Source organism: Bradyrhizobium jicamae, from assembly GCF_018130215.1.
Taxonomy (GTDB): Bacteria; Pseudomonadota; Alphaproteobacteria; order Rhizobiales; family Xanthobacteraceae; genus Bradyrhizobium; species Bradyrhizobium jicamae_A.
In genome coordinates this window covers 1-53,736 of sequence record NZ_JAFCKQ010000055.1, presented here as the reverse complement: position 1 = coordinate 53,736, position 53,736 = coordinate 1, and the positions used below count along the sequence as shown (strand labels likewise).

The 53,736-nt window shown below is 62.3% G+C and carries 52 protein-coding genes, 1 tRNA gene and 2 pseudogenes; 22 read left to right on the top strand and 33 right to left on the bottom strand.

What is annotated here, in order from left to right; all coding sequences use genetic code 11:
• The first annotated feature begins 764 nt into the window (after nucleotides 1–764).
• Complete coding sequence (locus tag JQ586_RS34990; RefSeq protein WP_212399193.1) at nucleotides 765–917, top strand: hypothetical protein; 153 nt, start codon at nucleotides 765–767, stop codon at nucleotides 915–917.
• A 178-nt stretch (nucleotides 918–1,095) separates the two neighbouring features.
• Here JQ586_RS34990 and JQ586_RS34985 read toward each other — a convergent pair whose 3' ends face one another.
• From JQ586_RS34985 to JQ586_RS34955, 7 genes are all read right to left on the bottom strand, one after another.
• Nucleotides 1,096–2,742, bottom strand: coding sequence for a thiamine pyrophosphate-dependent enzyme (locus tag JQ586_RS34985; protein WP_212399189.1), 1,647 nt, complete (start codon nucleotides 2,740–2,742; stop codon nucleotides 1,096–1,098).
• Nucleotides 2,743–2,772: 30 nt separating this feature from the next.
• Complete coding sequence (locus JQ586_RS34980) at nucleotides 2,773–3,660, bottom strand: branched-chain amino acid aminotransferase (RefSeq protein WP_212399188.1); 888 nt, start codon at nucleotides 3,658–3,660, stop codon at nucleotides 2,773–2,775.
• Between the two features lie 26 nt (nucleotides 3,661–3,686).
• A complete protein-coding gene (locus tag JQ586_RS34975; RefSeq protein ID WP_212399187.1) occupies nucleotides 3,687–4,547 on the bottom strand; it encodes an acyl-CoA acyltransferase in 861 nt (286 codons plus the stop codon).
• Entirely contained in the window at nucleotides 4,544–5,719 is a 1,176-nt protein-coding gene (locus JQ586_RS34970) for a homoserine O-succinyltransferase (RefSeq protein WP_212399186.1), read from the bottom strand. The genes JQ586_RS34975 and JQ586_RS34970 overlap by 4 nt, the downstream gene beginning before the upstream one ends.
• Nucleotides 5,720–5,737: 18 nt before the next feature.
• Entirely contained in the window at nucleotides 5,738–7,018 is a 1,281-nt protein-coding gene (locus JQ586_RS34965) for an O-acetylhomoserine aminocarboxypropyltransferase/cysteine synthase family protein (protein ID WP_212399185.1), read from the bottom strand.
• Nucleotides 7,019–7,101: 83 nt separating this feature from the next.
• Nucleotides 7,102–8,043, bottom strand: coding sequence for an amino acid--[acyl-carrier-protein] ligase (locus JQ586_RS34960; protein WP_212399192.1), 942 nt, complete (start codon nucleotides 8,041–8,043; stop codon nucleotides 7,102–7,104).
• Nucleotides 8,044–8,085: 42 nt separating this feature from the next.
• Nucleotides 8,086–9,306: an acyl-CoA dehydrogenase family protein gene (locus JQ586_RS34955; RefSeq protein ID WP_212399184.1), complete on the bottom strand. Its 1,221-nt coding sequence runs from the start codon at nucleotides 9,304–9,306 to the stop codon at nucleotides 8,086–8,088.
• 229 nt (nucleotides 9,307–9,535) lie between these two features.
• On the opposite strand from JQ586_RS34955, the gene JQ586_RS34950 reads away from it, so the two are divergent.
• The 7 genes from JQ586_RS34950 to JQ586_RS34920 all read left to right on the top strand — a co-directional run bounded on the left by JQ586_RS34950 (nucleotide 9,536) and on the right by JQ586_RS34920 (nucleotide 15,428).
• Nucleotides 9,536–9,805, top strand: coding sequence for an acyl carrier protein (locus tag JQ586_RS34950; protein WP_212399183.1), 270 nt, complete (start codon nucleotides 9,536–9,538; stop codon nucleotides 9,803–9,805).
• A 52-nt stretch (nucleotides 9,806–9,857) separates the two neighbouring features.
• Nucleotides 9,858–10,292: an AMP-binding protein gene (locus tag JQ586_RS34945; protein WP_212399182.1), complete on the top strand. Its 435-nt coding sequence runs from the start codon at nucleotides 9,858–9,860 to the stop codon at nucleotides 10,290–10,292.
• Nucleotides 10,277–10,522, top strand: coding sequence for an acyl carrier protein (locus tag JQ586_RS34940; RefSeq protein ID WP_212399181.1), 246 nt, complete (start codon nucleotides 10,277–10,279; stop codon nucleotides 10,520–10,522). The genes JQ586_RS34945 and JQ586_RS34940 overlap by 16 nt, the downstream gene beginning before the upstream one ends.
• Nucleotides 10,509–11,894, top strand: coding sequence for a class I adenylate-forming enzyme family protein (locus JQ586_RS34935; protein WP_212399180.1), 1,386 nt, complete (start codon nucleotides 10,509–10,511; stop codon nucleotides 11,892–11,894). Before JQ586_RS34940 ends, JQ586_RS34935 begins: the two co-directional genes overlap by 14 nt.
• The gene (locus JQ586_RS34930; protein ID WP_212399179.1) at nucleotides 11,887–12,615 is read left to right on the top strand and encodes an SDR family NAD(P)-dependent oxidoreductase; all 729 of its coding nucleotides are present in this window, start codon (nucleotides 11,887–11,889) and stop codon (nucleotides 12,613–12,615) included. Before JQ586_RS34935 ends, JQ586_RS34930 begins: the two co-directional genes overlap by 8 nt.
• 272 nt (nucleotides 12,616–12,887) lie before the next feature.
• Complete coding sequence (locus tag JQ586_RS34925) at nucleotides 12,888–13,409, top strand: ParB N-terminal domain-containing protein (protein ID WP_212399178.1); 522 nt, start codon at nucleotides 12,888–12,890, stop codon at nucleotides 13,407–13,409.
• A gap of 351 nt (nucleotides 13,410–13,760) precedes the next feature.
• Complete coding sequence (locus JQ586_RS34920; RefSeq protein WP_249148551.1) at nucleotides 13,761–15,428, top strand: NAD-dependent malic enzyme; 1,668 nt, start codon at nucleotides 13,761–13,763, stop codon at nucleotides 15,426–15,428.
• 57 nt (nucleotides 15,429–15,485) lie between these two features.
• Here the strand turns inward: JQ586_RS34920 and JQ586_RS34915 are convergent, their stop codons facing one another.
• From JQ586_RS34915 to JQ586_RS34880, 8 genes and pseudogenes are all read right to left on the bottom strand, one after another.
• Nucleotides 15,486–15,716, bottom strand: coding sequence for a hypothetical protein (locus JQ586_RS34915; RefSeq protein WP_212399176.1), 231 nt, complete (start codon nucleotides 15,714–15,716; stop codon nucleotides 15,486–15,488).
• A gap of 765 nt (nucleotides 15,717–16,481) precedes the next feature.
• Entirely contained in the window at nucleotides 16,482–16,763 is a 282-nt protein-coding gene (locus JQ586_RS34910) for an FAD-binding oxidoreductase (RefSeq protein WP_312017061.1), read from the bottom strand.
• Between the two features lie 99 nt (nucleotides 16,764–16,862).
• Entirely contained in the window at nucleotides 16,863–17,840 is a 978-nt protein-coding gene (locus JQ586_RS34905; RefSeq protein ID WP_212399174.1) for a peptide ABC transporter ATP-binding protein, read from the bottom strand.
• A complete protein-coding gene (locus tag JQ586_RS34900; protein ID WP_212399173.1) occupies nucleotides 17,837–18,874 on the bottom strand; it encodes an ABC transporter ATP-binding protein in 1,038 nt (345 codons plus the stop codon). The genes JQ586_RS34905 and JQ586_RS34900 overlap by 4 nt, the downstream gene beginning before the upstream one ends.
• A gap of 28 nt (nucleotides 18,875–18,902) precedes the next feature.
• Complete coding sequence (locus JQ586_RS34895; protein ID WP_212399172.1) at nucleotides 18,903–19,814, bottom strand: ABC transporter permease subunit; 912 nt, start codon at nucleotides 19,812–19,814, stop codon at nucleotides 18,903–18,905.
• Nucleotides 19,811–20,821, bottom strand: a complete 1,011-nt coding sequence (locus tag JQ586_RS34890) for an ABC transporter permease subunit (protein WP_212399171.1) — start codon at nucleotides 20,819–20,821, stop codon at nucleotides 19,811–19,813. Before JQ586_RS34890 ends, JQ586_RS34895 begins: the two co-directional genes overlap by 4 nt.
• A 75-nt stretch (nucleotides 20,822–20,896) precedes the next feature.
• A complete protein-coding gene (locus JQ586_RS34885) occupies nucleotides 20,897–22,492 on the bottom strand; it encodes an ABC transporter substrate-binding protein (RefSeq protein WP_212399170.1) in 1,596 nt (531 codons plus the stop codon).
• Between the two features lie 178 nt (nucleotides 22,493–22,670).
• Nucleotides 22,671–22,938, bottom strand: a pseudogene (locus JQ586_RS34880) (HEAT repeat domain-containing protein); the annotation flags it as partial.
• A gap of 206 nt (nucleotides 22,939–23,144) precedes the next feature.
• Between JQ586_RS34880 and JQ586_RS40850 the strand changes: the two are divergent.
• Nucleotides 23,145–23,329: pseudogene (locus tag JQ586_RS40850) on the top strand (ABC transporter ATP-binding protein); the annotation flags it as partial.
• 144 nt (nucleotides 23,330–23,473) lie between these two features.
• Here the strand turns inward: JQ586_RS40850 and JQ586_RS34875 are convergent.
• Nucleotides 23,474–23,713, bottom strand: a complete 240-nt coding sequence (locus JQ586_RS34875) for a hypothetical protein (protein WP_212399169.1) — start codon at nucleotides 23,711–23,713, stop codon at nucleotides 23,474–23,476.
• A 23-nt stretch (nucleotides 23,714–23,736) separates the two neighbouring features.
• Here JQ586_RS34875 and JQ586_RS34870 point away from each other — a divergent pair, with 23 nt between their 5' ends.
• Entirely contained in the window at nucleotides 23,737–24,090 is a 354-nt protein-coding gene (locus tag JQ586_RS34870) for a hypothetical protein (protein WP_212399168.1), read from the top strand.
• Nucleotides 24,091–24,131: 41 nt separating this feature from the next.
• Here the strand turns inward: JQ586_RS34870 and JQ586_RS34865 are convergent, their stop codons facing one another.
• From JQ586_RS34865 to JQ586_RS34840, 6 genes are all read right to left on the bottom strand, one after another.
• Nucleotides 24,132–25,094 carry a HupE/UreJ family protein gene (locus JQ586_RS34865; RefSeq protein ID WP_312017060.1) on the bottom strand — a complete coding sequence of 321 codons (963 nt, stop codon included), beginning with the start codon at nucleotides 25,092–25,094 and terminating at the stop codon, nucleotides 24,132–24,134.
• A 125-nt stretch (nucleotides 25,095–25,219) separates the two neighbouring features.
• On the bottom strand, nucleotides 25,220–26,290 hold the full coding sequence (locus JQ586_RS34860) for a DUF4340 domain-containing protein (RefSeq protein WP_212399167.1): 1,071 nt from the start codon (nucleotides 26,288–26,290) through the stop codon (nucleotides 25,220–25,222).
• The gene (locus JQ586_RS34855; protein ID WP_212399166.1) at nucleotides 26,272–27,873 is read right to left on the bottom strand and encodes a Gldg family protein; all 1,602 of its coding nucleotides are present in this window, start codon (nucleotides 27,871–27,873) and stop codon (nucleotides 26,272–26,274) included. Before JQ586_RS34855 ends, JQ586_RS34860 begins: the two co-directional genes overlap by 19 nt.
• Before the next feature lie 9 nt (nucleotides 27,874–27,882).
• On the bottom strand, nucleotides 27,883–28,584 hold the full coding sequence (locus tag JQ586_RS34850; protein WP_212399165.1) for an ABC transporter permease: 702 nt from the start codon (nucleotides 28,582–28,584) through the stop codon (nucleotides 27,883–27,885).
• A complete protein-coding gene (locus JQ586_RS34845) occupies nucleotides 28,581–29,528 on the bottom strand; it encodes an ABC transporter ATP-binding protein (RefSeq protein WP_249148555.1) in 948 nt (315 codons plus the stop codon). Before JQ586_RS34845 ends, JQ586_RS34850 begins: the two co-directional genes overlap by 4 nt.
• A 108-nt stretch (nucleotides 29,529–29,636) precedes the next feature.
• The gene (locus tag JQ586_RS34840) at nucleotides 29,637–30,494 is read right to left on the bottom strand and encodes an N-acyl homoserine lactonase family protein (RefSeq protein ID WP_212399163.1); all 858 of its coding nucleotides are present in this window, start codon (nucleotides 30,492–30,494) and stop codon (nucleotides 29,637–29,639) included.
• Nucleotides 30,495–30,882: 388 nt separating this feature from the next.
• On the opposite strand from JQ586_RS34840, the gene JQ586_RS34835 reads away from it, so the two are divergent.
• Genes JQ586_RS34835 through JQ586_RS34815 form a run of 5 tightly spaced genes read left to right on the top strand, consistent with a single transcriptional unit; the run spans nucleotide 30,883 to nucleotide 35,431 of the window.
• On the top strand, nucleotides 30,883–32,118 hold the full coding sequence (locus JQ586_RS34835) for an ABC transporter substrate-binding protein (protein ID WP_212399162.1): 1,236 nt from the start codon (nucleotides 30,883–30,885) through the stop codon (nucleotides 32,116–32,118).
• 7 nt (nucleotides 32,119–32,125) lie between these two features.
• Nucleotides 32,126–33,025 carry a branched-chain amino acid ABC transporter permease gene (locus tag JQ586_RS34830; RefSeq protein WP_212399161.1) on the top strand — a complete coding sequence of 300 codons (900 nt, stop codon included), beginning with the start codon at nucleotides 32,126–32,128 and terminating at the stop codon, nucleotides 33,023–33,025.
• Nucleotides 33,022–33,975, top strand: a complete 954-nt coding sequence (locus JQ586_RS34825; RefSeq protein WP_212399160.1) for a branched-chain amino acid ABC transporter permease — start codon at nucleotides 33,022–33,024, stop codon at nucleotides 33,973–33,975. The genes JQ586_RS34830 and JQ586_RS34825 overlap by 4 nt, the downstream gene beginning before the upstream one ends.
• A complete protein-coding gene (locus tag JQ586_RS34820; protein WP_212399159.1) occupies nucleotides 33,972–34,724 on the top strand; it encodes an ABC transporter ATP-binding protein in 753 nt (250 codons plus the stop codon). The genes JQ586_RS34825 and JQ586_RS34820 overlap by 4 nt, the downstream gene beginning before the upstream one ends.
• The gene (locus tag JQ586_RS34815; protein ID WP_212399158.1) at nucleotides 34,721–35,431 is read left to right on the top strand and encodes an ABC transporter ATP-binding protein; all 711 of its coding nucleotides are present in this window, start codon (nucleotides 34,721–34,723) and stop codon (nucleotides 35,429–35,431) included. Before JQ586_RS34820 ends, JQ586_RS34815 begins: the two co-directional genes overlap by 4 nt.
• 117 nt (nucleotides 35,432–35,548) lie before the next feature.
• Here the strand turns inward: JQ586_RS34815 and JQ586_RS34810 are convergent, their stop codons facing one another.
• The 3 genes from JQ586_RS34810 to JQ586_RS34800 form a co-directional block, all read right to left on the bottom strand.
• A complete protein-coding gene (locus JQ586_RS34810; RefSeq protein ID WP_212399157.1) occupies nucleotides 35,549–35,758 on the bottom strand; it encodes a hypothetical protein in 210 nt (69 codons plus the stop codon).
• Nucleotides 35,755–35,922 (bottom strand): hypothetical protein, encoded by a 168-nt coding sequence (locus JQ586_RS34805; RefSeq protein WP_212399156.1) that lies wholly within the window; start codon nucleotides 35,920–35,922, stop codon nucleotides 35,755–35,757. Before JQ586_RS34805 ends, JQ586_RS34810 begins: the two co-directional genes overlap by 4 nt.
• Before the next feature lie 245 nt (nucleotides 35,923–36,167).
• Nucleotides 36,168–36,647 (bottom strand): Crp/Fnr family transcriptional regulator, encoded by a 480-nt coding sequence (locus JQ586_RS34800; RefSeq protein ID WP_212399155.1) that lies wholly within the window; start codon nucleotides 36,645–36,647, stop codon nucleotides 36,168–36,170.
• A 483-nt stretch (nucleotides 36,648–37,130) separates the two neighbouring features.
• On the opposite strand from JQ586_RS34800, the gene JQ586_RS34795 reads away from it, so the two are divergent.
• Nucleotides 37,131–37,328 carry a hypothetical protein gene (locus tag JQ586_RS34795; protein WP_212399154.1) on the top strand — a complete coding sequence of 66 codons (198 nt, stop codon included), beginning with the start codon at nucleotides 37,131–37,133 and terminating at the stop codon, nucleotides 37,326–37,328.
• 269 nt (nucleotides 37,329–37,597) lie between these two features.
• Here the strand turns inward: JQ586_RS34795 and JQ586_RS34790 are convergent, their stop codons facing one another.
• On the bottom strand, nucleotides 37,598–37,816 hold the full coding sequence (locus JQ586_RS34790; protein WP_212399153.1) for a Blp family class II bacteriocin: 219 nt from the start codon (nucleotides 37,814–37,816) through the stop codon (nucleotides 37,598–37,600).
• A gap of 349 nt (nucleotides 37,817–38,165) precedes the next feature.
• A complete protein-coding gene (locus tag JQ586_RS34785) occupies nucleotides 38,166–38,693 on the bottom strand; it encodes a hypothetical protein (protein ID WP_249148550.1) in 528 nt (175 codons plus the stop codon).
• Between the two features lie 108 nt (nucleotides 38,694–38,801).
• Here JQ586_RS34785 and JQ586_RS34780 point away from each other — a divergent pair, with 108 nt between their 5' ends.
• The 4 genes from JQ586_RS34780 to JQ586_RS34770 all read left to right on the top strand — a co-directional run bounded on the left by JQ586_RS34780 (nucleotide 38,802) and on the right by JQ586_RS34770 (nucleotide 47,271).
• Nucleotides 38,802–40,112 (top strand): NHLP bacteriocin system secretion protein, encoded by a 1,311-nt coding sequence (locus JQ586_RS34780; RefSeq protein WP_212399152.1) that lies wholly within the window; start codon nucleotides 38,802–38,804, stop codon nucleotides 40,110–40,112.
• On the top strand, nucleotides 40,105–42,306 hold the full coding sequence (locus JQ586_RS34775) for an NHLP family bacteriocin export ABC transporter peptidase/permease/ATPase subunit (RefSeq protein ID WP_212399151.1): 2,202 nt from the start codon (nucleotides 40,105–40,107) through the stop codon (nucleotides 42,304–42,306). The genes JQ586_RS34780 and JQ586_RS34775 overlap by 8 nt, the downstream gene beginning before the upstream one ends.
• Entirely contained in the window at nucleotides 42,303–45,191 is a 2,889-nt protein-coding gene (locus JQ586_RS40845) for an NHLP bacteriocin export ABC transporter permease/ATPase subunit (protein ID WP_312017062.1), read from the top strand. Before JQ586_RS34775 ends, JQ586_RS40845 begins: the two co-directional genes overlap by 4 nt.
• Nucleotides 45,192–45,372: 181 nt before the next feature.
• A complete protein-coding gene (locus JQ586_RS34770) occupies nucleotides 45,373–47,271 on the top strand; it encodes an FAD-binding monooxygenase (RefSeq protein WP_212399150.1) in 1,899 nt (632 codons plus the stop codon).
• A 73-nt stretch (nucleotides 47,272–47,344) separates the two neighbouring features.
• Here JQ586_RS34770 and JQ586_RS34765 read toward each other — a convergent pair whose 3' ends face one another.
• Nucleotides 47,345–48,346 carry a 4-hydroxyproline epimerase gene (locus tag JQ586_RS34765; RefSeq protein WP_212399149.1) on the bottom strand — a complete coding sequence of 334 codons (1,002 nt, stop codon included), beginning with the start codon at nucleotides 48,344–48,346 and terminating at the stop codon, nucleotides 47,345–47,347.
• A 214-nt stretch (nucleotides 48,347–48,560) separates the two neighbouring features.
• Here JQ586_RS34765 and JQ586_RS34760 point away from each other — a divergent pair, with 214 nt between their 5' ends.
• Nucleotides 48,561–48,767, top strand: coding sequence for a hypothetical protein (locus JQ586_RS34760; RefSeq protein WP_212399148.1), 207 nt, complete (start codon nucleotides 48,561–48,563; stop codon nucleotides 48,765–48,767).
• 324 nt (nucleotides 48,768–49,091) lie between these two features.
• On the opposite strand, the gene JQ586_RS34755 is transcribed toward JQ586_RS34760, so the two are convergent.
• The 5 genes from JQ586_RS34755 to JQ586_RS34735 all read right to left on the bottom strand — a co-directional run bounded on the left by JQ586_RS34755 (nucleotide 49,092) and on the right by JQ586_RS34735 (nucleotide 53,175).
• Nucleotides 49,092–49,167 (bottom strand) — tRNA-Lys (locus JQ586_RS34755).
• Between the two features lie 174 nt (nucleotides 49,168–49,341).
• A complete protein-coding gene (locus tag JQ586_RS34750; protein WP_212399147.1) occupies nucleotides 49,342–49,956 on the bottom strand; it encodes a Spy/CpxP family protein refolding chaperone in 615 nt (204 codons plus the stop codon).
• Nucleotides 49,957–50,103: 147 nt separating this feature from the next.
• Complete coding sequence (locus JQ586_RS34745; protein ID WP_212399146.1) at nucleotides 50,104–51,387, bottom strand: TRAP transporter large permease; 1,284 nt, start codon at nucleotides 51,385–51,387, stop codon at nucleotides 50,104–50,106.
• Complete coding sequence (locus tag JQ586_RS34740) at nucleotides 51,387–51,959, bottom strand: TRAP transporter small permease (RefSeq protein ID WP_212399145.1); 573 nt, start codon at nucleotides 51,957–51,959, stop codon at nucleotides 51,387–51,389. The genes JQ586_RS34745 and JQ586_RS34740 overlap by 1 nt, the downstream gene beginning before the upstream one ends.
• Nucleotides 51,960–52,155: 196 nt before the next feature.
• Nucleotides 52,156–53,175: a TRAP transporter substrate-binding protein gene (locus tag JQ586_RS34735; RefSeq protein ID WP_212399144.1), complete on the bottom strand. Its 1,020-nt coding sequence runs from the start codon at nucleotides 53,173–53,175 to the stop codon at nucleotides 52,156–52,158.
• 115 nt (nucleotides 53,176–53,290) lie between these two features.
• Here JQ586_RS34735 and JQ586_RS34730 point away from each other — a divergent pair, with 115 nt between their 5' ends.
• Entirely contained in the window at nucleotides 53,291–53,593 is a 303-nt protein-coding gene (locus tag JQ586_RS34730; RefSeq protein ID WP_212399143.1) for a hypothetical protein, read from the top strand.
• The last annotated feature ends 143 nt before the right edge of the window (nucleotides 53,594–53,736 follow it).

Here is a 53,736-nt window from a genome sequence, read left to right as displayed (position 1 = left end):
TAATTAGCAAAAATGGCGAAAAAAATCTCAAAGTGTGATTTATGTACGCGCGTTTAGCGTCGGCATTTCCCAATTTATACCAATATAGGGCCTCCTTTCACGGGATTGGCGTCTGCTCTGCGCGCGTCTTCTCCAATGGGGAATCGGTGTACGGCGGGCGCGCGCGAGTGCTGTTACGGCTCACGATGCGAATTCCGGACGGCCGGCCCGCCGTCGATTTTCGTTGCGGAGTGTCTGCTGGCCTATAACGCCGCGAGCCCGTTTCGGTTCGCTGGCCCAAAATATCTAAGACCCCCAAAACCTCTCTTAAGGAAACCGCAACGAAGTTAACGTGGTTCGGCAGAACTCGGCCGGTCCCCGGTTCGCAGCCAAGTTCGTGTGGCAGCGCCATATGTGGCATTGCCGTTGGCGAGATTTTGGAATTTGCAATTTCCGATAATCACGGTCGTTCCGCCGCTCGCGACGATAAATGGCGAGCCCGTCTGGGTAGCGTCGAAATTGCGTAGAATGACGACCTGCGAACCGCCTCCGACAAACGTAAAGACAGCGAAATTCAACTCTGTCAGGACCGCGCCGGGACAGTCGATAGTCAGGCTGAGAGATGCGTTGAAGCTAGCGGTTCTATTGAGACAAAACGCCGCGCGGGTCCTCCGCGTGGCGCTTTGGCACCAAGGCGCTTCACATCACAGTTCGATCTGAAACGAAGTGTCAGAGCGAAATGCGCGCCTATCTCTCGCATTGGTTTGGCACACGGAGTGGAACCCATGCGACCGACATCGACGAACATCCTGCCGGCGTTCGATCAACGGGCGGCTGCCTGGCCCGAACGGACCGGATTGGCCACGACGCTGACGCTCGCCGCGATGAGCCTCGGCTACGGCGTCGTGCAGCCCGACGTCACCATGGAGTCCAACTGATCGATGTCGGTGTTTGGATGGACGTTGACGATCCCGGTGAGGACGGTCGGTTTCCGCCTTCCCCGAAGAGTCCCGCTTCCACAAATTGAAGGCCAGATTGTGCGGATTGTCATGATTGGCGCGGGCTATCCGCCGCACCGGTTGCGGATGCAAGCCCCTGCCAGCGCCACCAGGTGCGTCAGCCCGACGCTGCGGCGAGAGAGCGATCGATCGTCTGATGCACATCGCACTGAACTTCGATCACCACGGGGCCCCTTGCCGACATGGCTTCCGCGACGACATCAGCCGCATGTTCCGTATTCGTGATCGTATAGCCCTGCGCGCCGAATGCCCGGGCAAGGGCCGCGAAGTCGGGATTGGACAGGTCCGTCCCCCAGGGTCGCTTCGGAAACGCCTTCTCCTGATACGAACGAATCGTGCCGTAGGATCGATTGTTGGAGATCACGATCTTCATGTCGAGCCCGCGGCCAACGGCCGTTGCCAGCTCGTTCCCGGTCATCAGAAAACCGCCATCGCCGCAAAACGCGATTACCTGACGGTTCGGAAAACGCAATGCCGCGCTGAGTGCGGAAGGGACGCCGCTGCCCATCGCGCCGCAAGCGGAGCCAAGCATTCGAGCCGAAGGCTGGAGGCGGAATATGCGGTGAACCCAAGTCGCAAAGTTGCCGGAGTCGGTCGTGACGATGCCGTCTGCCGGGAAGCGCCTGGCAATCGCCGCAACCGCGTGCCCCAGCACGTCTGCGTCGGGGATACGCCGCTCGGGCCATGCATGAATCGCCTCCCGCGTTTTCGCGACGGCCTCGATCCACCCGCCACGCTCGCGTGACACAGCCGGCACGTCGAGCCAGGACTTCAGGAAGGAATGCGCCGACGCGACGACCGGCAGATCCGTCCGGAAGTGAGTCCCGATCGCATTCGGGTCAGGATAGACGTGAACCAGAGGCTGGCGCGTCGGCGCCTGGCGCGGAAACCGAAATCCCAGGGAGGACAATTCGCCGAGCCGCGTTCCAATCGCGACGATCAAGTCCGCCTGCTCAAACAGTTTGATATGCACAGGCGAGATGAAGAAGCCAAGCTGGCCAATCCAGAGCCGGTGATCGTTCGGAAACTGGTCCTGCATCTTGTTGGTGGCTGCGACCGGCAAATTCCAGCGCTCGCTCAGCAAGGTCAGGTCCTCGCGAAACTCCGCGGTCCGACACTCGCCTCCGACCAGGAGAACAGGTCTCTCCGCCTTGCCGACCAGATCGGCCGCCTGCTCCACGGCGGCCCGACTGGGTTCGGCTCGCGCGACGCCGTGGACGGCGACGGGGAGCGGACTGGTCTCCATTTCGAGAACGTCTTGGGGAAGCTCGACGGCAACCGGACCGGGCGTGCCGCCAAGCGCCACCGAAAATGCCCGCGCCATCATCTCGGGCACCTGGGCCGCTGAATCAATCCTGGTGGACCATTTGATGAGGCCGTCGAACGTCCGCTTCGTGTCGATCTCCTGCACTGCGTCACGGTTCAGGTCGGGCTTTTCGACCTGGCCGACCAGCAGTATGAGCGGTATCGCCTCCTGGGACGCGACATGCAGACCAAGCGCTGCGTTGCACGCACCTGGTCCACGGCTGGTCATCACCACGCCCGCCCGGCCGGTGAGCTTGGCGTCAGCAACCGCGGCAAGACTCGCACTGCCCTCGTGGCGGCAGGTCACGAGATCGATATTATTACGTTCGAAGAGGGCATCAAGCAGCGCAAGAAAGCTTTCGCCGGGGACGCTGAAGGCACGATCGACGCCGTGCGCGACCAACGTATCCACGATCAGGTCGGCAACTCGAAAAACCATGCGGCACGATCCCCCTGGAAGTCGTCACTATCACGCCGCCAGGCTGATGGCGTGCGCGAAATCCCAATAGAGCTTCCGCGCGCGCGCATAGAACGGGCCGGGCGCGAGTTGACGGTCGTCGATACGGATCACCGGTGCGACCTTCGCGAAATTGCCGGTCGAGAATATCTCGTCCGCGGCAAGGAAATCGGCGTAGCGCAGCGTGGCTTCCACCACGGCGACGCCCTCGCCGCGCAACAGCTCGATCACCCGCTGCCGCGTGATGCCGTTGAGGAAGGTTCCGTTGGGCGCCGGCGTATAGACCACACCGTCCTTCGCCATGAATACGTTGGCGTTGCCGAATTCGGCGACATTGCCGAGCATGTCCAGCATCAGACAGTTCTGGAAGCCGCGCGAGGCCGCCTCGATCAGTGCGCGCGAACAGTTCGGGTAGAGACAGGAGGCCTTCGCAGCGACCGGCGCGCATTCTGCGGTCGGCCTGCGGAACGGCGACAGCGTGATCGCGTTTCCGACCGGCTTCGGCAGCGGCGCCTCATAGATGCAAAGGCACCAGTCCGTGGTATCCGGATCGAACAGCACGCCGCCACCCACGCCGTTCTGAGGCCAATACATCGGGCGGATGTAGAGCTCGGCATTGGACGGGAAGCGCTTGATGCCTTCAAGCGCCAACCCCATCCAAGTGTCGGGATCGACAATCGGGTTGAGTCCGAAGCTGGCGGCCGATTGATTGACACGGATGCAATGGCGGTCGAGGTCGGGCGTAACGCCCTCGAAGGCGCGGGCGCCATCGAATACGGTCGACCCGAGCCAGAGCCCATGGGTGCGAGGCCCCATGATCGGCACATTGCCCTCGTGCCACGCACCCTGGAAGAACGTCCATGTGTGCGAATGGCTGACGGGTTTGACCTCGGGAAACATGACGGCCCTCCATGTAGGCAACGAAATTACGGCCCGTAGATCACCAACTCGGTGTCCGACAAATCGGCAAGCCGGGGACGTTGCGGACCCTTGAAGTATTTGCGGCCGCGCCGTCTCCGGTAGAAGCCGATCAGGTCCGGCATGCGGCCATTGGCGTCGACAGCGACCACGAAGCGGCCGTGGCGGAGCAGGAATCGGCCGATGGCGCCGGCGCAGGCGACATAGTCGGCCACATCGCGGCAATAGATCAACCGCATGGCGATCGGGGCAAGCCGCCGCAAGCTCATCGACTGGAGGACGAAGGGGAACGTGCGGCCGTCAGCCGTGCGACACGCCAAGCTGAGGCAACCGCAAGCGGCGTGCCGCGCAAGTAGCGCAACGTCGGCCTCGGACATGCCGTCGATCACTTCCGCGTCCGCCTGGACGACTTCGACGCGCATGCCCTCCGGCACGTGCGACAATGCCGGAAACGAAAAGAACTGGCCGCTGCAATAGGCGTGGAATCCTTGGGCCTCGATGGTCCGCCAGGTCCAGTGCGCAGGGCTGATGTTGACGTAGGTGACGTGTTTGTGGCGCTGTGCGACGCTGGTCAACATCGGAGCGTAGCTGCGATAGGCGGGCTCCACATACCAGCTGGAGAGATTGCAGCGGATCGCGGCTCCGCTGGCATCGCCCTGCGCGGAGTAGATCAGCAGCAGAACGCCAACGGGCGTCCCCTGATTGTCGAGCATGTAACCGAACCGCGGGAAGCCTTCGGGTATCTCGCGAGCGGCCATGCGCTGGAGCCCATTCACCCAGTGGTCGCGTGAACGGCGAACAAAGCCGCGCGTCAGGAGATTGGCTACGGCATCAAGGTCGGCTGGCCCGATCTCGCGGCATCGGATCATGGTCCGAGCTCTGTCATCGGATCGGATCCAGCTTCTTCGTTGTGGAGGTCGCGGCCCAGCCCCGTCCAGCGCGGAGCTGACGCGCGGACCGAGCCCGCTTCGGCGGAAACCGCAGTCCGAATCCTGCGTCGGTCGTCACCTTGCATGAGCGACAATGGCCTTGAACGAGCGGCACGCTGTGACGCCATGTACAAAAGCCAGTTGTGATAGAGGCGACTGGCAGGCTCACGCCAGACGTTTCGCAGATCCCTCGCCAGTCGATCGGCCGGGAAATCCGCGAAGAGCTCCGGACGTCTGTCCGAAAGGGCTTGTCGCCGGAAGGTGGTCAGGATCTCTTCCGCTTCCAAATCGAAATAGGATTTCGGTATCGTAGGACAGACGTCGTTCTCTCCCCGCAGGAAACGACCCATGTCCCGTCTGAATTCGCCCAATAGGGTCAGGGTCTCGTATTCCGGATGACCCTGGAAATGAACGAAGAGACTCTTCTTCTGCTGCTTGACGAAACAATCGACACCAGCCTCCGCGGATTTGGTGAGAATGGAATACCCGCAGCTCGCGAGCGCCTCCTCCTGCACCTCGTTCCACCTTGCGTGCGGAATACTGATGGTCGCCGGAACGTTGTGCATGAGAGGATGACTTCTCGCCTTCGATTGAGAGAAGACACCAATGCATTTGGCAGGCAGCTTATGGCGCTTGATGCCGTCCATGTGCTGGACGACTGCATGGACGGCGAGACAGGAAAACACCGACGACACGGTATTCTCCGCGGCCCAGTCCATGAGTTGAACGAAGGAGGTCCAATAGGGCTCTTCCGTCAGGTCGGCAGCTCTGGGTTCGGTGCCGGTCACGAGCACTCCATCCAGCCGCGCGTTCAGCAGATCGTTGGTTCCGCGGTAGTATCGACGGACATAATCGCGCCCCCAATCCGACCGGGGCGTCGTCTCCATCGTATAGAAATGCAGTCTGACCAAGAGCCTTCCGGCCGCCGCGCCGAGCAGGTCGAACACCTGGCGCTCGGTGGACATCAAGGCGGCATCCGGCATGTTGTTGATCAGCCCGATTTCCAGGCAGTCCATCCGGTTCCCGGGCGACGCCACGGCGGCGGCGCCTCCGTTCGGTGCTCTCGAGAGCAGGTGGTGGTCGTCGGTGTCGACATCGATCAAGACAGGCATCGGAATGCCTCACTCTAACTAAATTCGATCTGCAGCGCGGAGCGCCTGATCGAGATCGGCAACGATGTCGTCAATATGCTCGATTCCGACGCTCAACCTGATCATCTCCGGCCGCACCCCCGCCTTTTCCTGCTCCGCGCGCGACATCTGCCGGTGCGTGGTCGACGCGGGGTGGCAGGCGAGCGACTTCGCGTCACCGATATTGACCAGCCGCTTGACCAGCTTGAGCGCGTCGTAGAACCGCTTGCCAGCCTCGAACCCGCCCGCCACGCCGAAGGTCAGCAGCGCACACGCCCGGCCGCCCAGATATTTCTGCGTCAGCGCGTGATAGGGGTTGTCGGGGAAGCCTGTATAGTTCACCCATTCGACGCCACGATCGTCGCGCAGAAACCGCGCGACCTTCTCGGCATTCTCGACGTGTCGCTCAACCCGCACCGCGACGGTCTCGATGCCCTGGAGCAGCAGAAAGGCGTTCAGCGGCGCCAGTATCGAGCCGGTGGTTCGCTGCGAGACCGCGCGGCAGCGCGCAATATAGGCAGCGGGCCCGTAGCGTTCGGCGAAGACCAGCCCGTGGTAAGATTGTTCCGGCTCGTTCATCATCGGGAAACGCCGGCGATGCTCCGCCCACGGGAACTTGCCACTGTCGACGATGATGCCGCCGAGCGTGGTGCCGTGCCCGCCCATGAATTTCGTCAGCGACTCCACCACGATATCGGCACCGTATTCGATCGGCCTGAGCAGGATCGGTGTCGGCACCGTGTTGTCGACGATCAGCGGCACACCGTGCCTGTGCGCAATCTCGGCGATCCCTTCGATGTCGCAGATGTTCCCGGCCGGATTTCCGACGCTCTCGCAGAACACTGCCCGCGTATTATCGTCGATGAGTCTTTCCATGCTCGCCGGCTGGTCGTCTTCCGAGAACCGGACCGTGATGCCCTGTCTCGGCAGGATGTGGGCGAACAGCGTGTGCGTCGTGCCATAGAGTTGCGGGACCGAAACGATGTTGCTGCCCATCTCGGCGATGTTGGTCACCGCATAATTCATCGCAGCCTGGCCGCACGCGACGCTGAGTGCCTCGATGCCTCCTTCGAGGGCGGCGACGCGCCGCTCCAGCACCGCGTTGGTCGGATTGCCGATCCGGGTGTAGCGGTAGCCGTCGACCTCGAGATTGAACAGCGCGGCACCATGATCGGCGCTGTCGAAGGCATACGAGGCGGTCTGGTAGATCGGCACCGCGACGGACTTGGTGGTCGGGTCGATGTCGTAGCCACCGTGAATGGCGAGCGTTTCTTTTTTCATGGAGGCTGCCCCTTCAATTATTCGGTCCCGGGCAACCTCTGGATTTCTCATGTGCATCGACGTTCCTCGAATGCTGGCGGCGTCTACCGGCCGTCCGGCGGGAAGCCGAGCAGATCCCGCACTGCTGTCGGCCATTTGGCGACGTCCGTCCCGTGGCTATGGAACATTGCGACGGCAAGACGATCCATGCCGAAGGCCACGCAGGCGGTATGGGCCGGCTCGCCTGACGAATCCTTGATGCCCCAGGCGACGCCGAAGTGATCGCGGTGGTAGTTGAAGCTCATGCAAGCGGTCGGGCGCTCCTCGGAGCGCAGGGGCACCAGCAGCTCAAATTTCAGCGACTGCTGCTTCTGGCTCACCGCCATCATCTGGCCGACCCGGCCGAAGAACGGATCGCTGGCGTAGTCGACCCGGAAGGCCAATCCGAGACCGCGGGCGATCTCCTGAGCGCGCACGATCCAGCGCTCCCGGAATTCCGAGACGTGGTCAGCGCTGCCGACGCAGACATATTCGCGCATCCTGAACGACTGCAGCCGGTCGAGATGGCGAGAGGGCTCGCGACGGAAGCAGTCGGCCGCGACGTCGAACCGCCAGCCGCCAGCCGGAACGGGACCGCGGCTCGCGGCGATCGGATAGACCGGATAGCAGGCAGCCGGCGAAAGAACCAGGTCTGCAGGTGAAAGCGATGCGGTCCAGTCGCCGCCGGCCTCGAATCGGCTGACCGCCGCGTCGATCTCGCTATCGGTGCCATGCAGACCGCAGACGCAACCGAGGAGGTTCGGAAAACTCTTCAGATAACCCGACCGCTCGAGTTGCGTGCGGTTCATGACAGGCGGGAATCGGAAAACCTCTGTATCGGGTTCGCGATGCCGCGTGATCAGCGCCGCAAGCCTCTCCACGAGGTCTTCATAAAGTGCCTTGCGACCATAGACTCCCGGAGACCCCATCTCGTAGAACAGTTTATCGGCGAGATGATCGAGCGGATCGGGCGAGAACGAAACCGTTTCCGCCTGTGCAGCAAACATGGCAACGTTCACGTCAAATCCCTTTTGTTCGAGAACCACACTTCAATCGCGCAGCGACACCGGGACGGCACTCATCAGCGTCGCCGCATTCATGCTGGAAAGGATGCGGTCGTTGTTGATCATGATAGGCGCCGAAAGCACGTCGCGGAGATGGCGGCCGACGCTGACGTCGCTGTCGTTGCGATAGCCGGACAGGCCGCAGGCACGCATCGCGTGCATCACGGTCGAGACGGCGAGTTCGGAGGCCTCCACCTTGAGCAGATTGATCGCGGACTGAAAGTCGACGGACGACAGCATGTGCTCGTCGTGTTCGCTGGCCGCATAGGACTCCAAGTTCGCCGCGATGATGGCGCGCAGCTTGTTCAGCGTCATCTTGGCCGAGGTGAAATGCGCCGCGCCGGGAGGCATGCTCCCGCCGGCCCCGCGAGCAGCCTTGCGGATGAAGAGCTGTGCCCGGTCCACCGCCGCGGCCGCGATTCCCGCCCAGACCGACGACCAGCACAAATGGGCGACCGGCGTCATCGTCTGCGCATGGATCTTGTTGTAGGCCACCGGAAATATTTGGTCTGCCGAGCCCTTGAAGTTCAGCTTGAAGCCGGCGCTGCAGGTTCCACGCATGCCGAGCGTTTCCCACGCGAGCGTGGGCTCCAGGGTATAGTCGTCGCGCGTGATCGCAAGCAGCACCTGATCGGATCCGGCTGCGTCATCGGCGCGGCGGGCGATTGTGACGATGCCGTCCGCCTCGGCGCCGTAGGAAATGACAGTCGCGTCACGCACCAGGGAAATCTCGGCGCCCTCGCGCTCCACCGCGGCAGTGCTGAATCGGATGTTTCCCCCGTTCTGGCCTTCCGTGGTCGACGACGCCATCAGGAGCTGTTCGTGGGCGATGCGCCGCATCAGCCTTTCGTGCCAAGCGCTGCCCGCGCCGTGGCGAACCAGGCACGCGATCTTGGTCTGGTGCATCGCGAAGATCATCCCGGCGGAGGCGCAGGCACGGCCGAGCGCGTAGCACATGTCGGCTACTTCCAGGATGGAGGCTCCCTCGCCGCCGAACTCGATCGGGATCTGGACGCCCAGCAGCCGCTCCTTGCGCGCCGCGTCGATCGCCTTTCGCGGAAAGCGCGCCTCGCGGTCTACCGCTACGGCCTCCGCTGCCGCCGCTTCTGCGACGGCGGCCGCCCGCTGCTGGAATGAAGCTCGGTCACGCACCACACGGCCGCTTTCCGCGGCCAAGCTGCTGAAGTGGACTTCCTGCACATTCATACCCCAGCCTCCCGTGTGAGGGTCCGACGCCTTCAAACCGCGCCGAAACGACTTACGCGACGGTGGGACTCTAACTGACCTCGCCTGCAGCGTCGCCGGAGCAAAAGGTGGATGCGCCAAAGCACGCTTCCCCCCGATGGAGTACCCCCGAAGCGGAGCTACCGCCCCGTGATGCCGTCAGGTAGCGTCACGCCACGGTTTGCCACGTCGTATAATGAATAGGGCTGAAATGCAGGATTTTACCGCCAGCATTCAAGACCGGGTTCTTTCTGTCGTCAGGAGTGTCCTGAAACAGAACGCAATCATCGCGGATGTCCATCCGGAATCCCGGCTGGTCGACATCGGACTGGACTCGATGGATATGGTCGCGCTCATGCTTAAGGTCGAAGCCGAGTTCGACCTTACCCTGCCGCAGCCTGAGATCACGCCCGAAAACTTCCAATCGGTTAAGACGTTGCAGGTCATGATTCTCAACCAACTCGGCCCCGCGCCAGGATAAAGCATATTGGCCGGCGCGGGACATCGATCGAAATCATATGCGTGATCGCATCATGAGCGAGGGTATGTCTGGGCTGACGGCCAAAAGCGACGATCTGAGACGCAAACCCTCCGCTGCCAAAGCTTGGCTGAAAGCCATCGAACCGACCTCGCGGATCGACGCCGAGCCGCGGTGGCCGTTCGCCGATTTCGTCGAAGACCGGGCGAGACGGCAACCTCAACGCTTAACATTGCTGGCGAACCGTCGATCTTTTACCTACGCGGAACTCGGCACCCGGATCAATCAATATGCGCGCTGGGCCCGGGACCTCGGGATCCGCGCCGGCAACACCCTTTGCCTGATGATGCCGAACCGACCGGACTACATTGCCTGCTGGCTCGGCATCAGCAGCCTCGGTGGCACGGCGGCGCTGGTCAATACAAGGCTGGTCGGCCTGTCGCTCGCCCATCGCATCGAAACTGTGAGGTGTTCATGTCGTCAAGGTTGAGAATTTTTTCGGTGATGCAGCAAATCGCCGAAGAACAGAAGGTCACCCTTCCGCCGCTCCGGGACGATCTGCCGCTGCAGGACACCGGCTTCGATTCGCTGGCGTTCGCGATCCTGGTCGCGCGGCTTGAGGATGATCTCGGAGTTGATCCGTTCACCACCGCCGAAGATGCGGCTTTCCCGTCGACCGTCGGTGAGTTTGTCAGAGCCTACGAGAATGTCCACGCCTGATGTCCTGGCGCTGCGCGAGTTTCTCGGCCCGGAGCTGAAGGGCCGCACGATTTCCGATGCAAAGCACAGCGTATCGCTAACAGATATTCTCGAGCACAGCTGCCTGACCGGCGACTTCCGCGACCTGTCCGGCCGCTCGGTACTGCTGGCGACGTCGGGACAGTTGCTGTCCGCGCTCGCGATGATCCAGCTCGACGGCGTCGCCCGCCGCATGCTTCTGTGCCCGCCCGACTTCGATCCGGACCACGTCGAGGCCCTGCTTGCGCGCGCCGAGATCGACACCATTGTCACCGATCGTCCGCTCCCTCGATGGCATACCGGGACCTGTCTGATCGTCGGCGCCGGCTTGCCCGAACGAGCATCTATCCGATGTAGCACCCAACGGGCGACCGAATGGTTGATGCTCACCTCGGGCACGTCGGGGCTGCCGAAGATCGTTCAGCACACGCTCGACGGACTGGCACGTGCGATCACCGCCGAAGGACCTGCGCGCCACCGGAATGCGATCTGGGCAACTTTCTACGATATCCGCCGCTATGGTGGCCTGCAGATCTTCCTGCGCGCCGTGATCGGCGGCGGATCACTGGTATTGTCGGAACCTGGGGAAGCCATCGCGGATCACGTGGCACGGCTGAGCGCAGGCGGCGTCACCCACATTTCAGGCACGCCCTCGCACTGGCGTAAGCTCCTGATGAGCGGTGCGGCAGCGAACTTTTCTCCGCGCTACGTCCGCCTGTCCGGCGAAATCGCCGACCAGGCAGTGCTCGACGGCCTCGCCCGGGCGTTTCCGCATGCCTCGATCGGACACGCTTATGCTTCGACCGAGGCCGGCGTCGGCTTCGCGGTCGACGACGGATACGAGGGTTTTCCCGTCGATCTGATCGGAGCGAACCGGGACGGCGTCGAGATGAAAGTGGTCGACGGCTCGCTCCGGATCCGCTCCTGCGGCACGGCGCGCTCCTATGTCGGCGCAAACGAACCGCCGCTCGCCGATGCCGAGGGCTTCGTCGACACCGGCGACATGGTCGAACTGCGCGGCGAGCGCTACCACTTCGTCGGCCGGCGCGGCGGCATCATCAACATCGGCGGGCTGAAGGTCCATCCGGAGGAGATCGAGACCGTCATCAATCGACACGAGTCCGTGCGGATGTCGCGCGCACGGTCGCGTAAAAGTCCGATCACCGGCTCGATCGTTATTGCCGACATCGTCCTTGCCGACGGAACCGATGCGAGCCGCCAGGAAACCATCCGCACCGAGATTCTCGGCAGCTGCAAGGACGCGCTGGCCGCATACAAAGTGCCCGCGGTGATCCGCTTCGTCCAGCGGCTCGACGTCACGGCCGCAGGCAAACTGGCGCGCGCCGATGCGTAACGTCCTCGTCACCGGCGGCAGTCGCGGCATTGGACTTGCGATTGCGCGCAGGCTTGCCATGTCGGGCGATTACAAGGTGATCGCGGTCGCCCGCCGCGAGGGCGAAGACTTTGCCCGAACGGTGCACGAGGTGGGAGCGGATCGCCTCCACTTCAGGGCGTTTGATCTCGGCGACGTCGAAAAGATCCCTTCCTTCGTGAAGGAGTTGCGCGACGCCTTCGGCCCGCTCTACGGCCTCGTCAACAATGCCGGGATCGGTACCGAAGGGCTGCTCGCCACCATGCGCAATTCCGATATCGAGGCGTTGATCCGTTTGAACGTGCTGTCGCCGATCCTTCTTACCAAATACGTGGTGCGTCACATGATGGCAGACGGAGCGGGACGCATCGTCAATATCTCCTCCATCATCGCGTCGACCGGCTACAACGGCCTGTCCGTCTATGGCGCCTCGAAGGCTGCGGCCACCGGCTTGACGCGTTCGCTGGCCCGCGAGGTTGGCCGGCTCGGCATCACCGTGAACGCGGTCGCGCCCGGCTTCATCGACACCGAGCTAACGAAATCCCTTGACGATGAAGGTCGCCGGCGCATCGCCGGCCGCAGCGCGCTGCGCCGCCTGCCCGAGGCCAAAGACGTCGCCGCCATGGTGGATTATCTTCTGGGCGATGGGGGTCGGAACATCACGGGCACCGTGCTGACGGTGGACTCCGGCAACACCGCTTGACCTTTCAACTATTGTATCGATCGCGCCAGCGCATGCCGGTAGAACCACCCGGCTGCTGGCCATTTCGGTCAAACTATCACCACGCGCCGAACGACCGCCCAACGGCTTGACCAGGATTCGCGGTTCCCAGCCGTGAGCCTCATCCTGGAACCACCCCCGGCGCGCAATGAAACTCCGACAATATTACCTTTGCGGTCGAACGCATCATCCCTAGAATTCCGCTCCCACCGGCATGCGTTTCCGACGGGCCCTGTGAAGACGGAGTAGAAGCAATGCCCAAACCGGAAAGCTTCCCAATCGAGAACATTTACGTTCCCGTGAAGAGGAAGAAGGCAATCAAGCCCGAAGTCGTCGAGGAGATCGCGGGAAGTATCCTGGAAATCGGACAACAGGCCCCCATCCTCGTTCGGCCCGACGAAGGCCGCTTCGTTCTGGTCGAGGGACTGCATCGGCTCGAAGCCTGCAAGGCGCTCGGCGAGACAACCATTATCGCAATCCTGGTCTCGGCCGAACCTGCTCAAAAAAGAACACCCTTGTTCGAAAGCCCCGAAGCGGAAGCAGAGCGCGACAAGATGGCGCGGCTGAAAAAGCTGCGTCTCGAGAAGGAGGCCGCAGACAGATCGACCGCTGACTTGAGGGGTGTCATGGAAACGGAAGCGCAGCTTCTGCGAACCGGTTCGGCGAAGGGCGTCCGTCACAATGCCAAGACATCGCCGAGCCGGACTTCAGGATCGGCCCCGAAAACCCTGTCGGAATGGATCACTAGGCAAAAGCGCGACGGCGGTCGTTATTGATTGCTTGGTTCCTTGGGCGTTTTCGAGCGAAATGGATACCGGTTCGCGCGGAGAAAACGCGTCAGAACAAGGGTCCAGGGCACGATGTGTGCTCGCTCGGGCGCAACGCAACATCAGCACATCGGCGCGGACCAGATTTGCTGCAATGCAATGAGGGCGATTGGTCTCCCGGCAAATTGACGCTTGTCATTTGCATGCACCAACGGTCAACCTAGACGTCCCATTCGGGCAGCACGTTGTGCACGACATCGTTTCGCACCTCCTGAAGCGCGAGCGGCCTAGAGGCTGTTCGGATGGCAAACAACAACTCGTTGGCGGCAAATGCCGGCGGGACGAAGCCGTGAGGACGCCTTGACCCTGTCAGCACCAAAGAAGCAGATTCTCCCATTGATCGATCTGCCGCACGGCCTTGCGCTGCTGCGCAATCCGCTGCTCAACAAGGGCACCGCCTTCTCGCTCGCCGAGCGCGACGCCTTCGGCCTGCGCGGCCTCCTGCCGCCCCACGTCTCGACCATGGAGGAGCAGGCAGACCGCATTTTGAAGAACCTGCGCCGCCTGCCGGACAATCTGGAGAAGTTCGTCGCTCTCAACGCGTTGCGTGACCGCAACGAGACGCTGTTCCTGCGCGTGGTCTGCGACAATATCGATGAGATTCAACCACTTATCTACACCCCGACGGTCGGTGAGGTCTGCCAGCGCTTCGGCGACATCTTCCGGCGTCCGCGCGGCCTCTACATCAGCACCAATGACAGCGGCCGGATCGCCGAGTTGATGCGCAACTGGCCGCACCCCGCGCGGCTGATCGTGGTGACGGACGGCGAGCGCATCCTTGGCCTCGGCGACCTCGGCGCCAACGGCATGGGCATTCCGGTGGGCAAGCTCTCGCTTTATGCCGCCTGCGCCGGCGTCCATCCCTCGCTGTGCCTGCCGGTGGTGCTGGACGTCGGCACCAACAATGCCGAGCTCCTGAAGAACCCCCAGTATATCGGCCTGCGGCAGCCGCGGCTGCGCGGCGGCGACTATGACGCAATCGTCGACGAATTCATGCGAGCCGCGCAGCAGGCTTTTCCCGGCGTGCTGATCCAGTTCGAGGATTTCGCCAACCACAACGCTTTCCGGCTGCTGCAGCGCTATCGCGACGCCGCATGCGTCTTCAACGATGACATCCAGGGCACCGCGTCGGTGGCGCTCGCCGGCCTGTTCTCGGCGCTGCGGGCCACCGGAGGCCGGCTGACGGAGCAGAAGCTCCTGTTCCTCGGCGCGGGTGAAGCGGCGACCGGTATTGCCGACCTCGTGGTGGCCGCCATGGTGGCACAGGGCAATTCGGAGGAGGAAGCGCGAAGCCGGATCTGGCTGGTTGATTCGAGGGGCCTGGTGGTCAAGGCACGCAATGACCTCGCCGAGCACAAACTGGGCTACGCTCACGAGTACCCGCTGGTGACCGACTTTCTGGCGGCGATCAAGGCACTCCGGCCCACCGGCATCATCGGGGTCTCGGCGGTGGGCGGCACCTTCACGCCCGAGGTGCTGCGCACCATGGCAGACTTCAATGCCCGACCAATCATCTTCGCGCTATCCAATCCCACCTCGCAGGCGGAATGCAGCGCCGAGGAAGCCTATCGTCACTCCGGCGGCCGGGCGCTGTTCGCCTGCGGCAGTCCCTATGCGCCGGTGACGTTCGATGGCCTCAGCTTCGTGCCGCGCCAGGGCAACAACTCCTACATTTTCCCGGGAGTCGGCCTCGGCGTGATCGCCTCCGGCGCCAGCCGGGTCACCGACGAGATGTTCATGGTGGCGGCGCGGACCCTGTCAAATCTCGTCACCGAGGCGGATCTCGCGCAAGGCAGCCTCTATCCGGCGCTACCGCGCATTCGCGAGGTTTCCTGCCATATCGCAACGGAAGTGGCCCGCCTCGCCTATCAGCGCGGCCTCGCCAGCGGCCGCGAACCTGATGATGTACTCGGCCACGTCCGTGCCCAGATGTTCGAGCCGGAATATCGCAGCTACCTTGCGCCTTAGAACTCCGCGCCCCCGAATGCAGCGCCTGGCCGCACGAGCGGCGTCGCCCCTTCCGCGTTAGATCGACGCGGCGACTTCCGCGCGGCGCGCCCCGAGTTGCGCCTTGAACGCAGCAATGAAGACCTCGAGGCCAGTCGAGGTTAGACCGTTCTCGGTGATGAGACCGAGCCTCATGAGATTGGTCGTTTCGGACATGCGGTCCCCATGCGTGGAACCACCACCGAACAGCTTGATGACAATGCGCTGCTCTCGGCGCGTCAGCGCGTTCCAAAGCGTCAGATCATGCACCCCAATGCCCCGTGCGAATCATTACACGACACATAGAGATTAGCTGATTGATCGGGGGCGAAACCGTGGCAGCAGATTCATTCGCTGAAAAGATGTCACGTTTTCCACGGATGCTCGCAGGATCTCCCGAACCTTAGTGGTCGCTTCGGATCAAATGCGCGGCAGACAGAAGCCGCGAGCGACGACGAATGGCGCCGCAGCAGTGACACCGGCTACTGCAATCCGTTCCGGAAACGAAGCTACGGAGCGATCCAGATACCCAGCCCGATAATCGCCACCGAAACGGCAATCATCAGCACGTCGGTCGTGAGCCAATCAGGCATCCTGCGTATGGGCTTTTCGCTCATGTCCGCGACTCCTTCTGTTCGCGTCGATCCCGTATGCTGGCCCGCAAAATCACAAGCGTGCGTGAGGTAGTTCACACCAGCCAGCGAAAACGGGCAGCAAAGCCAGATCCATAAAACGGCTCTCGCCCGCGACCACCGGTTGCGGGAAGCCGGCATGATCTTTGGAGGCTGCATTTTGGAATCAGTTCTCCATGAATGCCGGGCTCGGCATTTTCACGGGATGTAAGTCTGTTTTCGACCTGGCCTGAGGAGCGAGCTTTCTTGCCTCGGAGACGGGATCGCAAATCCCGGAGATCAGCATCGGCACGCGGAGGCGGAAATAGCGAAGTCCTCGTCGGGTTCGCAAATGCTCAGTGCCAAGCTGAGCGTTGTCCCTATTGCTCTATGGCGCAAGGCACCACCGAACCGCAAATATCATTCACGCAAACCGATCGGGCCGGAATGCGTCGAGGTTCCGAGCGTCATTTCGCCTTGCGACGAGGTCCCCAACAATGCGGCTCGTCACGCCGGCTAGCGTCATGCCGAGATGTCCATGGCCGAAGGCATGGATCAGGTTTGGAATGCGCCGGCCCGGTCCGATGACAGGCAGCGAATCGGGAAGCGAGGGACGAAAGCCGAGCCATCGCGACTGGACCGGTCCGAGGTCCGGGAAAAGCTTGCGGACGCCCCGTTCCAGAAGGGCGGAATTACGAAGAAGCAAATCGCGCCGCCAAAGGGCAGTTCTCAGTATAACTCCGGCTATTTCGCGCAACGAACCTGATGCGGCTGGGGTTGGTGAGCCGCATTTGCTGACCGATCGTCAGGCCGTGTGGGCTTCCAGGAAGCGCTCCGCGTAGTGGCAGGCGACGAGGCTGCCGTCGAGCGGGCGCAAGGGTGGACGCTGCGAGCGGCAGAGGTCTGTCACATGGGGACAGCGGGTCGAGAAGACGCAGCCCTTCGGCGGATCGAGCGGCGAAGGCACCTCGCCCTTCGGCACGATCCGCTGGCGCTTGCGACCAAGACCCGGCGTCGCGTCCAGCAAGGCCTGCGCGTAAGGATGCAGCGGTCGGGCAAACGTACGCTCCTTCGGTCCGTGCTCTACCGCGAGTCCCAGATACATGACCATCACGTCATCCGCGATGTGGCGCACAACGCCGAGATCGTGCGAGATGAAGAGGTAAGCCAGCCCCAGCTCACGCTGCAGATCGACGAGAAGGTTGAGAACCTGCGCCTGCACCGACATGTCGAGCGCCGAGACAGGCTCGTCGGCAACCAGCAGCTTCGGCCGCAACATCAAGGCGCGCGCGATTGCGATGCGCTGACGCTGACCGCCCGAGAACATGTGCGGATAGCGGCCATATTGCTCCGGCCGCAACCCGACCCTGGTCATCATGTCGAGCGTCTGCGCTCGCCGGTCCCGCTTCGAGAGGTTGGTGTTGATGATGAGCGGCTCTTCCAGTATGGCGCCGACGCGCTTGCGCGGGTTGAGCGATCCATAGGGATTTTGAAACACGATCTGCACGGCCCGGCGCAACGCCTGTGCGGCGCTGGGCCGTGGATTGACCGCATCCATGCCATCGAGCATCAGCGAGCCTCCGCTCGGCTTCTCGATGAGCGTCACGAGCCTTGCGAGTGTCGACTTGCCGCAACCGGATTCGCCGACGACGGCCAGCGTCTTGCCGGCTTCAAGCGCGAACGATATTCCGCCGACTGCGTGCAGATGCGCCCGGCCGCGGAACCAGCCCTGTTTGACGTCGTAACTGCGCCTGAGATCGGTGGCGGTGACAAGCGCCGTCATGACACGATTTCGCGCTTGAAGATCGAGGCCCCGCCGGTGCCACCCCCATCGGCCGCGATGCGCTCATCTCGCGTGGGATCGCCGAGCGGATAGTGACAACGAATCCGTCCGTCCATCCAGGCGCGCAGATCGGGACGTTCCCTGTCGGCCAGCTGCGTTGCATAGACGCAACGTGGACTGAACAGGCACCCATGCGGCCGATCGTATACTCCGGGCACCAAGCCCGGAATGGTGGAGAGCCGGCCGCCGTCGCTCGCCTCCGGGCGTGCCGCCAGCAAGGCGGCCGTATAGGGATGCTGCGGCGACGCGAACAGGCTTTGCGTCGGGCGCTGTTCCATGATCTGGCCCGCATACATCACGGCGACTCGTTCGGTCGTGTCCGAGACTACGCCCATGTTGTGCGTGATGAGGATCAGCGCCATGCCACGATCGCGTTGCAGGGACAGCAGAAGATCGAGGATCTGCGCCTGGATTGTGACATCGAGCGCGGTCGTCGGCTCGTCGGCGATCAGGAGCTTGGGATTGCAGGCGATCGCCATCGCGATCATGACCCGCTGGTTCATGCCGCCGGAAAGCTGGTGCGGATAGGCCGACAGCCGTGTCTCCGGGGCCGGAATACCGACTTGCTCGAGAAGCTCGACCACGCGCCGTCGCGCGGCCTTGCGATCCATCCCTTCATGGATATGCAATGTCTCGGCCAGCTGATAGCCGATCGTGAAGGAAGGATTAAGCGACGTCGTCGGCTCCTGGAAGATCATCGCGACGTCCTTGCCGGTGAGCGCGCGCCGCTCGCGATCGGTCAAGGTCTGCAGATCCCGCCCCTCGAACCGCAGTTTGTCGGCCTCGACACGCCCCGGGGATGGCACGAGTCCCATCAGGGCCAACATGGCGACGCTCTTACCGGATCCGGATTCGCCGACGATCCCCAGCACCTCGCCCTTTTCGAGTGCGATGTCGATGCCATCCACAGCGCGCACCATCCCGCCCCGCGATGGAAACGCGACGGATAGATTCTCGATCTCGAGGAGCGGCATCAGGTCGCCTTTCGACAATGATCAGGCGCTATCGCTTGAGCTTGGGATCGAGCGCGTCACGCAGTCCGTCGCCGAGGAGGTTGAACGCCAGCACGGTTACGAGGATCGCCAAGCCCGGAAGCGTAACGACCCACCAGGCCCGCAGAACAAATTCTCGCGCATCCGCCAGCATGGTGCCCCATTCGGGCAAAGGGGGCTGTGCGCCGAGACCGAGAAAGCCGAGTGCGGCCGCATCCAGGATCGCAGTCGAAATGCCGAGCGACGCCTGGACGATCAGGGGAGCGGTGCAGTTCGGCAACACCTCCTTGAACATCAGTCGGAGGCGCCCTGCACCCGCGACTTTGGCCGCGGTGACGTAATCCTTCGAGACTTCGCTGATCACGGCGGCGCGCGTGATCCGCACATAATGTGGCAACAGCACGATCGCGACCGCAAGCATGGCATTCATCAAGCCCGGTCCAAGGATCGCAACGATGACGATCGCGAGCAAAAGGCTCGGTAGCGTCAACGTGATGTCCATCAGTCGCATGATCGCGATCTCGACCACCCCGCGATAAAAACCCGCCACCAGCCCAAGAATCGTCCCGGCGACCACTGACAGCGTCACGACCGCGATCCCGATCAGAAGCGAAAGCCTTGCTCCGTGAATAAGACGGGAAAGCATGTCGCGGCCGATCGCGTCGGTGCCGAGCGGATAGGCGATCGATCCGCCTTGTTGCCAGACGGGCGGTTTGAGAAAGGCCGTATTGTCCGTGATGACAGGGGAATGCGGTGCAACGAAATCGGCTGACAGCGCGAGGAGAATGAGCACTACGATCACGACGAGGCCCGTCACGGCGCCGCGATTTGCCCTGAAATCGAACCAGAGTTCCAACAGCGGATGCGGCGCAGTGCCTGCTTGCGCGACAACGACAGGGCTTTCGAGGACTTCGGCAGTCATCTTGCGTACCGGATGCGGGGATTGATCATCCCATAGGCGACGTCGACCAGCAGATTGACGATCATGACGATCGCGCCGATCAACAGCGTGCCGCCCTGCAACACCGGATAGTCGCGGCGGTTGATGCCCTCGATCAGCCATTTGCCGACACCAGGCCAGGAGAAGATTGTCTCCGTGAGGATTGCGCCCGTAAACAGGACACCGACCTGCAGCCCGATCACCGTCACCACCGGAATCAGCGCATTGCGCAGCGCATGGATCGCGATCACCCGGAAGCGCGGCAATCCCTTGGCGCGAGCGGTGCGGATGTAATCCTCCCCCAGGACCTCCAGCATGGCGGACCGCGTCATGCGGGCGATCACGGCGAGCGGCACGGTGCCGAGCACGATCACCGGCAGCACGAGATGTGACAGCGCCGAGCGAAAGGCGCCGAAATCGCCGTCTATCAGCGTATCAATCAGCAGGAAACCGGTCACTGGTTCGATGAAGTATTGCACCGCTATTCGCCCCGACACCGGGGTCCATCCGAGCTGTACCGAAAAAAGCAGGATCAACAGCAATGCCCACCAGAAAATCGGCATCGAGTATCCGGTGAGCGAGATCCCCATCACGCCATGATCGAAGATCGAGTTGCGGCGAACGGCTGCGATGATGCCGGCCGGCAAACCGAGGCATATTGCAAACAGGATCGCGCAAACCGACAGTTCGATCGTCGCCGGGAACAGCGTCCGGAATTCAGAAATCACGGGTTCATGGGTGGCAATCGAGCGGCCGAGGTCACCATGCGCCATCCGCGACAGATAGAGACCATACTGGACCAGCAAGGGCTTATCGAAGCCGTAGTCAACGCGCAATTGCGCGAGCCGGGCCGGATCGATGCCATGTTCGCCCGCCATGGTCTCGATGGGATCGCCAGGGATCAATCGAATCAGCACAAACACGAGCAACGTGATCCCGATGAAGGTCGGAATCACGAGACTCAATCGGGTAAGAACGAACCGGAGCATGTCGTCCCTCGGTCATCTCGCCAAAGGAGAAGGGCAAAAGCGGCGGAGCGGCAAAGGCCACTCCGCTCTCGTCTTTTAATCCTTGACGTCGACGCCATAGAAGTTGTGGCGTCCGAACGGCGACAGCTTGAAATCGACAACTCTCTTGCTGACGGGCTTCAGCTGCACCGCGTGCGCGATGGTGAACCACGGAGCCTGTTCCTTGAAGATCACCTGGGCCTGCTCGTACAGCTTGGCCCGCTCGGCCTGGTCGCTGATGGTCTTGGCCTTCACGACAAGATCGTCGAACGGCTTGTAGCAGAATTTGGCGATATTCGAGCCGCCCGATTGAGCGGAGTCGCAGCCCAGCAAGGTGTGCAGGAAGTTGTCAGGATCGCCGTTGTCGCCGGTCCAGCCGAACATGCCCATCTGGTGCTCGCCCGCCTGCATCCGCTTGCGGTATTCGCCCCATTCATAGGACTTGATTTCGGCTTTGACACCGATCTTGGCGAGGTCGGCCTGCATCAATTCGGCAATGCGCCTCGCGTTCGGATTGTAGGGGCGCTGTACCGGCATGGCCCACAGGTCGGTTTCGAAACCGTTGGGAAATCCTGCGTCGGCCAGAAGCTTCTTGGCCGCTGCCGGATCATAGGGGTCGTCCTTGACGTTGTCGTTATACGACCACATCGAGGGCGGGATGGGATTCTTGGCCGGGATGCCGGTCGACAGGAACACGGCGTCGATGATCGCCTTCTTGTCGATCGCCATGCTGATGGCCTTGCGTACGCGCACGTCGTCGAACGGTTTCTTTTGCGTCTGGAAGGCCAGATAGCCGACGTTGAGGCCCGGCTGTTCCAGCACGGTGATGTTCGGATCTTTCCTGATCGCATCGATGTCGGCGGGATTCGGATAAGGCATGACGTCGCATTCGCCCTTCTGGAGCTTGGCCCAGCGAACGGATGCATCCGGCGTAATCGAGTAGACGAGGTCGTCGATTTTCGCCTTGCCGCCCCAAAATTCGGGAAATGCCTTGTACCGAATCACGGCGTCTTTCTGATACTGCACCAGATAAAACGGGCCGGTGCCGATCGGATCCTGGTCGATCTTTTCGGGCGTGCCGGCCTTCAGCATCGCATCCGCATATTCCTTTGACTGGATGGCAGCGAAAGGCATCGCGAGGTCGGCGAGAAATGGGGCCTCCGGCCGATCGAGCGTCACCTTGATCGTGTAATCGTCGACCTTCTCGACCGACTTCAGCAGTTTCGGCAGCCCCATGTCGCCGAAATATGAATGGTTCGGACTTGTCACCTTGAAATACGGATTGCTCTCCTTCCATTGCCGCTCGATCGAGAATATGACGTCGTCGGCATTGAAGTCGCGCGTCGGTTTGAACGACTTGGACGAATGCCACTTCACGCCCTTGCGCAGGTTGAACGTGTAGGTGGTGCCGTCCGGCGAGATCGTCCATTTTTCCGCGAGGCCCGGCACCACTTTCGTGCCACCGCGCTCGAACTCGACAATGCGGTTGTAGATCGGCTCATTGCCGTCGAACGACGTGCCGGTGGTGTTGACGCCGGGATAGAAGTTCTCCGGGCTGCCCTCCGAGCAGAAAACCAGGGTTTTGGCAGAAGCAGCCGAAGCAAACACAAGCGCGGAAGCGCAGACGGCGGCGAGCAGAATTGATCTGTCCACGGGTTGGAACTCCAGGTGAATCCTTTCGGCGCGTTGATTAAGCGCCAGGGACGCCGAGCAAGCTTGCTATCGGGTATTGCCGCTGTCAATGCGTCCTGAGGTGATGCGTCACCGTAGTCCGAAGCAGATGATTCTGCGATGACGTACGAAGCCGGGCCGCTATCCGACTCTTCGGCGGTCTTTCAACAGCAAGTGCGCCATTGGCGTTGAGTCCGAGCGTCTCGGCCGCCATCTCACGCACCATCCAGTCGCCGTTCTTGACGCGCGCGCGTGATCGTTTCCGCCGCCGGCTTCATCTGCGAGAACGCGAGCGCGCTCATCGCAGCGCAGCGCACATGCGCGTGGGAATGGTGGATCGGCAACGTCAGCACCGGGATCGATTCCTCGAGCTTCAGGAAGCCCGTGACGCCGATCGCCTGCACGCGCACGGTGCCGTCCGGGTCCTCACCCTTGCCTGTTGGCATGTCGGTAATTTCGTCGGCGGCCACGAAGTGTTCGAAGGCACCGTGCGATGTTGCAAGCAAGAGCGTGGGAAGATAACGGACCATTCTCATCCTCTTTCGGTTGGATGAGCCGTAGCGGCCATGACAGGGCGAGGGATCAAGCGGGTCAAATCCGGATTGGTCGATTAGTTGCCGCGAAATGCCGATTCCGCGCGCTGGACACGAAGGTGCTGCTGCTCGAAGAACCCTTCGTCGCATTGGACGAGCAGACCCGTGTCATCATGCAAGAGAGCTTCACAATATCTGGCAGCGGCCGAAGATTTTGGTGCCGTTCGTCACTCACGATCATGATGAAGCAATCTTCCTGTCAGACTGCGCCTACTGCATGACTGCGCACGACGACAGGCTTGCCGGGTTGGAAACCGGTTGGCTCGACTTCTAGTCCGCGCTCGCCTTCTTGGCTGGCTACGGCGCTATCCACGCACCCTTCGACCGCCTTCCGCTGAATCCGATTGAAATAAAATTTGATGGGATAAGTCTAAAAGACGACTTGATCTCTAAGTTTCATCAAAAATGCGGCACGTCGATAGCTCGAATGGGTAATGGGTAAGAAGACATGACCGATCAACAGTTGGCTCTTCAGGCCTTCGGCGAAGTCCTGGGCATATTGGACGAATACCTTGAGCCCCGTCCCCACGACAGTGAACGCATTCTCGACAGGCTGGTCGAGGTTCTTGAGCGGCCCGATTTGGTCGTTGCCGTAGGCCGTTTGCGCCAACGAAGTAGTCTCTGAGCAATCCGATGGCGAAACAGTTTCCATTTATCTCCTTGTCCGCTTGCATCGCTACTTTCTTTTTCATCGGAACGCCGATTGCGCAGGCGAAACAACAATGCCGCGCCGCAGCGTCAACAAATCCGCGCGAGCATTGGTCCTGGCGCCTCATCGACGGACGAAAATGCTGGTACGAAGGCAAGCCCATGCTCTCGAAATCATTATTGGAGTGGCCTGCGCGGGTTTCGACGCAGGCTCGTCCCGCTGAAGAGCTTGCAAGCGCCCTCGTACAGAAACCCAGCGATCCGATCGGTTCAGAAGCGACGCCGACTAGCCCGAATACGTTCGATGCCCTGTGGCGCACCAGGGTTGAACAGCGGTAGACCCTGACCTCGGCCGCCGCCACTCATCTGCGTCTCCTCCCCTATGCATCGAGCACCCGTGTGAGGAACCAATAGCTGCCAAGGACCGCAATGAGCGCCGACAGCGCATAAACCGGTGTCGCCGCCCGCACCGGTTTGGCGCTGTCGACGGCCGTTAGCCGGTCCAGGACGATGAGCGCTGGAATAACCATCGAGACGATGGCCACCTGCCCGATCTCGACGCCGATGTTGAAGGCCGCAAGCGCGGTAACGACTGCGTTGGTAGGCAGGCCGATCTCCCGGAGCGCACCGGCGAAGCCGAAGCCGTGAACTAGCCCGAATGCGAAGGTGATCCGCCATCGGTCGTCAATATTGCGCGTGAAGAAGTTTTCCATCGCCACAAACACGATCGATGCCGCGATGGCGGGCTCAACGATGTTGCTGGGAATGACGACGACGTTGAGCGTGGCAAGCGAGAGCGTGATCGAATGGGCGATCGTAAAGGCCGTCACGATCTTGATGACCGGCACAAGTCGTCGAGCCCACAACACGACAGCGACCAGGAATGCGATGTGATCGTAGCCCAGGAAGATGTGCTCGATGCCGGTAACGAGATAGCGCTCCAGGGTCGCGAGCAGCGAGGGCGCCGGGGCGGAGAGCGTGACGGCGCTGTTGGTGGCATCGAGCAGCGCTTGCGGCGCGTTGTCCCCCTCGCCGATCAGCACCACCTGGCGCGCCGCGGAATCGATGTCGGTCAACACCGTCGACCGATAGACGACATTGTCGCCGACATCCCGGCAGGAAAAGTGGTTCCGAAAGATCACGCCGTCCCCGTCGGACACGAGCACGGCCGCGCCCGGCACGCAAGCGTTGCCTTCGGCCCCGGTCACCGCGATATGCGCGGTGATGTAGGCGATGATCGGTGCCGCCGACGCAGCAACCAGCGCCGGATCGACCTGGTCGTGCTGCGCATCAAAGATTCTGGTACCGGCAAGGCGGTCGGCGTCGCTGCCCTTGAGCCCCACCTCGACGTTGACGCCGCGATCATCACCCAATGTCACGCGCGCGGTCGAGAGATTGACCTGATGCGCCTCTGCCGCGACCAAGGCAACGAGCGCAATCGCCCCTGCCAGCAACAGGCACCGTAACCTCACCAGCCCGCTCCGACCGCCTTGAGGAGCTCGGTCAGGCGCCTGGGCTCGTACTCTGCAACCGTGACAACCGCGCCATCCGGCACCAGCCGGGCATACCGATCGAGCCTGTCGGCGGGCGAGCCGAATTCGAGCCGAACCAGGGGTGTCGAGCTGTCCCGCGCGTAAAACAGCACGATCAACGTCGGCAGCGTCAGACCGTATTGTGCGAGATGGGGCGCATCGCCAGGCGCCACACGCGCTTCAGCAATAGCCGCATCGAAACCGCCGAAGGCCGCATCGATGATCGTTGCCTGGGCGGGATCGGCAACATGAACGGCGCCACCCGCCGTGTGCGTGTGCTGGCCGATATGCTTGAACCATGCTCCTGCCGAATCCCGCTCAAAGCGGGTCAGCTTGCCGTTCGCCACGATCTCCATGGCCCACACCTGCGCCATCGAAACCGGCAACAACAGGTCCGCACTGCGGCTCGCGATGGTGGAGATGGCCTTGTTCTGCTGCCGCCGCGCCATGTCGAACACCAGTCGCCACTCCTCCGTCACATGGCGCGGCATCAGATAGACCGTCGGCGCGCCGCCGAGCCTGACATAGTGCGACGTGCCCGCCGGGTTTGTCGTCCCGAAATTCACCGTTGCCACGACGGCCGAACGGGCTTCGAGCACGGCAACCTCGGACGGTGGATCGAGCCCGAACGCCGCAAAGCTCTCGGCAGCGAGTTCGCCCGCGGCAATCTCGCGCGAGGGTTCACTGACCTTGAGAAACTTCAAGGCCGTATCGATGTGCGAGGCAAGATCGGCCGGCGCGGCGCCGTCCACGCCTTCGATCGTCCATTCGCCCCGCTTGCGCCGCAACGCGACGCTATCGACGCCCGACAGAAGGTCGATTTGTTCGATCTCGTTCGGCGTATTGGCAAGGAGACCCTTGGGCGGAGACACCAGCTTGTTATGCAGGTCGGGCCATTGTCCCGAAACGACCAGGGCGAGAAGAAGCGCCAGCAGCACGATGATCGCGATCGGCGCTTTCCATCGCACAGCCACTGGCATCGCCGCCGTCAACGCCGCCTCCACCACATTGCGAAACCGAAAAACGCCGTGCTGAGCGGCAGCACGATCTCGAGCACAATGAAGGTATCGCGCATCTGCGTGCTTGTCAGCGCGATCTCCGGCAGATTGTAGGTCCGCGGCGCGAGATTTGGCGACGCCTCATCCTCGGCAAGCCAGCGGATGATTGCGACCGACAGCTCGCCATTGGAGACATAGGAAAAATATTCGTTGGTCGCGAATTTGCTGGTGCCCGATATCACCAGCCGAAAGTGCTTGTCAGGCAAGGCTCCCGGAAAGGCGCCTTCAAGCGCCACTGCGAGCGCCTGGGCGGCATGCTCGACTTCGACGGGCGCCGGTCCACCGGACGCAACCGTGATGCCAGGCGGCCGCAAATAGCTGTCCTGGCTGCTGGCCGCGAGAACGCTGGCCTTCACCATCGCTGGTGGTTGGCCGAGGCGGATCGGCCGCGCCTGCGCAAACACCGTGAGCGCGAGCCGCGCCGTGATTGGATGCGGCGGATAATAGGGTATCGCGACCTTGTCTGGATCCGTACGAAAATGGTTGAGAGGATCGATGATGATGGCCGGCTCGCTCGACAGGCCAAGCGGGCCCAGCAACCTGCTCTGCAGGTCGTCACCGAGAGGAAACTGCGGATCGATCAACATCACGAGCCGCCCGCCACCCTTGAGATAGTCAACCAGGAGATCCGCTTCGCCCGCTGCCAGCGCAGTTCGCGGACCGATCTCGGCAACCACAGCGCAATCGGACGGAATGGCCCTCGCCATCGCCATGACGAGCGGCCGCATTTCGAAACCAATCTCGTTGAGCGCCAATTGGAGCCGGTCGAGCTGCTCGGGTTCGGCGACCAGCACGTCGTCGGCGCCCGGCACATCATGCCCCCTCAGCGTCTCGACGTGACTGAAATGATAGTGGCCGGGCATGGGGCGGAACGTCTCGCCATGGCCGGTCACGAAACAGACCGTCTCGGCGCGCTTGCGAAGAACGCGCAGCGCGGCGTAGCCGAGGCGCGCGGCGTCGGTGACGTTTTCCACCAGCACCTTGCGGTCGCCGACCTGCAACACGGCCGTATTGTACGCATGCACACCGATGTCGCGCGCAAGTCCCGGCTCCTTGTCGAGATCGATGGCACGGAACGCGAGCAGCGGATGGTTGCGTGCCGCGATCTCGATCATATCCCGCATGCCAACTGCATTGGGGTCGCTGGCGTTGTAGAAATACACCAGTGAAAGCGGAGACCGCAGTTCGTCGACGACGTCAGTGAGTTGCTGCGGAGGGGTGTTCAGCCCTTCGCGGGTTGCGTCGAAATGCACGTCGTGGCGATAGAGGGCGACGTTAGCGCCAATCGCGACGCACAGCGTGCCGCAGACGATCAGCGCGTTCGCGGCCCAGGCCGTCCACCGCGATCCCCGGCCACGCAGCGGCAGACGGACCGCGAGCGCGAACAACGTCAGCAGGGTCAGCGACCATGCCACGAACAACAGACCGTTCGAAATCCTCTCGCCAAATCCGGCAAAGCCGAGCACGCCGAACAGAAGCGCCGTGGCGATGAGCGCGGCAACGATCAGATCGGGTCCGGCGGGCCGCGACATGCGTCTCTCCTACCGCCGCGCCAGTGCGCGCACAGTCAGCAACAGCGTCAGCAGCGTGACGCTGAGAAAGAAGCCGACGTCCGACAGGTAGATCGAGCCCACCGCGAACGGGCGGAAATGCACCGCGAGCGACAAGTTCACCACCAGCGTGTCCGCCGGGCTCGGCAGCAGCCAGCCGAAATTGTCGATGATCCACAAGAGCAGGAAGACGCTGAGCGAGATCAGCGCCGCGATCACTTGGTTCGCCGTGAGCGCCGACGCCAACAGCCCGGTGCCGACCAGGGCCGAACCGAACAGCAAAAGGCCGAGATAGCCGCTGTAGATCGGTCCGAAATCGGGATCGCCGAACCAGGCCAGTGTCGCCGCATAACAGCCCGAGAGCAGAAGCATAACCACAATCAGGCTCATGCTTGCGACGTACTTTGCCAGCACGATCGCGACTTCGGAGACCGGCGCGGTGAGCAACACCTCCATGGTCCGCAGCTTTTGCTCCTCGGCCAGAAGCCGCATTGTGATCAGCGGCGCGGTCAGCATGAACAGCACGAACATCTGGAAGAAGACGTGCACCATGCTGGGCTGATGGCTGATGAACAAGGTGAGCGTGAAGCTATAGCCCATGATGAGCAGGAAAACGGTCATCACTGCGTAGGCGATCGGCGATGAGAACAGCGCCATCTCCTCCTTGCGCAACAGGATCGCAAAGCTTCTCATGCGGCTCCCCTCGACGATTGCCGCGTCAGGTCGAGAAACACGCGCTCGAGATCCGGTCGAGCTTCGTTCAATTCCGAGACGGCGACGCCGGCCCCGACCAGTGCTGCCACGATGTCGGCGGCCAGAGAGGCGCGCGGCTCGGCCCTGATGAGATAATGCCTCGCTCCCGAACCAGCGTCCGCTTCGACGGTGAGGTCGCGCACGCCGGCGACGGCAGAGACGACGCCGCGGACGGTCGCTTCCGGCGCGGTTGCCGCCAGCCGCAGCACGGTTTCTTCCGATTTCCCCTTCAGCGCGTCGGCAGTCAAAAGCGTGCCATCGAGCAGGATCATCACCCGCGAAGCGATCTTTTCGATCTCGGGTAGGATATGTGAGGCGATCAGTACGGTATGGCTTCTCGCGAGCGAGCGAATGAGATCGCGAACGCCAATGACCTGGTGCGGATCGAGCCCGCTGGTCGGCTCATCCATCACCAGCACTCGCGGCGTGCCTAGCAGCGCTTGCGCAATCGAGACGCGCTGGCGGAAGCCGCGGGAAAGCTTGGCGGTCAGGAGCGTCATGACGCGGGTGAGATCCAGTCGCTCGGCCGCCTGGTCCACCGCTGCCTTGGCTGCAGTTCCTCGCAATCCCCTGAGATTGGCCATGAAGTGAAGAAACTCGCCAACCCGCATGTGATCGTAGAGTGGTGCGTCTTCCGGCACGTAGCTGATCAGGCGGCGGACCGAAAGCGAGTCAGTCACGACGTCATGGCCGCCGACTTCGATACGCCCGGAGGTCGGGACGAGATAGCCGGTCAGCATACGGAAGATCGTGCTCTTGCCCGAGCCGTTGGGCCCAAGCAGACCGACGATCTCGCCCTCGTCAATGCCAAAGGACACGTCGGTGACGGCGCGCCGCGGCCCGTACCATTTGGTGACATGCTGCGCCAGCACAAGCGGTGACATCAACTTGCAAGACCCGGATTCAGCAAAGACGCGCGCGTCGTATTCCACCCGCCCGCGATCCCGAGCGCGAGGCTCGAGATCGCGTTCCGCTCACGGCGCGCCGTTCGATCACTCGTAAAATTCGGGCGAGTGCTTGTGGGCTTTGTAAACGTCCGGATCGTGCGCGAAGATGATATCGCCACCCTCGACGTCGTGCACCCGCTTGACCCAGGCATAGGCGTCGAGCATGCCGACGGGATCATAGACGCTGCCGATGCTCGGCAGGATATTCTTGTCAAGATTCTCCTGCAGATAGACGGCGTCGCTGGTGAGCACGACCGTTCCGGTCTTCGGCAAACGAACCACCATGATTTGGCTGCCGGGAGTGTGCGATACCGATCGATGGATATAGATGCTGTTGTCGCCGAACAGGTCGAGATCGCCGTCGAGCTCGATCGTCTTGTACTTGCTCGGCATCGGGCCGCCGACGCTGTTGCGCAGCATGGCGAAATCGTCGCTGATGAAGAAAGTGGCATAGCCCGGCGCCGGCCAGAATGCGTTCCTGATCTCGTCGCGCTGGTACACGAAGGTCGAATCCAGGAACTTGCCGATATTGCCGGCGTGGTCGACGTGGAAGTGGCCCAGCACGACATACTTGATGTCGGACGGCTTGACGTCGATTTTGCTGAGCTGGGCATCGATGGCGATGTCCGGCGAGCGGCCCGGATCAAGTGCCTTCACGAACGGCCCCCAATAGTCCGGATTGGTGATGATCTTGTCGTTGTTGCCGCAGTCGAACAACACGTCTCCCTTGGGGTGACGGATGAGGAAGAAGCCCACCGGAATCTGCACTTTGCCGCTGGCGCCGTTCTGGATGATCGACTTGTCGAGATTCAGTGCCCCTGAGCTGAACACGTAGAGCTTCATCGCTTTCGGGGCCTCGGCCGCCATCGCTCCGGCGGCTGTCAGAAGCAGTCCTAAGGTCAACGAACCAAGGACTCTCGCACAACGCAGCAGCATATCGTCCTCCCTGTTTAACCAATTTCTATCGTTCATTAGGACGCCAGATTGTTACCACAACAATGTGTCGGTTGTGCAGACCTAAAGTGCGGCCGTCAGACGAAGTTGCGTCGGCTGAATGCTGCACGGCAACAAGTCGGAGCCAGCCAACCATCACAGGTGTAGAAGGATGTTATTTCACCGGGCGAGACATTCGCCCGCGCATGTTTGTCGTTGGCCGGCCTCAGGCCAGCACGCACCATCGCCGAAATGCCAGCTTGATCAGAACGTAATCGCCGATCTACAGTCGGGAGCCTAATAAAAACAGTCGGCCGCAGAAGCAGCCGCGATAACAGGTCATGGGAGGTGCAGGTCGATGAGCGGACTCATTACGCGTCGCACGATGTTGGCCGGCGGCACCGCCAGCCTGCTAGCCGCTCCCTGGGTGGCCAGAGCGCAGGCCAAGACATTGCACATCGGCATGCAAAGCATCCTGTCAGGGCCGATCGCACTGCTTGGCACCTCCTCCCGCAACGCACTGATGATGGAGCAGGATCGCATCAACGCTGCCGGCGGCTTTCTCGGCCGGCCGATAGAGTTCGTCTTCCGCGATTCAAAGGGGCAGCCCCAGGAAGCCGCCCGCCTGACACGCGAGCTGGTGAACACCACGGGTTGCGAGCTCCTGATCGATGCCGAGGCTTCGTCCGGCTCCTTCGCGGTCCAGGAGGTCGTGCGCGACCTGGGCGTAGCCTGTATTCACAGCAACAGCGAGACCTCGTCGCTGACCGCCGACCCCAAGATCCGCGTCCCCACCGCCTTCCGCGTCGCGCGCCAGGGGGTGCACGACGCGGTGGCCGGCAGCATCTATCTCTCCGAATATGCCAACACCAAGAAGCTCAACAAATGGGCGACCTGCTCGCCTGACTACGCCTACGGTCGCGACACCACGGCGCAGTACCTGCAGTTCTTCAAGCAATTCAAGCCGGACATCGAGATCACCACCGAGGCCTGGCCCAAGCTCGGCCAGCCCGATTTCACCGAAGTTATCACCAAGCTGATCCAGGCCAAGCCTCAGGCCCTGTTTACGCTGCTGTATGCCGGCGACCTCTCGGCGTTCGTGAATCAGGGCAACATCTATGCGCTGTTCGGGCAGATGGCGGTGGCGACGCCTAATGTCGACTATCCCGTGCTGGCCGCCATCAAGAACCTGCCGCCCGGGATCCAGTCCGCGACGCGCTACCTCGAGACCTTCCCGAATACGCCCGCCAACAAGGAATGGGGCGAGGCCTATTTCAAGCGGTGGAACGAGCGGCCGACCAACTGGTCGTGGCAGAACACGGTGGCGATGCAGTTCTACGAGTCCGCCATCAAGAAGGCCAACTCGCTCGATGGCAAGGCCATCGCCGCGGCGCTCACGGGCATGAAGATCAACACGCCGTTCGGCGTCGACGGCACGATCACCATGCGCGACGACCACACGACCATCAACTACGCCATCGGCTGGGGCCAGACCACGCCGAAGGAGCCGTTCATCATCGACGTGAAAGCCGCCGACTGGGGCAAGATCATCGAGCTCGAGACCGACTGGAAGAAGCAGCAGAAGTACATCTGAGCTTCAGATGGACCTCGACGCGCTCGGCGCCTGCCTCACAACACCGGCCTGCGTGGTCACCCAGGCCACCAGCGGGCTGATCGTGGGGATGTTGCTGTTCCTGGTGGCTGCGGGCGTGACCCTGATTTTCGGCGTGCTGAAAATCGTGAATTTCGCCCACGGCACCTTCTACATGCTGGGCGGCTACGTCGCCTATTCCGCGCTCGGCGCAACCGACAGCTACGCCCTTGCGGTGCTGTCGGCAACGCTCGCCATGGCACTGTTCGGCGTCGTGTTCGAGCGCGCACTGATGAGCCGGGTCTATGGCTCCAACGTGCTGATGCAGCTCCTGGTCTGCTACGCCGTGGTGTTGATCTTCGACGACGTCGTGAAGATCGTCTGGGGGCCCGAGTTCCACGCCATGGGGATGCCGCCGGCCTTCCAGGTGCCGCCACTCTTCATCGCGGGCGGCGTCGTGCCGCCCTTTTATGCCGTGCTGATCGTCATCGCTGCGCTGATCGCAATCGTGCTCGGCCTCGGTCTCTCGATGACGCGGCTGGGCAAGACGGTGCGCGCCGCCGCGATCAACTCCCAGATGGTGTCGGCGCTCGGTATCAACACGACACTGCTGTTCGCCATCGTCTTCGCCGTCGGCGGTGGACTGGCGGGGCTGGCGGGTGCGCTTGCGGCGCCGGTGCGCTCGCTGTCGCCAGGCATGGGCTTTTCGATCCTGATCGAGAGCTTCATCGTCACGGTGATCGGCGGCATGGGCTCGATCGGGGGCGCGCTGGTGTCGGCCCTCCTGATCGGCATGGTCCGGGCCTTCGGCACGATCGGTTTCCCTCAATTCACCGACGGACTTATCTATATCGTCATGATCGCCATCCTGCTCTTGCGCCCGCAGGGTCTGTTCGGGCGCAGCCCATGAAGCCTCACCCAGCCTCACGCGATGTGGTGATTGCCGCTGTTGCCCTGATCGTCGTGCTGGCGATCCCGCTCTTCCACCGCAGCCCGGCCTTTGAGGATTTCATCATCCGCCTGAGCGCCATGGCGTTGTTCGCAACCTCGCTCAACCTCCCGGTCGGCAACACCGGCATGGTCTCGTTCGGCCACGGCATGTTCTATGGCCTCGGCGCCTACGCCTTCGCATTGATGATGCAGATGACGGATCTCTCGCTTCCCGTCGCTGCCGTGCTCGCGGTGTCGATCACGACCCTTGCCTCCTTCTGCGTCGGCGCCATCTGCGTGCGCCTCAGCACCGATTACTTCGCCTTCATCACGCTCGCGTTCCAGATGCTGTTCTACAGCGTCGTCATTTCATGGCAGAGCCTCACCGGCGGTGACCAGGGCCTGCGCGGTGGTATCCCGCGCCGCGAGATCTTCGGTTTCGAACTCTCTTCGCAGCTTCATCTTTACCAGTTCTGCTCCGTCGTCGCGGTGCTTGGGCTGCTCGCGCTGCGCCACGTCTCGACGAGCCCGCTCGGCCAGACGCTGCGCATGATCCGCGACAACGAGGATCGCGCGAGCTTCCTTGGCGTCGTTCTGTGGCGAGCCCGGCTCCTGGCCTTCACAATCGCCGGCGCCTTCGCGGGACTGGGCGGCGTCTTGGCTGCGCTGTTCGTCTCGGGCGCCTATCCCGAACTCGCCGACTGGCCGAACTCCGGCCAGGCGATCTTTGCCGTCATGCTCGGCGGCATCAACAGCTTCCTCGGCCCCGCCCTGGGCGCTGCGATCCTGCTCGCGCTGAACGATGCGGTGACGCGTTTCACCGAGTATTATGGGCTGGTTCTGGGGATCGTGATCCTGGCATTCGCCGTGGGTTTCCGCCGCGGCGTGCTCGATTTCCTCAGACTGGCCTGGCCCCGAAGTTCGAAATGAAGCTCGAGATCAGAAATCTCACCAAGACGTTCGGTGGCGTGCGGGCCATCGACGATGTATCGCTCGACTTTCCGTCGGGGTCGCTTTCGGCCGTGATCGGTCCAAACGGCGCAGGCAAGAGCACGTTTTTCAACCTGATCAGCGGCGCGTTCCCTGCCGATACCGGCCAGGTGCTGCTCGACGGCGACGACGTCGTTCGCCTGTCGAAGACCGCACGGATGCAACGTGGCATCGGGCGGGCGTTCCAGGTCGCAAGCTGCTTTCCGACCATGACGGTGGCGGAAAATCTCACGGCTGCGGTCACCGCCCATGTCGGCCAGTGGGGTAATCTCTCCCGGCGCTTTCCGCCGCCCGGCGTACGCGAGCGTGCCGGCGAGGTGATGGAGTTGATAGGCCTGTCCCATGTCGCGAATGTCGAGGCTGCGATCCTCTCGCACGGCGACCAGAAGCTGCTCGATATCGCCATTGCGCTTGCGCTCGAACCCAAGGTGCTTCTTCTCGACGAGCCGACGGCCGGCATGGGGCCGGAGGAGCGCTGGCGCATGATCGAGCGCGTGCGCGGTCTGTGGGAACAGCGCAAGCTCACGCTGATCTTCATCGAGCACGACATGGACATCGTCTTCCGGATCGCGAGCACGATACGCGTGCTTTGCTACGGGCGGCTGCTGGCCGAAGGCACACCGGAAGAGATCCGCAACAACCAGTCGGTGATCGACGCGTATCTTGGCACGGAGGCCCACGCTGAATGACCGACCTCTTGCGCGCCGAGGGATTGAGCGCCTTTTATGGTGCAAGTCAGATCCTGTTCGATGTCGATCTCGCGCTTCAGGAAAAGCGCACACTGGCACTGCTCGGGCGCAACGGCGCCGGCAAGAGCACGACCATGAAGGCGCTTGCCGGAGTGGTACCGGCAAGGCACGGGCGCATCTTCTTTGGCGGCCGCGACATCACCCGCGCGCCGCCGCACACGCGCGCCCAGCTCGGCCTCGCTTATGTACCCGAGGACCGGCAGGTGTTTCCGGAGCACACCGTCGAGGACAATCTCCTGATCGCGGCCAAGAGCGGCCCCGACGGACGGCGAGATTGGACCTTGCCGCGCATCTGGGACACCTTCCCGCTGCTGACCAAACTCCGCTCGCGCCAGGCGGGCCGCCTGTCCGGCGGTGAGCAGCAACTCCTGGTGATCGCGCGTGCCTTGATGGGCAATCCTCTCGTCCTGCTGCTCGACGAACCGAGCGAGGGGCTGGCCCCGATCGTCGTCGCCACCATCGGCAAGGTCCTGCGGGAACTGGGAGCGAGCGGCGCCACCATCCTGCTTGCCGAGCAGAACATGCATTTCTGCCTGCGGATAGCCGAAGAGGCCGTCGTCATCGACAAGGGCAAGGTCGTTCATCGACAGGATACGGCTGGCCTTGCCGGGAACGATGATATCCGGCGGCGCTATCTTGCGATGTAGCGAGCCGGCCGGCGGAACCCAGCACAGGCTGATCGGGGTGGTGGGGGTTCTCAGAAACCCGCACCCAGATCCGGCACGATGTGGCCGCACGGGTTGGCAGGCGAGCTGGTTTCCACCTCACGCTCCCCTTCCCTCCCGTTGGCCGACCTCGCAACGCCACCCGGCAAGGCGCTCGGCCGGATGCTGCTTCATCCATTCGGCAAGCTGCGGCGCGCCCATCAGACACGACTGCACCGAGACGGCTGCGAAATCCGAGGTGGTGACGGTCCGATCGTAGCAGTTTGCCGGCGACGACAGACTGCAAAGCACCGCAATGATCTTGATCACGAGAGGAGCTCCCCTCCGTTGATCACCTGGATCGTTGACGCATTGCGGTTCTGCTCGCTGGGAGCAGCCGGCGGAAAGACGCTGTCATACATCGCGCGGGCTTCGCGAATGAGGCGGATGCGCTCGCGTTCGGCCTTTGACACAAAGGGAATAACTTCACCCATGGATCGCTCCTATTGAATTATAATCATCATTCATTCTGGTCATGTGGGGTCCTTGACGTCGGCTTTGAAGCCCTCGGGTGGTAACGCATGAACAAAAGTGCGTGTTCCTGTCCGGATCCCGGAACGAGGGCATGGCAGGTCGGCTCATGCGGCGCTACGCGGCGAACCGGTTTCTGCCGATCAAGGTCCGCGCTTTCCTCGAATTTGCGGTGCCGACGTTGAAGAGAGTCTTCGCGGAAACCTGGCTATTGCTCCGCCTGATGCATCAACAACTCGGCAATCCGGTCATCCGCACGACGCAGCCTTCGACAAAGCTCACGGTTGATATTCTGCATGACCAGGACATAGGCGTGAATATCTGCCTTGTAATACGTGTAGAGATTTCGCGCTGTAAGTTCAAACAGAACCGTCGGGCTCTGCGCGGCGACGGAGGCTGATCGATTTTGCATTTCGATGAGCGTCATCTCTCCAAAAAAATCACCGGCCTCAAGACCTGCCATACGAATCGAGCGCCCCGAATGGCCGAGCCGGCTCACTACGAGCCTGCCGGAGTGAACAACAAACATCGAACGCCCTGGCTCGCCTTCAGCTACGATCGCTGCGCCGACTTCGAAGCGGCGCTCGACGAGCATCGAGATCAACAGGTCAAGACTTCTATCTGACAGCCCTCCGAAGAAAGGCGTGGCGAGCAGGAAAGCCTTCAATTCTGGAGAGCTCACAGCCATCGGGCTACTATACTGCCACCCTCGACGGCAGCAAGCCCCGGTCCGTGCGAGTGTAGCGTCCGCACATCCGGATGAACCGGATACACCCGCTTGCCAACACAGTCGCACCGAGCCGTTCCGCCTGGCAGCTTCGTGCCCGACTTGAGAGCCGGCGTGGTTGGGAACGCCGGCTCTCACATGCACCTGTTCGTGGATTACACCGGAAACGGTCCGAACGGACCACCCGTGGGGAAGGTCGGTCCGGTGCTCGGAGGAAATGGACCGCGCCCGAGCGTCGGCGAAACATAAATGACTCCTCCATGACCGTCGGAAAACGGAACCCCGAAGCAACCGCCGGTCACGGATTCGAATTCTTCGTCAGACAGCGGACGGACCGTCTGATGCTCATTCCGATATGCACTCATGATAATCTCCATCTGCCTAGGGTGAACGGATGATCCTTGTCATCCGGATGCAGCTTGCCGGACCAACAAGCTGTTCGCTGTGACGTTGATCACGCAGCTTGCGCAAGCGACGCAGATCCATCCTCTCTACCGGATCGTCGATGTCGTTGCCGATCGAGGTGCGGCGGTGAACCGCGCTGATGAACCTGCCGGACTGCAAAAAAGCGAGGTTCTCGTCTCCGAGACCTCGCTTCCATTGATCCCTTTCCATTGGCCCCAAGGCACGAGCCAGCGTTGAACTAGCTCCGAATGGGCCCTCCGGATGAGGTGGGGATGTGGAGTTGGCCCAGAAGCCAACTTATGAAATCGGAAACAGCCGAGCCGCCGGTTCCGCCGCTGTTGCGGCTTCCGCCGCACGCGGAATCGAGTTCGTCAGTCGTCAACTCGCGAATTTTCTGCATTGTTCGCTCCTCTCATCTGTTTCGCATCTGCCCGTCGAGATCATGCTCGCCGCCAGAGCGAAACCCGTATTGCGGGCGCTCCCGGGTCTCGCTCTGGTCGGAGGGCTCAAAAGATGTGGCTGACGCAGTAGCCGATCCCGGCGAGAAGGCCGCCGCCAAGGGCACCGGGTCCGGCACCGACGCCGCCAACCACAGAACCACCCAGGCCGCCTGTCACTGCTCCGGCCGCCATCGCCTTGCCGAGATCTCCCCAACTCCAATCGCCGCCGGCTATGGCGTCGAGTTCGTCGATGGAAAGTTCTCGGGTCTTTTCATTATCGTTCATGCTAGGTGTCATCTCGGTCTTCCTTGCTGTGTGATGGTGCGGGACCACCCCGCAACCTGAGTGCAGCATGTCCGAGCTGCTCGGAAGTTTCCGTGAGAATCGTCACTCGCAACCTTCGCGCGAGTTCGATGGCGCGGCGAACGTTGCGCTTTCTCGCGTCAAAAGCAGCCCGTCGTCGCGCGCTCGCGCCTTGTGATCCAAGTCATGCTCGATCTGAACAGCAGACTTATTGTGATGCGCGGAGTTCGGGCCCCGAACACAAGGCAGCAAACACGAAGGAGCGTGCACAATGAAGGACCGGAGACTGGCAGGCGGATCCCGCCTTCGGCGTCAGCAAGCGCGCGACGCGTTACAGGCGTTCGCGAATGGAGTTCAGGATACCGGCCGTCGTGTCGATGACCCTCACCGCCTCTTGTACCTTTGCGACCCCCACCGGGTTCTTGACGCACTGCTCGGACAACTGAACCAGCCGCTTCCTCTCGCTGGTAAGAATGACATTGGTTTTCTCGACGGCAAACTTGACGACACCTCGCAACGGATTGTCGTCACCAACGTCAGTCAGGTCCTTCTCCATCGTGATCAGGTACTCGTAGCTGGCGAGTTCGTCGGAAATCTGCAGAAGCTCACGAATCGTGGAGTTGATGCAGACGACGTCCCCGTTCGGTACATCCGGCCGCTTTGCGGTTTCAACGAGATCAGTCATCAGGTTCGCAAACAACGGCTTCAGACTTTCCGCCTGCTTGAAGTCGCTCTCGGAAAGGACCCCGGCCCGTGACCCGGAAGACCATAGCAGGCCCAGCACAACGCTGGTTGCGAGCATGGCCTGCCGCGTGTGCGCCGCAAACAACCGCCTTGCCTTGCCGCTCAGCGTGCGCATTCGAGCCCTGCCACCGATTTCGCTCCGGCCTTTGTTGTGACCACGTCTGTTCTATGCGAAGATGCCGGCATATTCATTCAATCAATTAAGTGCGTTGCGTGCAGAGATATGTCCACCTCGGAAACGCTCGGACAACCGGAGAATAGGAGGGCGCCCTCCGCGCCGCAACGTGCATTTCGGGCGGCGGCACTCGATCGCGCGTCCTCTCCCGAGCAGCTTGATCAACTTGTGATCGTCACCAAGCCTGCCGACTGGATCATCACCGCCGTTTTCCTCGTTGCGGTGGCGGCCGCAGTCGTGTGGAGCATTTTCGGGCGTGTGCCCACCCGGGTCTCCGGCGAGGGAATCCTGATCAGCAATGGCGGCAAGGTCGTCGACGCGGTGTCGGCCGCTGCGGGCCGGTTGCAGTCCGTTGCCGTCACGGTCGGCGACCACGTCGACCTGGGTCAGCCGATCGCCCAGATCGTCCAGACTGATATTGAGCAGAAGCACAAGGCGGCGATCGAAGTGCTCCAGGAGCGCCAGCGCGAATACGCCGACCTCAAATCGAAAGTCGCGGCTGAGCTCGTCGCCAAAAGACAGAATCTCGAGAAGCTCGAAGCCGCACTCGAACAAGTCATCAAGGCGACGGGCCAGCGCATCGACTATCTCTCGGTCGACGTCAAGAACCTCGAGGGTCTGCTCGCGAAGGGATATACGACACGTCGCAATCTGGAGGACCGACGGCAGGAACTGACCGATGCCCAGCAGCGCCGACTTGATGCACAGAACGAGATACTCAAGCTCAAGGCGCAGCAGACGGACCTGGAGACACAGCGCGAACGCGACGTTCAGCAATCCGAATTCACCCTGAACGAAGCGCGTCGGCAAGTGAACGCAGCCGCCGAGCAGCTGAGCCAAAACACGCAGGTGCTCAGCCCGATGGAGGGGCGTGTGCTCGAAGTGAAGATCTCTCCCGGTTCCGTGCTCACGGTGGGCATGCCCGTGGTACAGATCGAAAGCGAGGGCAACAAGCTCCAGGCCGTCGTCTATATTCCAGCCGAACACGGCAAGCAGATCAAGCCGGGGATGCAGGTCCATCTCGAGCCGAGCACCATCAAGCGCGAGGAGTTCGGCATGATGCTGGGTACGGTGGTAAGCGTCTCCGACTTCCCGATGACGCCTCAAGGCATCGGCGCGGTACTGCACAATGAAAGCCTGGTGTCCCGCTTCTCTCACAATGGCGCCCCATATGCCGCCGAGGTGATGCTTCAGGAGGATGATTCCACCGCGACGGGCTATCGCTGGGCGGTTGGCAAGGGACCCGCCGCTCATTTGACGAGCGGGACCCTGGCGCGCGCGGAAATCACGACTCGGCGGCAACGGCCGCTCGATCTGGTGATCCCCTTGATCAGGCACCTCACAGGAATCGATGGATAAGCCCTCTCCTCCGTCGGCAAGCGCGTGGCACGGTCGCCTGTCAGGATTGCTGCGCAAGAAGGTGAAGCAGACCCCCGTCGTGCTGCAGATGGAGGCGGTCGAATGCGGCGCTGCGGCGCTCGCCATAATTCTCGCCTATCACGGCGCCTGGATTCCCCTGGAGCAGCTCCGCATTGCCTGCGGCGTGTCGCGCGACGGAAGCAAGGCCAGCAATATTGTCCGGGCGGCACGACGCTATGGCCTCGTTGCAAGAGGGTACAGTGTCGAGCCGCCCGCGCTGACCCAGCTTCCGACGCCCTGCATCATCCACTGGAACTTCAATCATTTTGTGGTCCTGGAGGGCATCAAGGGCGCCCATGCCTATATCAACGATCCTGCGACCGGCCGCAGGCGCATCGGCATGACCGAGCTCGATCTTGCCTTCACCGGAGTGGTATTGGTCTTCGAACCCGGCGAAGAGTTCAAGATGGTCGGCAGCAAGCCCAACGGGATCGGGCTGCTACTGCGAGAGTTGCGTCACTCAAGGGCGGCGGTCGTCCTGCTGGTGATCGCGAGTATCGCGCTCGTCGTTCCAAATATCCTTGCCGCAGGTTTTTCCAAGATATTCGTCGACAATATCCTGATCCAGCACAACGAAAGCTGGCTTATGCCGCTCCTGATCGGAATGGCGCTGACGGCGGCTTGTCGCGCGGTGATGGTCGCGGTTCGCCAGTCGGTGGTGCTGCGGCTGCAAGCCAAGCTCTCTGTTGTCATGACCAGCCGCTTCCTCTGGCGTGTGATGGCGCTGCCGCTGGAGTTCTTTACCCAGCGCCATGCGGGGGACGTTGCCAGCCGCGTCGCCTCCAACGAGCAGATCGCGCGCCTCTTGTCCGGCGGCATCACGATGAACGCGCTCAGCCTGACGTCGGTGCTTCTGTTCGCCGCCGCGATGGCGGTCTATGACCTCAGCCTGACGGTGCTGTGCGTCGCAATCGCCTTCCTGAACGTTCTCCTGCTTCGCCTGGTCGGGGCACGACGGCAGGAGCTCAGCTACCGGCTCGCGGTTGAACAGGGCAAGCTCCTGGGCGCTACGGTGGGCCTGGTGCGGACCATCGAGACCATCAAGGCGAGCGGCCTGGAGGACGATGCGTTTGGCAAATGGGTCGGGCTCCAGGCCAACAACCTGAACGCCGGACGGAGGCTCGGCGCATCGGCCATCATCCTGGACATGGTGCCGACGCTGCTCTCCGGCTTGATGGTCGCCGCGATCCTCGGCCTCGGTGGCTTGAGGGTCATCGAAGGTTCGCTGACGCTCGGTAGCCTGGTCGCATTCCAATCCCTGGCGGCGAACTTCTCGGAACCCTTCGAGAATCTCGTCAACTATTTCGGCGGCTTGCAGACCATCAAGGGCGCGCTCGAACGGCTCGAGGATGTCCGCAAATACCCGCTCCGGCCAACGCCATCCGACAAGGCAGTCGGTAACATTCCGCCAAAGCTTGCCGGCAGGGTCGAGCTTCGCAACATCAGCTTCGGCTATTCGGTTCTGGAACCGCCATTGCTGGCCGACCTGTCGCTGACGATCCCTGCGGGATCGCGTGTGGCTCTTGTCGGCGTCTCCGGAAGCGGCAAATCCACGCTCGGAAAATTGGTCTGCGGGCTGTATGAGCCCTGGACGGGAGAAATTCTCTTCGATCAATGGAAGCTGGCGGATCTTCCGCCACAAGAGTTCGCAAATTCCGTCTCCTATGTGGACCAGGATATATTTCTGTTCGAGGGGACCGCGCGCGACAATCTGACCCTGTGGGATTCAACGGTGGACGAGCGCGCCTTGATCGCCGCGACGCGGGATGCGTTGATTCATCACGACCTGGCCACGCGTCCCGGAAACTACGACTGCCACATCAATGAAGGCGGAGGCAATTTCAGCGGAGGACAACGCCAACGCATCGAGATCGCCCGGGCGCTGGTCTGCAATCCGTCGATTCTCGTCCTGGACGAAGCAATGGCCGCCCTCGATCCGATCACTGAGAAAGCCATCGACGACAACCTGCGACGCCGAGGCTGCACGTGCATTATCATCGCGCATCGCCTGAGTACGGTGCGCGACTGCGACGAAATCATCGTCCTGGAGCATGGCCGGATCGTGGAACGCGGTACCCACGAACAGCTTGTCGCGCTCCAGGGCGCCTACACAAGGCTCGTGACAAGCGAATGAGCAACCCTTTCGCCAACGACGAGTTTGCGACCGGAAGGCCCTTTGCAGCCCCCACCCCTCGTCGCGCGGCGATCGATCCGCGGCATCCCATTCTCCTCGACGAACGCGATCAGGTACTGGAGGTGAGTGCCGGTCATGTCGACATCTTCGCGGTGGAGATGGACGGCGTCCGACATCATCTGCTCCGATGTGAAGTTGGTGAAGTCATACTGGACCTGCACTCGGCCTGCGAAAGATCGGCAATTCCGCTGCGAATCGTCGCAGTCGGGGGCCCCGACGCCGAGATCGTCACAGTCCCGCGCAGCGAGTTCGCCACGGATCGCATATCCGGCTGGATCACCCGGCTATCCACGCTCGCGGCCCGCTCGGCTCGACCGGCCGACGCCTCCGAATTGATCGGCGGCGAAACCAGAGAACTGCATCCGGGCGAACGTTGCCGCGGCCCGAAACGGAGCATCGTCTGGGCCCGCATCGAAACAGGAAGCGTCAAGGTATTGGATCTCGACCTCGAGCTCGAGGCCGGAGAACTCTCCGTTCCGTTCACAGCGGAGATCTGGCTGGAAGCCGGAGAGGATGGTTCCAGGATCATAGCGGAGCCGGCCGCGCTAGAATTGCCTCAGCTCTGGCCGGCGCTTGACCGCTTCCATGTCGCGATCGCCGCCGGTCTGGCGCGGTCGCTGGGACATGAACGGTCGTCCGAGCGGCAGCAACTCACCCGGCGAGCCGAACTTACCCGCGCGCGGACGCTGGATGCCCTTGAGCGCCTGTCTGAAGTCGTCACCGCGCCAACCGGTCGCGCGCAGGTCGAGCTGGATACCAGCGATCCCCTGCTCGCAAGTTGCCGACTTGTCGCCGACGCATTGGGAAGCTCCATCACTCATGCGAGCCGAACCCATCCCGCAGGCCAGAGCTTCGACGACATTCTGCAGATCGCGCGTGCATCGCGGTTACGAGTTCGCCGCGTCCGGTTGCGCGATCGCTGGTGGAATTCAGATGCCGGCCCCCTGCTCGGGCACCATGGGCCCGACGGCGATCCGGTCGCCCTGATCCGTGACCGACGCGGCCGGTACATCATGATCGATCCGAAACAGGGACGGCGGCAACCGGTCAGCCGCTCGGTTGCAAGCGCTCTCGCACCGGAAGCCGTGAGCTTCTACAAAACCCTCCCCGCGCACCCGCTTCGCTATCGTGACCTGTTGTCTTTCGCGACCGGAGGCCTCTCCGGCAGCATGGTCCGCATGGTCCTCACGATCATTGCCATCGGATTGCTGTCGCTGATACCGCCGCTGGTGACCAACCTGCTGGTCAATTCCGTGATCCCTCGCACGGAGATCGACCAGCTCGTCGTTTGCGCGGCAGCGCTTTCCGTCACCGCGATCGCGATGGCCGGACTGCAAGGAATGCAGGGACTGGTCACGCTCAGGCTCGAAGGCCTCCTCGACTACAAGCTGCAGGCCGCCCTGATCGATCGCCTGCTCCGGCTACCGGCGTCTCTGTTTCGAGACTACACGACCGGAGATCTGGTCGACCGTTCGATGGGCATTGAAGCGACGCGCCAGATCGTTACCGGACGGACCTTGCGTGGCTTCACATCGGCCCTGTTCGGCATGTTCAGCATCGGGCTCATGCTCTACTATGACCTCAGGCTCGGCAGCATCGCGCTACTGCTGATCGCTTTCCGGGCGGCTGCGGTGGTCGCAACCAGCGCGGTACGAATCTACTACGAGAGCAAGCACTTCAATCTGCAGGGCAAGGTCAGCGGACTTGTGCTGCAACTGATCGCTGGCGTCGGCAAGCTTCGCGTGGCGAACGCAGCAAGTCGCGCACTGGCGCGATGGTCGGGACAATTCGCCGTTCAGAAGCGCTACTTCGTCGCCTCGCAACGGGCGGCCAACGTTCTGGTAGTCTTCGAGACGGCCTTCCCCCTTCTCGCCACCTTGATCATTTTTGCGATCGCCTCGCGCACCAACAGTCAGCTCTTGACCAATCTCGGCGCCTTTCTCGGTTTCCTCTCCGCGTTCGGCCAGACCACGGCAGCGGTCGGCAACTTTGCCTCGAGCATGAGCGAATCGCTGGTGGTCATCCCCCATCTCGCCAGGATGAAACCGATTCTCTCCGCTGCCGCAGAGATCGCAGAAGACCGACGGCCGGCCGGCGAGCTCGTGGGCGAGATCGAGTTCTCCGGCGTCACCTTCCGCTATATCGAGGGTGGACCTACGGTTCTTGATGACATCACCCTGCGCGTTTCGCGGGGAGAGTATGTGGCAATCGTCGGCCCTTCGGGCAGCGGAAAATCCTCGCTGTTGCGATTGCTGCTGGATTTCGAACGACCGGAAGCCGGGACGATCTTCTATGATGGCAAGGCATTGAACACGATCGAGACCAATGACGTGCGCCGCCAGCTCGGCGTTGTGCTGCAGGACACCAAGCTGGCAACGGGTAGTCTGTACGAAAACATCTGCGGCGGCGTCGAGCTGACGCTCGACAAAGCCTGGGAGGCCGCACGGCTGGCGGGGCTCGACAACGATATTCGACAGATGCCGATGGGTATGCACACCCTCGTTGCAGAAGGCATCAATACGCTCTCGGGTGGACAGCGCCAGAGGGTCCTCATTGCCCGCGCGCTGGCACGTTCGCCGCGCATCCTGCTTTTTGACGAAGCAACGAGCGCGCTCGACAACCAGACCCAGGCGATCGTGGGCGCGTCGCTCGAGCGGCTGAACGTCACGCGGATTGTTATCGCACATCGGCTGAGCACGATCCGCCATGCGGATCGAATCGTGATGCTGGTCGGCGGCAAGATCGTGCAATCCGGAAGCTATGACGAACTGACGAGCGGAACCGGCCCATTTGCGGAGTTCGCGCGGAGACAGCTTGTGGCCTAGCTGCTTCGTTCGCTCCCCGCGAAGCCGATCTGCCGGTCGGCTGGTAGAGCGCGCAGGTCGTGCTACAAGGTCGTAGTGACGGTCGCGGCCGCGGAAGTTTACGGCCGCCCCGAAGACGGCTGCCCGCTGGTGCGATAAATGCCAGATCGACCGCGCCGCGACGAACTCTGGGAGGACGATGATGCAGTTTTATCTCGACGGCTATGCCCCCGGCGACCCCGACATCCTCGCGCCGGCGCCCGGCGCCGAGGCGCGCAGCGCGGCCCTCCCCGCGGCCTGCGACGTGCTCATCGTCGGCGCCGGCCCGGCCGGCATGCTGCTCGCCGCGCAGCTTTCGACCTTCCCTTGCATCAGCACGCGGCTCGTCGAACGCCGCGAAGGTCCTCTCCAGGTCGGACAGGCTGACGGCGTCGCCTGCCGGACGGTCGAGATGTTCGACGCATTCGGCCTGAGCGCGAAACTGATGCGCGAATCCTACTGGGTCAACGAGACTGTGTTCTGGCGGCCCTCGCAGGATGATCCATCGAAGATCGCGCGCACCGGCCGCGTGCAGGACACCGAGGACGGACTCTCTGAATTCCCGCATCTGATCGTCAACCAGGCGCGCCTCTTGATGTATCTCCAGGAGTATGCCGCAAGGTCGCCGACGCGGTTCGCACCCAATTTCGGCACGGAGTTCGTCGGCCTCACGGTGGAGCGCGACGGTGAACATCCGGTCGTCGTGACGGTGAAGGATGTCGCGACCGGCGAGCAGAAGGTGGTTCGCGCGAAATACGTCGTCGGCTGCGACGGCGCGCGCAGCGGCGTGCGCGAGGCGATCGGCGCGAAGCCGCAGGGCGATTTCGCCAACCACGCCTGGGGCGTGGTCGACATGCTGGCAGTCACCGACTTCCCCGACATCCGTCTCAAGGCAGCGATCCAGTCGAAGACCGAAGGCAACATCCTGCTGATTCCGCGCGAGGGCGGCTATCTCGCGCGGCTGTACGTCGACATGGGCGAGATCGACCCGAACAACCGCGACGCCTTCCGCCAGCACACGCAGGAGACGGTGATCGCCACAGCGCAGCGCGTACTGAAGCCCTACACGCTCGACGTGCGCAGTGTCGCATGGTTTGCGGTCTATCAGGTCGGCCAGCGTGTCACGGACCGGTTCGACGACGTTGGGGACAAAACGGACCGCACGCCGCGCGTCTTCATCGCGGGTGACGCCTGCCATACGCACAGCGCCAAGGCCGGGCAAGGGATGAACGTGTCCATGCAGGACGCCTACAACCTCGGCTGGAAGCTCGCCGCCGTGCTCGAGGGGCGTGCGAAGCCGGACCTGCTTCGCACCTACACGACGGAACGCTACGCGGTTGCACAGCGCCTGATCGATTTCGACAAGGAGTGGTCGAAGATCATGGCATCGCCGCCCAAGGATCCGGCACATCCCGAGCGCGGCGGCGTCGATCCGGCGGAGCTGCAGGCGTATTTTACGATGTCGGGCCGCTACACTGCCGGCGTTGCGACGCTCTATCCGCCACAGACCTTTCTGACCGCGCCAGCGACGCATCAGGCGCTCGCGAAAGGCTTCACGATCGGCATGCGCTTCCACTCCGCGCAGGTGGTGCGCCTCGCCGACGCGAAGCCCATGCAACTCGGTCATGCGGCGCGCGCGGACGGCGCGTGGCGGCTATACGCCTTCGCGGACGGCGGGGGTCAGAAACTGCGTGCGCTGATGACGTTCCTCGCCAAGTCCGATCGCTCGCCGGTGAAGCGGTACACGCCGGAGGACGCCAACATCGACAGCGTCATCGACGTACGCGCGATCTTCCAGCAGGGGCATCGCGATCTCAAGGTTGATGAACTGCCCCCGATGCTGCTACCGCGCAAGGGAAAATTCGGGCTGATTGACTATGAGAAGGTGTTCACGTCCGACGTGAAGAACGGGCCGGATATCTTCGTTCTGCGCGGGATCGACCGCGCGAACGGCGCACTGCTGATCGTGCGTCCCGACCAGCATGTCGCGAACGTCCTCCCGCTCGATGCACACGACGAACTCGCTACATTCTTCGAGAGGTTCCTCGTCGCGCAGGCATAAGCCCGGCTTGCCACGCGGCAAGGATCACGTTCACGACGGCCACGGCATCGTTGGCTTGGAACCAGGCGAAGGTTCACTTCACCGAAAAGCCGTGCGCGTACGGATCGCGATCATCGATGAAGATCGTGTTGTAACCGGTCATGCGTGCCCAACCAGCGATGGATGGCACGATGGCGCCACGGCTGGCAACCTCGACCATGGCCTCAACCCGACCCTTGAAGAGTGAGCCGATGATCGATTCATGCACGAACTCATCGCCGGCCTTGAGCTTGCCCTTCGCTGCGAGCTGGGCCATGCGGGCGGACGTCCCGGTACCGCACGGTGAGCGGTCGATGGCCTTTTCTCCATAGAATACGGCGTTGCGGGCATGCGCCTCCGGCTTCGTCGACTTGCCGGTCCACTGAATGTGGCTGAGACCGTTGATCTGCGGCTGTTCGGGGTGAACGAACTCGTACTTCTCGTTGAGCGCGGCGCGAAGACGCGGCGACCATCCCACGAGCTGCCCTGCAGAATGGTCCGCTATATCGCGAAAGTTTCTTTGCGGCTCGACAATAGCGTAGAAGTTACCCCCGTAGGCAACGTCGACAACAATCTCGCCGAGTCCCTCGACCTCGGCGGCCAACCCTTCGGCGTAAAGGAAACTCGGTACGTTGGTGAGCTGCACTTCCTCGACAAAGCGACCTTCCTGCCGATAGACAATCTCGACCTTTCCGGCCGGAGCGTCGATCGACAACCTGCCCGGTTCGCGTGGCCGAATGAGGCCGTTCTCGATGCCCATTGTGACGGTTCCTATGGTGCCGTGCCCGCACATCGGAAGACACCCAGACGTCTCGATGAACAGCACCGCCAGGTCGCAGTCGGGGCGCGTCGGCGGATAGAGGATCGAGCCGGACATCATGTCATGGCCACGCGGCTCGAACATCAGGCCAGTACGGATCCAGTCATATTCTCGAAGGAAGTGGGATCGCTTTTCAAGCATGTTCGAGCCCTCAAGGTGGGGGCCGCCGCCGAAGACGAGGCGCACCGGATTTCCGCATGTGTGCCCGTCGATGCAGGAAAACGTGTGCGTAACCATGCTTCACCTTCGCTGACTTCGGCGCCTTGTCACCATGGCGATGACCGATAGCTGTGCCGGAGCATATGGCGAAGCGCGCACGATGCACAGTGCGTCAGGTCAATCTGACCGTGGCGGATCAGAAGCTGTTGGTCGTCAACGAGACGTTGCATCCGGGCGTGAAGCGCCCGGATGCCGGAACGGATCAGTGTTGCGGCCGGGTCAGGAGCCCGTCATGAATGAGGCCCTCGCCGTGCGAAACCGCAGCTTCGATCTGACCATGATCGAGCCGACCGGTGTTGCTGGCCAGATGCTGGTTCAGCAGGGCAAAGCCATGGTTTACCAGGGTCGATGTCGGGCCTGGGGCGGTCGTGGGCGCAGTATCCGTCACGGTAATGGTCTGCGATGCGGAACTCGCAACGGTGCCGGTGACGGAATCTAGGCATTTGGTTAATGAGCAAAAATGGCGAAAAAATCCTCAAGTGTGATTTTTGCACACGCGCTTAGTGCCCGCGTGCCAATCAGAGGAAGCCGGCCATAGGTGGACATCGAAAATTGCGAGGGCAGACCCAACGCCACCTTGGCGATTGGAGGACGAGCATCATCAGTCGCTCACGCAACCCGGCTGGTCGTGACGCGCGATGCGCAATGGATTGCGGGCGCAAACGACTGAGCGCGAGAACGGAAAGGTGGAATTTGTCAGAATGGTCAGGTGACGGATTGCCGGAATGGCAACCCTGCATCGCCGCCAGGCTCTCGAGGTCATTGGTGGGCGCACCAGGGCTCGAACCTGGGACCCGCTGATTAAGAGTCAGCTGCTCTACCAACTGAGCTATGCGCCCGGAACCGGTCCGGAAATGACCCTCGCGAGAGGGCCGTCGTTTAGCAAAGCGATTCCGGTATGTCCAGCAATCGAAGGCAACTTTTCCCATCTTTTGGCGGTGTCGTCACCGTGCGAGACGCCGCCGGAATCCGGCGGCTTTTCCATGGGTTAGACGGGGCGTCCTGGCCGGCCCTCAGAGCCGGCCGGAGCGCTCCTGATCCGGCCCGCCGTCATGGTCGAAATGGTCGCGGTCGAAGCGGTCGTGGTCACGGCTGCCACGCTCCCAGCGGTCCATGCCGCGCTCGAGGCGATGGCGGCGCCAGCCTTCGGCGCCAAAGCCACGCCCTTCCATGTGGGTGAGCATGGTCAGGCGGCGCTTCTGGCCGTCGTCGAGCGTCTTGTAGAGCGGATCGGCGGCGTCTGCGATCTTCGTCAGCGCAGCTGCGGTCGCCCCCATGTTCTCGGCGCGCTCGCGGAGCCTGGCGACCGGATTCTCCGGCTTCTCGGCCTGCCCGGCATCGGGCTTGTCGGCATCGGCCTTGTCGGCGGCCATCCGCGCATTGGCGCGATCGATCCGCATCTTGGCGAAGTCGCGCACCGCGGCCTCGACCGGCGGCCACAGCTTCTCCTGGTCCGCCGTCAGCTTCAGCCCGGCGTGGACGCCGGCGATGCGCGCGTCGAGGAAGGCGGCCCGATCCTCCGGGCTCATCCGCATCTGGCTGTGGAACCATGGACGATGCTGGGCATAGACCACGGTCGAACCTGCAATCGTGAGCGCCGCGACACCGGCGAGCAGAACTTTCTTCATACGAACCTCCTTTGAAGGTTGCTTGAAGATGATGCGCCAGGAGAGCGCCTTCAACTTACCGATTGGACAGGGAGACCTCTCTTACCAAGATGTAATCCCTTCCGAAACAACCAGACACGAAGCCGATTTCGCATGAACCATGTTGCGCTAGATCATCCCCAGCAATCGCGGCAGCCACAGCGAGATTTCCGGCACGTAGGTGATCAGGCCGAGGAACACCAGCATCGCGCAAAGCCACGGCAACACCGAGATCGTGATCTCGCTGATGCCCATCTTGGCGATACTGCTTGCGATGTAGAGATTGAGCCCGACCGGCGGGTGGCACAGCCCGACCTCGGTGTTGACGATCATCAGGATGCCGAGATGCACCGGATGGATGCCGAGCTTGGTCGCCAGCGGAAACAGGATCGGCGCCATGATCAGGAGGATCGACGACGGATCCATCACGTTGCCGGCCAGCAGCAGGATGACGTTGACGACCAGCAGGAACATCCACACCGAGAAGTTCTTGTCGATGATCCAGGCCGCCATCTCCTGCGGGATCTGCTCATGCGTCATCAGGAAGGAAAACAGCACGGCGTTGGTGATGATGTAGAGCAGCATCGAGCTCATGCTCGCCGCCTGCAACAGCACCTTCGGGACCTCGGTCAGCCTCAGTTCCTTGTACACGAACACCGTGATGAAGAAGGCGTAGGTGGCGGCGACCGCGGCGGCTTCCGTCGGCGTGAAGATGCCGCCATAGATCCCGCCGAGCACGATCGCGATCAGCGAGAGGCCCCAGATGCTCTCGCGGAACGCCTTGAACTGCTGCGCGAAGGTCGCCTTCGGCATCTTCGGATAGCCGTTGCGCCTGGCGACGAAGAAGGTCACCGCGGCCAGCATCAGCGCCAGCAGCACGCCCGGCACGATGCCGGCCATGAACAGCGCGCCGATCGAGGTGTTGGTGGAGACGCCGTACAGCACCAGGATGATCGAGGGCGGCACCAGGATGCCGAGCGCGCCCGAGGTCGAGATCACGCCGACGCCGAAACGCTTCGGATAGCCGTGATCGACCATCGCCGGCATCATGATCGATCCGATCGCGACCACGGTCGCAACGCTCGAGCCGGAGATCGCCGCGAACATCGCGCAGGCCGCAACGCCGGCAAGCCCGAGCCCGCCGGGCAGATGCCCTACGAGCGATGTCGTGAACGCGATCATCCGCCGCGCCACGCCGCCGCGGGTCAGGAAGGTGCCGGCCAGGATGAAGAACGGGATCGCCATGATGCCGAAATTGTCGAGGCCCGAAAACAGCTTCAGGCCGACGCTCTCGATCGGCACCTCCGTCATGGTGAACAGGAAGGTGAGCACGGTCAGGCCGAGCGAGATCGAGATCGGCATGCCCGTCAGCATCAGGGCAAACAGCAGTCCGAAGATCAGGGCTGCGCTCATCACGCTTCTCCAAGCGCGATCGGCGCGGTCTTGCTGGTCTCGACGCCCTCGACATGGGAGGCGTCATGGTGCGGCAGCTCGCCGGTCCGCCAGTAGGCCCAGCACACCTGGAGGAAGCGGAAGCACATCAGGTAGGAGCCGAGCGGGATGCAGGCGTAGACGATCCAGCTCGGGATCTCCATGTCGGGCGACACCTGGTCGGTGTGCATCAGCTCGAACACGAATTTGGCGCCCATGGTGCCGACGATGCCGGTGAACAGCGCGCCGCCGAGCAGGCCGAAGGTGATGGTGCGCTTGCGCCAGTAATCATTGAGCCGGTTGATCAGGACGTCGACGCCGACATGGACGCCGGCACGCACGCCATAAGCGGCGCCGAACTTCGCCATCCAGATGAACATGTAGATGCAGAGTTCCTGCGACCATGCGAGGTTGATGCCGAACAGGTACGGATAGAGGAACGGCACGTCCACCAGGAAGCGGTGCAGGACGGTGACGAAGGTCAGCAGCGTCGCGGCGCCCATCAGGCTCGCGATGATGATTTCCTCAAGCCTGTCCAGAATTCGTAAGAACATCTTTCCCCCAGTCATGGCCGGCCCTCGGCCAGAGCATCGACCCCCTCTCCCCGCTCTTGCGGGAGGAGGGTTGGGGTGAGGGGCTCCTTCCGCGAGCACAATGACGGTTGCGCGCGCGGAGACTCCCCCTCACCCGAAATTCAAGCTGCGCTTGAATTCCGACCTCTCCCCGCACGCGGGGCGAGGTGACCCAACCTTAGTTCATCGGGCTGCGGCCCGTCTCTTTCAGGAATTCGTCGATCAGGGGCTGACCGACACGCGAGGCGACCTCCTTGTAGACCGGCATCATCGCCTTGCGCATCGCCTCGTCCTGCTCCGGCGTCAGCGAGATGATTTCCGTCTTGCCGGCCTTCTTGATCGCTTCGAGCGCGTCGTCGTTCTCCTTGGCCGACTGGCTGTTGCCGAATTCGGTCGCTTCCTTCATCGCCTTGTTCAGTTCGTCGCGGATGTCGGCCGGCAGGCCGTCCCAGAACTTCTTGTTCACGACCACGACGTAGCCGATGTAGCCGTGGTTGGTGACGGTGGCATATTTCTGCACCTCATGCATTTTCTGGGTGTAGATGTTCGACCAGGTGTTCTCCTGGCCGTCCACGACGCCGGTCTGCAGCGCCTGGTAGACATCCGAGAACGCCATCACCTGCGGGATCGCGCCGAGCGCGCGGAATTGAGCTTCCAGCACCTTGGACGACTGGATGCGGAACTTCAGGCCCTTGTAATCGGACGGCGCGACCAGCTTCTTGTTCGCGCTCATCTGCTTGAAGCCGTTGTCCCAGTAGGCCAGGCCGGTCATGCCCTTGGAATCCAGCTTCTGCAGCAGCTTGGCGCCGAGCGGCCCGTCGGTGACCTTCCGCAGCGACTTCAGGTCGGGCAGGATGTAGGGCAGATCGAACACCTCGAATTCCTTGATGCCGATCGGGCCGAACTTCGAATTCGACGGCGCCAGCATCTGCACCGCGCCGAGTTGAAGCGCCTCGAGCTCTTCCTTGTCCTTGTAGAGCGTCGAGTTCGGATAGACCTCGACCTTGACCTTGCCGTTGGTGTACTTCTCGGCAAGCTCCTTGAACTTGTCGGCCGCCTTGCCCTTCGGGGTGTCGGACGCCACCACGTGGCTGAACTTGATCACGATCGGCGACTGCGCCGAGGCCGGCCCCACAAAAGCCGATCCGACTAGAGTCATTGCCGCGATCGACGCCGCAGCCAGAATGAATTTACGCATGTTTCCTCCCGCGTCATTGCGAGGCGCGAACTGTCGCCCCGGACATCCGGCCGCACCATTACAGACAAGCCGTAGCGAACGCCATTGCCCCTTTAGCAGGGTCCGATGCAGGCAATTGCTGCACCGCAAAATTCGCCGCGACGGTATCCCCTGCGGCTCTTGCGACCGCTCGATGACATCGCCGCACGCTGTGCCCTGTGAAGCCTGCGAGGTCAATGCGAGGTTCGGCAATGGCGGGTTCGCCGGGCGCGAATGCACACCGCCGTCGGCGATGAACCCGTTTGTCATTTGCAGACATCACGGTTTCGGTGTCATCGCCCGGCTCGACCGGGCGATCCGGTATTCCAGAGGCAGTTTTGCTTGGGCCGAGGAGCCGTGGCGTACTGGATCGCCCACCTTCGCGGGCGAAGACAATTGAACAAGTATGCGCGTTCTCGCGACATGAGTGCCCGAGTCTTGCCGCTCATTCCGCCCCTCATCTCAGAGAGGGCGCAGGGAAAGCCGGGTGCCGATCGCACCCATGGGCCCCGTGCAAGGTAGAAAGCACGGGGGTAGGACCAC

Excerpts from the sequence above, each read along its gene's own strand:
- JQ586_RS34990 (WP_212399193.1), top strand. The coding sequence starts at position 765 with ATGCGACCGACATCGACGAACATCCTGCCGGCGTTCGATCAACGGGCG.
- JQ586_RS34985 (WP_212399189.1), bottom strand. The coding sequence starts at position 2,742 with ATGGTTTTTCGAGTTGCCGACCTGATCGTGGATACGTTGGTCGCGCAC.
- JQ586_RS34980 (WP_212399188.1), bottom strand. The coding sequence starts at position 3,660 with ATGTTTCCCGAGGTCAAACCCGTCAGCCATTCGCACACATGGACGTTC.
- JQ586_RS34975 (WP_212399187.1), bottom strand. The coding sequence starts at position 4,547 with ATGATCCGATGCCGCGAGATCGGGCCAGCCGACCTTGATGCCGTAGCC.
- JQ586_RS34970 (WP_212399186.1), bottom strand. The coding sequence starts at position 5,719 with ATGCCTGTCTTGATCGATGTCGACACCGACGACCACCACCTGCTCTCG.
- JQ586_RS34965 (WP_212399185.1), bottom strand. The coding sequence starts at position 7,018 with ATGAAAAAAGAAACGCTCGCCATTCACGGTGGCTACGACATCGACCCG.
- JQ586_RS34960 (WP_212399192.1), bottom strand. The coding sequence starts at position 8,043 with ATGTTTGCTGCACAGGCGGAAACGGTTTCGTTCTCGCCCGATCCGCTC.
- JQ586_RS34955 (WP_212399184.1), bottom strand. The coding sequence starts at position 9,306 with ATGAATGTGCAGGAAGTCCACTTCAGCAGCTTGGCCGCGGAAAGCGGC.
- JQ586_RS34950 (WP_212399183.1), top strand. The coding sequence starts at position 9,536 with ATGCAGGATTTTACCGCCAGCATTCAAGACCGGGTTCTTTCTGTCGTC.
- JQ586_RS34945 (WP_212399182.1), top strand. The coding sequence starts at position 9,858 with ATGAGCGAGGGTATGTCTGGGCTGACGGCCAAAAGCGACGATCTGAGA.
- JQ586_RS34940 (WP_212399181.1), top strand. The coding sequence starts at position 10,277 with ATGTCGTCAAGGTTGAGAATTTTTTCGGTGATGCAGCAAATCGCCGAA.
- JQ586_RS34935 (WP_212399180.1), top strand. The coding sequence starts at position 10,509 with ATGTCCACGCCTGATGTCCTGGCGCTGCGCGAGTTTCTCGGCCCGGAG.
- JQ586_RS34930 (WP_212399179.1), top strand. The coding sequence starts at position 11,887 with ATGCGTAACGTCCTCGTCACCGGCGGCAGTCGCGGCATTGGACTTGCG.
- JQ586_RS34925 (WP_212399178.1), top strand. The coding sequence starts at position 12,888 with ATGCCCAAACCGGAAAGCTTCCCAATCGAGAACATTTACGTTCCCGTG.
- JQ586_RS34905 (WP_212399174.1), bottom strand. The coding sequence starts at position 17,840 with ATGACGGCGCTTGTCACCGCCACCGATCTCAGGCGCAGTTACGACGTC.
- JQ586_RS34900 (WP_212399173.1), bottom strand. The coding sequence starts at position 18,874 with ATGCCGCTCCTCGAGATCGAGAATCTATCCGTCGCGTTTCCATCGCGG.
- JQ586_RS34895 (WP_212399172.1), bottom strand. The coding sequence starts at position 19,814 with ATGACTGCCGAAGTCCTCGAAAGCCCTGTCGTTGTCGCGCAAGCAGGC.
- JQ586_RS34890 (WP_212399171.1), bottom strand. The coding sequence starts at position 20,821 with ATGCTCCGGTTCGTTCTTACCCGATTGAGTCTCGTGATTCCGACCTTC.
- JQ586_RS34870 (WP_212399168.1), top strand. The coding sequence starts at position 23,737 with ATGGCGAAACAGTTTCCATTTATCTCCTTGTCCGCTTGCATCGCTACT.
- JQ586_RS34855 (WP_212399166.1), bottom strand. The coding sequence starts at position 27,873 with ATGTCGCGGCCCGCCGGACCCGATCTGATCGTTGCCGCGCTCATCGCC.
- JQ586_RS34850 (WP_212399165.1), bottom strand. The coding sequence starts at position 28,584 with ATGAGAAGCTTTGCGATCCTGTTGCGCAAGGAGGAGATGGCGCTGTTC.
- JQ586_RS34845 (WP_249148555.1), bottom strand. The coding sequence starts at position 29,528 with ATGTCACCGCTTGTGCTGGCGCAGCATGTCACCAAATGGTACGGGCCG.
- JQ586_RS34835 (WP_212399162.1), top strand. The coding sequence starts at position 30,883 with ATGAGCGGACTCATTACGCGTCGCACGATGTTGGCCGGCGGCACCGCC.
- JQ586_RS34830 (WP_212399161.1), top strand. The coding sequence starts at position 32,126 with ATGGACCTCGACGCGCTCGGCGCCTGCCTCACAACACCGGCCTGCGTG.
- JQ586_RS34825 (WP_212399160.1), top strand. The coding sequence starts at position 33,022 with ATGAAGCCTCACCCAGCCTCACGCGATGTGGTGATTGCCGCTGTTGCC.
- JQ586_RS34820 (WP_212399159.1), top strand. The coding sequence starts at position 33,972 with ATGAAGCTCGAGATCAGAAATCTCACCAAGACGTTCGGTGGCGTGCGG.
- JQ586_RS34815 (WP_212399158.1), top strand. The coding sequence starts at position 34,721 with ATGACCGACCTCTTGCGCGCCGAGGGATTGAGCGCCTTTTATGGTGCA.
- JQ586_RS34805 (WP_212399156.1), bottom strand. The coding sequence starts at position 35,922 with ATGGGTGAAGTTATTCCCTTTGTGTCAAAGGCCGAACGCGAGCGCATC.
- JQ586_RS34800 (WP_212399155.1), bottom strand. The coding sequence starts at position 36,647 with ATGGCTGTGAGCTCTCCAGAATTGAAGGCTTTCCTGCTCGCCACGCCT.
- JQ586_RS34790 (WP_212399153.1), bottom strand. The coding sequence starts at position 37,816 with ATGAACGATAATGAAAAGACCCGAGAACTTTCCATCGACGAACTCGAC.
- JQ586_RS34785 (WP_249148550.1), bottom strand. The coding sequence starts at position 38,693 with ATGCGCACGCTGAGCGGCAAGGCAAGGCGGTTGTTTGCGGCGCACACG.
- JQ586_RS34780 (WP_212399152.1), top strand. The coding sequence starts at position 38,802 with ATGTCCACCTCGGAAACGCTCGGACAACCGGAGAATAGGAGGGCGCCC.
- JQ586_RS34775 (WP_212399151.1), top strand. The coding sequence starts at position 40,105 with ATGGATAAGCCCTCTCCTCCGTCGGCAAGCGCGTGGCACGGTCGCCTG.
- JQ586_RS40845 (WP_312017062.1), top strand. The coding sequence starts at position 42,303 with ATGAGCAACCCTTTCGCCAACGACGAGTTTGCGACCGGAAGGCCCTTT.
- JQ586_RS34770 (WP_212399150.1), top strand. The coding sequence starts at position 45,373 with ATGCAGTTTTATCTCGACGGCTATGCCCCCGGCGACCCCGACATCCTC.
- JQ586_RS34765 (WP_212399149.1), bottom strand. The coding sequence starts at position 48,346 with ATGGTTACGCACACGTTTTCCTGCATCGACGGGCACACATGCGGAAAT.
- JQ586_RS34760 (WP_212399148.1), top strand. The coding sequence starts at position 48,561 with ATGAATGAGGCCCTCGCCGTGCGAAACCGCAGCTTCGATCTGACCATG.
- JQ586_RS34750 (WP_212399147.1), bottom strand. The coding sequence starts at position 49,956 with ATGAAGAAAGTTCTGCTCGCCGGTGTCGCGGCGCTCACGATTGCAGGT.
- JQ586_RS34745 (WP_212399146.1), bottom strand. The coding sequence starts at position 51,387 with ATGAGCGCAGCCCTGATCTTCGGACTGCTGTTTGCCCTGATGCTGACG.
- JQ586_RS34740 (WP_212399145.1), bottom strand. The coding sequence starts at position 51,959 with ATGTTCTTACGAATTCTGGACAGGCTTGAGGAAATCATCATCGCGAGC.
- JQ586_RS34735 (WP_212399144.1), bottom strand. The coding sequence starts at position 53,175 with ATGCGTAAATTCATTCTGGCTGCGGCGTCGATCGCGGCAATGACTCTA.